Below are 57,028 nucleotides of genomic sequence, written 5' to 3' on the forward strand. Positions count from 1 at the left end.
AAAGGCAAATTTCTACTCCAGAGTCGGAGTATACTGTCCTGGGTCCTAAAGAGGCCTTTGTAGAATCGATTGATACGAATTTAAATTTAATCCGTAATCGCCTACCAATTCCCGAATTGCAGGCAAAAGAATTTCAGGTAGGGAGTATCTCACAAACCAGGTTAGTAGTTCTCTATATAGATGGGATTACTAATCAACAAAATATTAATACGATTATGCAGAGAATAAATGACATCGATTATGATACGGTCGTGGATATTTCTTTTGTTAGCCAGCTGATAACAGATAATCGGAATTCGATGTTCCCCCAGTTGATTGATACAGAACGGCCTGACCATTTGGCCAGTGTATTAACAGAAGGGAAAATAGGGATAATGCTGGATGGATCACCTCATGTATTGATAGGTCCCAACACCATCATTAGTTTTTTTTCGTCATTTGAAGATTATTTTCTAACTTGGAATATCGGTACTTCGTTTCGTTTGATTCGCCTATTCGCAGTTTTATTTTCTGTTTTATCTTCGCCTCTTTATGTTGCAATTTTAACATATCATTATCAGGTAATTCCAACGGATTTATTGCCAATCCTAATCTCCTCACGGGGGGTCATCCCTTTTCCGCCGATTTTAGAAGCAATAGTGCTTGAAGGAACGATTGAATTGCTGAGGGAGGCTGCGGTGAGGCTCCCGGCAAAGGTTGGCTCAACCATCGGTATTGTTGGCGGTATTGTCATCGGTACAGCCGCTGTAGAAGCGGGATTTGTTAGTAATGTTTTATTAATGCTTGTCGCTTTGGCTGCCCTTGCTTCTTTTACGGTACCTATTTACCAGATCAGTAATACGATTCGTCTCATCCGCTTTCCCTTTTTATTGGGCGCCCAGTTATACGGATTGTTTGGAATAGCATTATGCAGTGCATTTATTTTAAGTCATTTATTAAAACTGACGTCACTTGGCAGTCCATATTTAGAACCGCTTTATCCGCTAAGAATTAAGGATTTTAAAGATAGTTTTATTCGACTTCACTTTTCAAAACAGAAAAAACGTCCGCATTTTTTGCGGACTGAAAATCCAGTAAGAATAAGAAAGAAGGCTCAAACCCAAAAATCCAAAAATGATATTGATGAATAAGGTGTAGAAAGCGGTGAGAAAGCATGGAAGCTCAAACAAATGTGACTAAACAGATTTCTCCATTCTCTGTCTCTTTCCTCATACCAGGTATGCAAATTGGAGTAGGGGTATTGGGATTTGAACGGATCATAGCAAAAGAAGTAGGCCAAGATGCCTGGATATCAGTCTTGATTTCAGGATTAATCATAAATATTCTTCTTTGTATGTGCTACAAAATTTTAGGACGCGGTCCACAAACACTTGATTTGATTGCTGTCCATCAAGATTTGTTTGGTAAATGGGCAGGAAATGCTTTCAATATTGTATTTATCCTCTACTTTATATTGATTTCCATCATTATTATTAGGACTTATTTAGAGGTTATTCAGGTTTGGATGTTCCCTAGTATTAATATCCCGCTGTTATTAACCATCATCCTGATTCTTGTTTATAGTTTTGTTACGGGAGGGTTTAGAGTTATCACCGGTTTTTGTATGATCGGGCTGATGATTGGATTGCCCTTAATGCTTTTGAAGTATTTCCCATTAAAACAAGTTCATTTCTATAATTTGACACCTGTCCTGGATCATTCCTTTCTAGATATTATGAAAGCATGTAAGTCGATGACGCTGAATTATCTCGGTTTTGAACTGCTCTTGGTCTATTATCCATTTATAAAAAAGCGTGAACGGTCTCAAAAGTGGGCCCATCTTGGGGCACTTTATACAACTTTTCTATATCTCATCTCAATTCTTGTCTCATTAGCATACTATCACCAGGATCAGCTGAAAGATGTTATTTGGGCAACTTTGACGTTATGGAAAATCGTGGACCTACCCTTTATTGAAAGATTTGAATACATAGGAATTTCTATGTGGCTTTTTATGGTGATACCGAATGCATGCCTTGGAGTCTGGGCTGCAAGCAGATGTGCGAAACGGGTATTTGGGTTCCGACAGAAAAAAATGTTAGTTATTATTCTGATGGTTATTTTAGTGTCTTGTATTTTTTTGGATAATCGCAATAAAATCGATTTGTTAAATACGTACATTTCCCGTATGGGTTTTTATATGATGTATCTGTACCTACCCCTTTTATTTTTATGGCAGTTGATTGTTTACAAAGTGAGGGATCATAAACCATGAAAACCAAACTACTATTGATTACATTAGGTTGCGTATTAATGACAGCGTGCGGAGTGGAGAAGCAAATTTTAGAAGATATCTTAATTGCCGAAGTCGTTGGCTATGATGATGCTGGCGATCATAAGATTAAGGGAACAGTTGTTGTCAATGTTCCTCAACTTGGAGAGAAAACAAACCTAGGTAAGGAAGTTTATGAAGCCATCTCTCATGACGTAAAAGCTACTCGTAAGCAAAAAAATTCTGAAACCGCATTTCCAATTGTTGGTGGTAGATTATCAGTAATTCTCTATAGTGAAGAATTAGCTGGAAAAGGCCTCAATGATTATGTCGATACATATAGGCGTGACCCAATGGTGGGAAGAGATCTATATTTAGCTGTTGTTCATGGCAGAGCTGATGATGTAGTTAAAATAGAGCCGAAGTTATCCAAAACTCCAGGGGTTCAAGTAAAAGAGCTAATTGAACAAAACATCAGAACGAATTTACCTAATGTCGATTTGCACCACTATTTATATGCCAGTCATGGTAAAGGAATTGATCCGGTTATGCCATTATTGGAAACAGCAGGCGAGCGTGTACGGGTGAAAGGGATTGCTCTGTTTAAAAAGGACAGGTACATTGGCAAGTATATTCCTTATGAGGACGGTTTCTTATTCAAAGTCCTTAGCGAAAACTTCAAACTGGGGAGTTATGAAATAAAATTGAAGGATAATGACTTTATTGATATTAATAACGTTCAATCACGTGTCCATTATGATATCTTACATGCAAATCAAGAGCCCAAGGTCAGGATTGATGTGAAAATAAAGGCAAGTATACTTGAGGTACAAGGGTATGACTTGGGCAAACCACTCGACGTGAAAAATATAGAGAATAAAGCTGAGCAGGTCATTGAAAAAAAACTAAATAAGATGTTAACTATGTTTCAGGAAAATAATATAGATCCAACTGCGATGGGTGATATCGCTAGAAGTAAAACAAGAAAATTTAATCGAAAACATTGGGAGGAAGTATATCCTCATATTCCAATTGATTTGGCTGTAGATATTGAAATGATTCAAACGGGAATCGCAGAATAAGGAAAAAAATCCATAATATAAAAATTCCTTAAATAGATTCGTTAATCAAGAATATTCCGAAGTTTCACTCTTTATAATAGGTGTATTGATGTAAACAATTATGTCAATTTGCTTAACGAAGGGTGTGGAGGAAATGGACAAAACATGGTGGAAAGAGGCGGTTGTATATCAGGTGTATCCCAGGAGTTTTATGGATAGCGATGGAGACGGGATAGGGGACCTAAAAGGAATATTGATGAGACTTGATTATTTACAGGAGCTGGGTGTAGATGTGATATGGCTTTCTCCGGTTTATCAATCTCCCAATGATGATAATGGGTATGATATTAGTGATTATCGTTCGATAATGACTGAGTTTGGGACAATGAGTGATTTTGACCGGCTATTGAAGGCAGTTCATGAGCGTGGAATGAAAATCATGATGGATCTTGTGGTCAATCATACGTCAGATGAACATTCATGGTTCAAGGAATCCCGGTCTTCTAAAGATAATCCGAAGAGGGATTACTATATTTGGAGGCCTGGGAAGCATGGAAAGGAGCCGAATAATTGGGAATCCATATTCAAAGGTTCGGCATGGAAATATGATGAGGCAACGGATGAGTATTATTTGCATTTATTCAGTAAAAAACAGCCGGATTTAAATTGGGAACATCCTGAGCTTCGTGAAGAAATTTACAGCATGATGAAATGGTGGCTGGATAAGGGAGTCGATGGCTTCAGAATGGATGTTATTAACTTCCTTTCGAAAGACCAGCGATATATGGACGGGGATGTCCGGGATGGGAAACAGCATGGTGATGGAAGTCCATTTTTCGTGAATGGTCCGCGCATTCATGAGTTTTTGCAGGAAATCAATCAGCGAGTGCTTTCAGGTTATAACTTGATTACAGTTGGTGAAATGCCTGGTGTATCACCTGATGAAGCCACATTGTTCACAGGGAAAGAACGAGGTGAGCTACATATGGTCTTTCAATTTGAACATATGGATTTGGGGGGAGGGCCAGAAGGGAAATGGAGCAACAACAAGTGGGAACTGAGTGACTTAAAGCGAATTCTTTCCAAGTGGCAGATTGGTTTAGAGGAGGATGGTTGGAACAGTTTATACTGGAATAACCATGATCAACCGAGAATTGTTTCAAGGTTCGGAGACGATGGGAAATATCGGGTAGAAAGCGCGAAAATGCTTGCTGTTTGTCTGCATATGCTTCAGGGAACCCCTTATATTTATCAGGGCGAAGAACTGGGTATGACCAACGTTTTCTTTGAAAGAATAGATGAATACCGCGATATTGAAACGCTGAATTCTTATGAGGAACTTGTGAATTCGTATGGATGGACAGAAGAGCGGATGATGGAAGCCATATACGCGCGCAGTCGAGATAATGCAAGGACACCTGTTCAGTGGAATGACTCAAGAAACGCGGGGTTTACGACGGGAACTCCTTGGATCGGTGTCAATTCTAATTATCCGGAGATTAATGCAGAAAAGGCCTATAACGATCCGAATTCTATCTTTCATTTTTATAAAAAGCTTATTCAATTACGTAAAAGACATGAAGCCATCGTTTATGGCCGTTACGAACTACTATGGCCTGATGATGAACAAATATTTGCCTATACGAGAACGCTTAATGAAGAAAAGCTGCTAGTATTATGTAATTTCAAAGACTATGAAGCTTCCTTTTCCATACCTGAAGGGTTAGATACAATGTCTGCTACACTGTTAATCGGCAATTATGAACAGCTGCCGATTGAGGAAATTTCCGTTAAACCTCTGCGACCGTTTGAATGCCGTGTCTATCATTTTAAATAAAAAAAGGACCTGATTTGGACTTACCCCCGTCAAGTAGACAGCTTAAAAAAAGACTAGGCAACCATCGAGATTCGATATTCAATCGGAGCTCGATGGTTAAGTCGTTTGAGCAAGGACACCTCCTATAGATTTGGATAATGCTTTTTTTAAGTAAGCCACCTGGGCCTTATAGTATTCCAATTCTTCTTCCAGGCTATCGAATTTCGTACGAGGACGTCCCTTCAAGGGGTTTTTTAAACCCTTGTTACCGCTGCTTTTTCCTCTTGAGTCTGAAATACCGCCAGTATCTTGATATTTTCGCACCCAATCCATTAACTGCGTTTTACTTTTTAGACCATATTACTTCGCTATAGCAGATTGGCTACCAATATTTAAATAACTTTGGACAACCTGAATCTTGAATTCCTCTGAATAAGTTTGAAATTTATCCCCTTTTTTAGCCAAAATAAAATCCCCTCCAAGTAATAGTGTAACATCCATGTTTTTTCATGGACTTTTTACACTGTCTACTTTAAGGGGATAATATCAATTCCTCTGGAAATCAGGTCCTTTAAAACGCTTATTTTACTTTAAAATCACATTCCTCAAGTGGAACGATTTTAGTTTTATACTTAATCTTATAGCCGAACCATAGGACGAAGAATAAAATCAGGCCAATGTAAGAAACAAACATTGAATTCCAATCAATCCCGCTGCTGCTGAATGCTTGGTAGCCTTGTCCAATGATAATGAAAATACATAAGACGAGCGCGAAAATCGGACCAGTTGGGAAGCCTTTAGCAAGGTATGGTAAAGCATTCAAATCAAGACCTTGAGCTACATAGGCTTTGCGGAAGCGATAGTGAGCAATCGCAATTCCAACCCATGTGACAAATCCAGCCATACCTGAAGCATTTAATAACCAAATATAAACGACGCCGTCTCCGAAAAATGAAGCTAAGAAAGCAAGGCAACCGACTAAAGAAGTCGCAATAAGAGCATTCACAGGAACCCCTCTTTTATCGAGCTTGCCAAGGAATTTCGGAGCTTTTCCGTCGCGGGCCAAATCCCATAGCATACGAGTCGAAGCATACATGCCGGAGTTACCAGCAGAGAGCACAGATGACAATATAACTGCGTTCATGACCGATGCCGCAAATGCAAGACCTGCGCGTTCAAATACAAGCGTAAATGGACTGACCGCTACATCCTCACTCAATAAACGTGCATCTGTGAACGGAATGATCATTCCAATTACAAAAATCGCAAGGATATAGAATAAGAGTATGCGCCAAAAAACGGACTTGATCGCTTTAGGGATATTTTTTTCTGGATTCTCACTTTCACCGGCTGTAACACCAAGTAATTCTGTTCCTTGGAAAGAGAAACCTGCTGCCATGAATACACCTAGAATTGTGAAGAAGCCTCCGTTAAATGGACCTTCTCCCATGGTGAAATTAGAAAAACCAATTGGGTCTTTACCGCCCAGGATTCCGAAAATCATTAAAAATCCAGTGATTAAGAAAATGATAACGGTCACGATCTTAATTAAAGCAAACCAGAATTCAGCTTCGCCAAATCCTTTAACAGACATATAGTTAAAAAGAAACATAATAATTAACGCAACGGCACTCCAAATAATGGACGAGCTGTCCGGGAACCAGAATTTCATAATCAGGACAACGGCAGCGAGTTCTGCTGCAATTGTAATGGCCCAGTTATACCAATAGTTCCAGCCAATCGCGAAACCGAAAGACGGATCGACGAATTTGGATGCGTAGACACGGAACGAACCGGCTACTGGCATGAATGCTGCCATTTCTGCAAGACTTGTCATTAAGTAATAAACCATGAAGCCAATGGCTGAGTATGCTACCAAAGCACCTCCAGGTCCAGCCGTATGGATGGCACCGCCACTTGCTAAAAATAAACCTGTTCCAATCGTTCCACCTAATGAAATCATCATTAAGTGCCGTGCTTTCAGGCTCCTTTTCAACTCAGTGGGATTTGATGTTTCTCGTGAATTTGACAATTGATGTTACACTCCTTTTTATTGGAAGGGAACGATATATAAAAAAACAGCAGTCGAAAAAGATCGACGGCTGTTTATAATAAACCCGTTTATCCTTCCGAAGATAGCTCCCCACGTTTAAAAAACGTGACAGTGGTGTACCTGTTCGGTAACACCGCCAGCCTAGATATACAAGGACCATATCTAAACTTCGGCAACTTATCCTTTCAAACGGAGTCGTCAATTTTCCTGAATCTCGTCCGTTCTACTTTTATAAGTCGCAGCCTCTAACTCATCGGTAAATGAGGAAGTATTCAATTTTCTTATACTAAATATATAAATCGTTGCGTCAACCTCTAGTCAACTTATACGATCTCAGTATAATGTTCAGTCAACCGCTTCTATGTCAGCAGGTCATTGAGTAAACTTTGCTATATTAAAATTATAAAATAATCTTATAGATAGCGCAATGATTATTTTTCAAGGTTATTTTTTCCTAGTTTTTAAATGTATTACTTAAATTTGGTGTTTAAATGTTTGTCATTTAAAAATAATTTTATTCTAATAATTACGATATTTCAAATAGTTTTACGTTTCATAAGAGTGTAATCTAATTTTACATGTCTGATAACTTCTGGATTTTCAAATAGATCAACAGCCATTTTTCCAATTAAATCAAGCGGCAAGGAAACGGTTGTGATATCGAGCATCTCACTGAGGCTATCATTATTAAAACCAAGAATGGCCACGTCTTCAGGTACTTTCATTCCCGATTTGTTAGCTGAAAGAATGAATCCGGCAGCGGTGTCATCATTAGTAATGATGATAGCTTCTGGTTTATCTATCATAGAATTCCAATCTTGGAACAATTTCTCGCCATCTTTGATGTGATAACTGCCCTCAAACAGCCATTCTTTATTATTTATAAGATGATACTTATTCATAATATCGTTAAATGCCTTTGTACGAAGGTAGCTGTTTCTGCTCTTTTTTCGCCCGAGACTGTATCCAATTTTCTTATAGCCTTTAGCAACCACGTATTCAAGAGCAGAAGAAAAAGCGGCATAGTGATCAATACTGATGGATGATAATTCAGCCTGGGCTGTATCTTCACATAAAATAATTGGTCCATATTTCTGATAGTCCAAGAGGACCTTCATTTCTGAAATTCTTGAACAAACGATAATGCCATCGATTTGCTTCATTTGTAACATATTCAATGCCTGAATTTCTTTTTCTCTTTCATATTGAGTTTGAAAGATGACTATATGATAGCCGATAGCATTGGCTTGTTTTGTAATTCCATTCACGATTGCTCCGTAATAGGGGTGATTGGTGAAGGGAATGATGACGCCGATTAGATTTGTTTTGCCTTTTGAAAGATGAATGGCGTTGATATTTCTCGAATAGTTTAATTGATCAATGGCCTGTAAAACACTCTTTCTTTTTTCAGGACTAACATATGGGTGATTATTCATTACACGAGACACTGTGGTAACGGACACACCTGCATATTGAGCAATTTTTTTAATATTTGTCATAGAATCACCATTTTTTCTTTTTTTTATTGTATCGTATGAAACCCATTTCAGAGCAAGAGGCGAGAATAAGAGAACTAAAGATTTCTTCATTTAGGGTCTTGTTCTGGTATGGGTTTCATCCTTTAAGATTGAAAAAAGTCTTAGAGGAGGGGATTAGGATGGTTCAAACTTTACTCTGTCTGATTGTACTATGTGGTATCGAATTGGGATTAGCGTCTTTAGCCATATCGTTAAAGTCGGATAACTGAATCGGCTAAAGCTTAGCGTGATAATAGAACACGAGAATTGCCCAAGAACATAGATGAATGAGTAACAGAATGCCAAGGACAGGAGCGACAGAAAGTTTCACGCCAAATAGTAATAAGCAGAAAAAAAAGCATGTCGCAATAAGAGTGAAAAATCAGCTGGATGCCCGTGCTCTAGTTCGGATGAGGTCAAAACGTTCATCTAATCCCCGTTGCTTGGCGGCGGCACGGCGTCCCCACCATAATCCAGTCAGTCCGCAAATAATCCCAAGCATAATTCCTAAAAAAGCCCACCAGTTAAAATCCTCCATTACTACTCCTCCTCAAATATAAATATATCTTCAATGGCTAGTTGAAACACCTTCGCTAACTTGTAAGCAAGCTTGATGGAAGGGTCGAATCTTCCTGTTTCTATAGAAATAATCGTTTGTCGGGACACACCTGTAAGTTCGGACAGCCTTTCTTGTGTAAGTTTATGCGCTTTGCGTAGTTCCCGAATGTTATTTTTCAAATTTCTTAAACTCCTTTCATTAATGTAAAGTTAGCTTTACGTAAAGTGTACTTTACAAACTGAAAATATGTAAATGAATTTTATTCGACAAAATCCTATGATAAAGAATAGTGGTCAAAGATAAAAGTGTTGCAGTTTTTTAGTATATTTGTGTATAGTATAAAACAAGTTGCGTATAGGAAAATTTTTAGCATCCGCGAAAATATGATAATAGGAAAAAAATTTAAACTAAATTTTGCACTTGGTAAACATTTTTAGGGAAATGAAAAAGGAGGGAATGTGGGTGAGTTTTCTAAAAACTATTGGTGGTGTACTTGCTGCTGTGCTCCTTTTAACGGGATGCAGCAATGATACGACTGAACAAGATAAAGGCAATAGCAAGGTAAAGGTCGTCGCAACAACAGGGATGATTGGGGACTTGGTTGAGAATATCGGTGGTAAACAAGTAGAGGTCACTAGTTTAATGGGACCTGGAGTCGATCCCCACCTTTATAAGGCAACACAGGGTGATGTGAAGACACTGGATTCTGCTGACATGATTTTTTATAACGGTGTGCACCTTGAAGGGAAAATGACGGATATTTTTGAAATGATGAGCAAGAATAAACCGACGATTGCGGTAACGGAGGATCTCAAGGAGGAACAACTTCGTAAAGTAAGTGCAAAGGAACATGATCCACATGTTTGGTTTGATGTAAAGCTCTGGATGGTTGCCTCGGAAGCGGTAAAGAAAGAGTTAATTGCCAATGATCCTGACCATGAAGCAAGTTATCTAGAAAATTATGAAGCCTATGTTCTGCAGTTACAGGAACTTGATAAATATGTACAGGAAGAAATAAATAAAATACCAGAAGATCAGAGAGTGCTCGTTACGGCACATGATGCATTTGGGTATTATGGCAAGTCATATGGATTGGAAGTTAGAGGGCTACAGGGAATTAATACACTATCGGAATATGGATCAAAAGATGTGAAGGATATGCGGAATTATCTTGTGAAGAATAAAATTAAAGCAATATTCATAGAGTCTAGCGTGCCAAGAAAGGCTATTGAAGCGGTTATTCAAGGAGCTGAAAAGCAAGGTCACAAAGTGAAAATCGGTGGTGAACTATTCTCGGATGCGATGGGGGAAAGAGGCACTGAAGAAGGAACATATATCGGTATGGTCCGCCATAATACCGACACCATTGTTAATGCTTTGAAATAAGGGGGAGAAAGAATGAATCAAGCAGCTCTTAAGGTAGAAAATTTAACGATAGCTTATCATAAAAAACCGGTTGTCAAAGATGTCTCTTTTGAGGTGCCGGAAGGGAATCTAATCGGTATCATTGGACCAAATGGAGCAGGGAAATCTACATTAATAAAGGGGATACTTGAATTGATTCCTAAATTATCTGGGGAAGTCACAATCAGTGGATCTTCCTACAAATCGATGAGGAAGAGCATCGGCTACGTACCACAGCGGGAGTCAGTAGATTGGGATTTTCCAACTAATGCTCTCGATGTCGTGATGATGGGCAGGTATGGTCACCTCGGATGGTTGAAGCGACCGGGAAAGGCCGAAAGACAGAAGGCTATGGAATGCTTGGATAAAGTGGGGATGGTTGAATACGCTAACCGCCAGATAAGCCAGCTCTCAGGTGGGCAACAGCAACGGATTTTTCTAGCTCGTGCTTTAGCACAAGAAGCGGATATTTATTTTATGGATGAACCGTTTGTAGGAGTTGATGCAGCAACAGAGAAAGCGATCATTCAATTGCTGATGGAATTGAAGGAAAAAGGTAAGACGGTTCTTGTTGTGCACCATGATTTATCGACTGTAAAGGAATATTTTGATTGGACGATGCTGCTGAATAAAAAGGTTATGAAAATTGGGCCGACAGAAGAGGTATTTATCCCCGAATACTTACAGGAAACATACGGGGGCCGCTTAGCGATATTATCAGATGCACAGTCCGGTCTATTATTAAAATGAGGTGTACATGATGAATTTACTGGATATTATTAATGATCCGAATATACGGTGGATTCTGCTTGGCACAATGTTCCTCGGATTAAGCAGTGGAGTCATCGGCAGTTTTGCCTACCTCAGAAAGCAGTCTTTGCTTGGTGACACACTCGCACATGCGGCATTGCCAGGGATTTGCGTTGCTTTTATATTAACTGGGGTGAAATCTACTTCCTTCTTTCTTATAGGAGCAGCTTTGGCTGGTTTATTAGCAGTTTGCCTAATCAGCGTACTTACGAGGTACAGTAAGGTCAAGCAAGATGCTGCACTCGGAATTGTGTTATCTTCTTTTTTTGGTTTTGGAATTGTGTTACTTACGCAAATCCAGCAGAGTGAATATGGAAACCAGAGCGGGTTGGATACATTTCTATTCGGGCAGACTGCATCAATGGTTATGTCGGATGTCTATATGATGATGGCTGTTTCCTTTATACTCATCTTCACTTGTGCCGTATTTTTTAAGGAATTTAAATTACTGTCCTTCGACCCGGGATTTGCTAAGGGGTTAGGATTACCGGTTGTTTTTCTAGACTATTTCATTATGATGCTGATCGTGGCGGCTGTGGTCATCGGTATTCAAGCAGTAGGAGTTGTATTAATGGCATCTTTACTCATCACTCCGGCTGTTTCCGCTAGGTACTGGACAGAGCGGCTACATATCATGGTTATCCTGTCTGGAATATTCGGTATGCTGAGCCGAGTATCAGGTACGTTAATCAGTACATCGGTCAATAATTTGCCGACAGGTCCATTAATTGTCTTGTCCGCGACGGTATGGTTTTTCTTTTCGATGCTTTTTGCTCCTAAACGTGGGGTGCTTTCAACTGTATGGAGAAGGTTATCAACGAAAAAGAAATATTCTCTCGAACAGGATAAAAGGAAAGGGAGCCATCCATTATGAATGATTTTTGGATTATCTTAGTCGGGGCACTAGTTGCGAGTTCTTGCAGTGTATTAGGTTGCTTTTTGATAGTCAGAAAAATGACATTGATTGGGGATGCAATCAGTCATTCCGTTTTACCTGGAATCGTATTGGCATTTTTAATAACCGGGACACGTGACTCGGTTCCAATGCTGATCGGGGCAGCTGCACTAGGGTTACTTACAGTAATCTTGATCCAGCTTTTTCAATCTTCAGGTGTTCAGTCTGACGCAGCAATCGGCATTGTGTTCACCTCTCTTTTTGCAACAGGGATTGTACTAGTGAGTTTGTATACGCAACAAATCGATTTTGACCTGGAGCATGTCCTGTATGGTGAAATTGCCTATACTCCGTGGAACACGATGACAATTAGCGGATTCGAGGCGGGACCAAAAGCTGTTTGGATTGTTGGCAGTTGTTTTATCCTCAATCTTATTCTGATTTTCCTTTTCTTCAAACAGTTTAAGCTTGTTTCCTTTGATCCATCACTTGCGGCTGCGATGGGAATTCCGGTTCTGTTCTTTCATTATTTACTGATGAGTCTTATTTCGCTAACGACAGTAGCCGCTTTTGATAGTGTAGGTTCCATTTTGGTAGTCGGGATGCTCATCATACCAGCGGCAACAGCCTATTTGCTGTCAGACCGTTTAAGTAGGATGATTTTGGTCAGTATCGGGGTTGGAATACTTAGTTCTATTATCGGTTACTTTTCAGCTACCGTTTTAGATGCCTCAATATCGGGATGCATGGTATGTGCTGCTGCTCTGTTATTCGGATTGGCATTTCTTTTTTCTCCAAGCCATGGATTGGTCAGTAGATTTTTGAAACGTAGAAGCGCAATGGAATCACATTCCTAGTATCTTAACTTCATGTAGCCTGTAATCTATTCTGCGATATAGTTGTGATTTTATTTGTTTAAAGTATAATGAATAAGTGTATTAAAAGATGTATCGCAGGAGCCTTTTTAAGGGAGAGTTAAGTATGGAGGAACAAAATAAATTTTCATCACGAATAGATTTTTCTTTGGTCACAATATTGCTGTTATTATGCGTTGGAAGTTGCTTAGCAATCTATAGTGCCCAAACGACTGGACAGTACGCTGAAAACTTCTTAATTAAACAAATTTTTTGGTATATAGTGGGAATTGGAATCGTATTAGGGTTTATCACCCTTGATTCGGATCAACTGAAAAAAATTTCCTGGTATGCCTATGGATTCGGATTGTTTTTGTTATTATTGCTGATTCTTATGCCAAAAAGCATCGTACCTAATATAAATGGTGCAAGAAGCTGGTTCGTCATCCCAGGGATTGGTTCGATTCAGCCCTCGGAATTTATGAAGGTTTTTCTAATTTTGGCTTTAGCAAATGTCATATCGAACCATCATCTTAAAAACACGCTGAAAACGATTCAAACGGATTTCTGGCTGCTTTTTAAAATCGGTCTCGTGACCGGTGCCCCGCTAATGTTAATCATGCAACAGCCGGATTTAGGCACAGGGCTTGTCATCTTGTCAATCATGCTCGGAATGATTTTCATATCAGGTGTATCATGGAAGATTCTGCTGCCGATCGTTTCGGGAGGAATTGTCCTCGCTTCCACGGTCATATACTTTGTCCTTTGGAAGCCGGAGATCCTGGAAAAATACTTAGGGGTAAAATCCTATCAATTCGGCCGGATCTATTCATGGCTTGATCCATATAATTATGCGAGCGCCGAGGGGTATCATTTAACCAAATCCTTACTGGCTATCGGTTCCGGTCAGACCACAGGTAAAGGGATCGGCGCGAGGGAAGTGTATCTGCCAGAGAGTCATTCGGATTTCATCTTCAGTATAATCGGAGAAGAATTTGGTTTCATCGGATCAAGTATCATCATCTCCTTGTTCTTCCTTTTGATCTACCATATAACAAAAACGGGAATGGAAACGAGAAATAACTTCTATACATATATTTGTGTTGGTGTTATCAGCATGTTAACGTTTCATGTTTTTCAGAACATCGGAATGACGGTAGGCCTTTTACCGATTACGGGGATTCCACTTCCATTTATCAGTTATGGAGGAAGCTCGCTAATGGGGAATATGATGGCCATGGGCTTAATATTCAGCATTCGGTATCATTATAAGAAGTATATGTTTTCTACGGATATCTAAATATAAAGCCGGCCTCCCATGGCCGGCTTTATTTGTAGCAAAAAAAACAAAAGGAGCAGAATTCCCCCCTGAATGTTTGCTTATTGAATGTTCGATCCAGGTGGAAACTGATTTTTATATCCGGAAAATTGTTGATACGATTGGCTTAAGCTCGGTGCTTGCGCCTTTTCTAAACTATACCAGCCTTTTTCGAACATAAGGTTATAGAGCTCACGCTGCATCTCCTGATTTTCTTTCGAAACGGAGAAAATGTCTTGGAATAATGCTTGGTTACTCATTTCATGTAGGGCAACGGAAAAGGAGTTACAAAAGTACTTTTCAGTTGTGAGCATGTCATTTATAAAATCCCTGTCATTCATTTGTGGTGTCTTTGCTACAGGAGATTCTGGATTTTGGACTTTGTTTTGGTTGGGCATCAAGAACCCTCCTTTACTGGTATTGTTGACTCTGATATTGGTTTGGATTTAAATGATTCAGAATGGTATCGTAATGGCGCTGATGCATGAGTCCGCACCGATTTAACGCATCTATGATTTGCGGGTCCTTGCATTGAGTCGCAAAAAAATGTGCTTTTTTAATCGCATTCAGATTCCATGCAAGCATATCGGTTAAGTATAAACTGTCTTTCACCGAAACCATTTCCGGTGGCTGTTTCATATAGCCAGTAGACTGCTGTTGGTTGTTAAACGAATTTTGCTGTTCCATCATTCTACCTCCTTAAGTTCTCTAAACGACCTTAATTTTCCCTCCATGAAATATTTTTATTCTTGATTCTAAATATCTGAAAATTGAATTAAATAGTAAAATAATCTTGTGCATCTATTTTCCAAAATGATTTGGAGGGGAATGCAGATGGAAAGAATATTGAGAAATCTGTTTCTTTTTTTATCAAAGAACAAAAGCATGACAATGGCAGCGAAAAAATACGGGTTACGGTTTGGGGCATCACGTTTCGTGGCAGGAGAAACATTGGATATGGCATCTGATGTGATTGCCGATCTAAACCGGAAAGGGCTTGCTGTTACCATTGATTATTTAGGTGAATTCATAGAAGATGAACAAGAAGCAAGGAAGATGGCAGATGAGTGTATAGAAGCGATTCGCATGATTGGCAGAAATGAACTGGATTCACAGTTATCTCTGAAGCTAACCTCGATGGGCTTGGATGTGTCCGAACGAGTCGTAATGAATAACATGCGGAGGATTTTAGCAGAAGCCAAAGCCCATCAGGTTTTCGTGACGCTTGATATGGAAGATTTTCCGCGCTGTCAGCCGACTTTGGATGTATTCAAAAAGTTAAAGGCTGAATATAATGAATTGGGGACGGTCATACAGGCTTATCTTTATCGGACAGAGAAAGACATTGAGGAGTTGAATGCATACAATCCGAATCTACGACTTGTTAAAGGAGCTTATAAAGAGCCTCGGGAAATAGCTTTTCCAGAGAAAATTGATGTCGATGATAATTTTAAAAAGATCATTAAGAAGCATCTGCTGAATGGAAATTACACAGCTGTTGCCACCCATGACGATAAAATTATTGATTATACGAAGAACTTAGTCAAAGAGCAAGGGATCTCTCATGATCAATTTGAATTTCAAATGTTATTCGGCATACGTAATGAAAAGCAGCTTGAACTCGTAAAAGAAGGATATAAGGTAAGAGTGTATGTTCCATATGGTACGGATTGGTACGGATATTTCATGCGCCGCCTTGCAGAGAGGCCAGCCAATATTGCTTTCGTTTTAAAGGGACTATTTAAAAAATAGCTAAATCGAGAGCCGGCCCGGATAAGGGACGGCTGCTCTAATAACTACTTTATTTTTTGTACTGATTGTTCTGGCTGTTTACTTTATTTATCCCTTGCTGACGCTCACGACCAGGGCCCGCATTGCCTTTAACGCTTGCGGCACTCACAGCTCTATTAGAAGGATTATTTTTACGCTTCATTGTATAAGTCACCTCCTGGTCGTTATTGTCTACTAAAAAGAGGAGAATTAATCAAAGGTAATATGATAAAAAAATTTATTTTTTTCCAGTTTTATCATTGCGGAATTTCCAATTATATTCTATATTAGTAATAAGAAAAAATATTCAAAATTTTTTTGAATTAAAAATGAATGAGCATTCATTCAATACATTGTGTAAGGGGGATATAAACTTGGTTCGACAAATACGAAAGGCTGCTGTTCTAGGGTCAGGAGTTATGGGATCAGGGATTGCTGCACACCTTGCTAACATCGGCATTCCGACTTTATTATTGGACATTGTACCTCGTGAACTCACAGAGGATGAAAAGAAAAAAGGTCTTACATTAGAAAATAAACAAGTACGTAACCGCTTCAGCCAAACTGCGATTACTAAACTTTTAAAGCAAAAACCAGCTCCGCTTTCAGCTAAAGGGAATCTTGCGTTAATTGAAGCTGGGAACCTGGAAGATGATATAAGTCGTTTAAAAGACGTCGATTGGGTCATTGAAGTAGTCGTTGAGAGACTTGAAGTGAAGCAAAGTGTATTTGCCCAGGTTGATCAACATCGTAAACCTGGAAGCATCATTTCTTCCAATACATCTGGAATTTCAATTGAAGCTATGGCAGAGGGCCGCTCAGAGGATTTCCAAAAGCACTTCTTGGGAACTCACTTTTTCAATCCTCCGCGCTATCTTAAATTGTTAGAAATCATTCCCACTAAAGAAACATCTCCAGAAGTACTCGAGTACATGAAACAATTCGGCGAAGATATACTGGGGAAAGGTGTTGTCGAAGCAAAGGATACACCAAATTTTATCGCAAACCGCATCGGTACTTATGGTTTGCTAGTTACCCTTCGTGAAATGCAAAAAGGCGGATACAGCGTTGGTGAAGTGGACTCGGTAACTGGTCCATTAATCGGAAGAGCGACAAGCGCGACATTCCGGACGCTTGATGTAGTTGGATTGGATACTTTTGCACATGTTGCTAAAAATGTATATGACCAGGTGGAAGGGGAAGAAAAAACAGTTTTCCAAATACCGGATTTTATGAATAGGATGCTTGAAAACGGTTGGCTTGGAAGCAAGTCCGGACAAGGTTTTTTTGTGAAAAAGGGTAAGGAGATCTTTGAGCTGAATCCTGAAACTCTTGAATATGAAGCCCGTAAAAAATTAAAAACTCCTTCTATTGAAATGGCTAAACAGGCCAAGGGTCTAGCCAACAAAATGAAAGCGCTTGTTTATAGCGATGACCGTGCTGGTGAACTACTTTGGAATGTTTTAAATCCTACTCTTGTGTATTCTGCACAACTGCTAGGGAATATTGCAGATGATATTGTGGCAATCGATCAAGCAATGAAATGGGGCTTCGGCTGGTCTACGGGACCTTTCGAAACGTGGGATGCGATTGGTGTTGAAAAATCAGTAGCTCGTTTAGAACAAGAAGGAGTTACTGTTCCTCAATGGGTGAAGGATATGCTGGCAAAAGGTATCACTTCTTTTTATAAAGAGGAAAATGGCGTAGTTTTCTACTATGATCATGGAGAATATAAAGAACTTCTTGAAAACCCAAAGGTGATTAACCTGAAAGCAATCAAGAAGCAAAAAGGCGTAATCAAGAAAAACAGCGGTGCAAGTCTGATTGATATTGGTGATGGTGTGGCTCTTCTCGAATTCACTTCACCGAATAATGCAATAGGTCTTGATATCATGCAAATGATCGAGGCTGCAGTCGATGAAGCAGAAGCGGATTTTAAAGGTTTGGTAATCGGAAACCAAGGCAAAAACTTCTGTGTAGGTGCCAATATTGCAATGATGTTGATGGAAGCACAAGATGACAATATTTTGGAATTGGATATGGTTATCAGCCAATTCCAAAAGGCAATGCTTAAGATTAAGTACAGTGCTGTACCTGTTGTTGTTGCGCCATTTAATATGACACTTGGCGGCGGTGCGGAAGTATCTCTTCCTGCTGCACGCATCCAGGCAACGACAGAAACATATATGGGTCTTGTAGAAGCAGGTGTTGGATTGATTCCAGGCGGTGGCGGAACAAAAGAACTCTATGTTAAAACGCTGAAGAATATGCCAAAGGGCGTCGCCTTTGATTTGCAGAAAGTGGCTAATCAGGTATTTGAAACAGTCGCGATGGCAAAAGTTTCGACTTCTGCTGAAGAAGCACGCGGGAATAACTTCCTTAATTCTTCCGATGGAATAAGTGTTAACGCAGACCATCAATTATATGATGCGAAGCAGGCAGCCATATCCATGTATGACCAAGGCTATACAGCTCCAGTTCGCACAAAAATCCCTGTCGTCGGTGAAACAGGGTATGCCACACTTCTTTTAGGGGCAGAATCCATGCGCCTATCCGGCTTCCTATCTGATCATGACCTTGTCATAGCTAAAGAGCTTGCATATGTCCTGGCAGGAGGAAAACTTCCTTACGGTACAGAAGTAGATGAACAATATATCTTGAACCTAGAGAAACAAGCGTTCCTAAAATTAATTTCAACTCCGAAATCACAGCAAAGAATGCAGCATATGCTTGTTAAAGGGAAACCACTTCGAAACTAATGGATAAATGAAAATATGATCAGATTGCAAAAAAAGGTTAATAGAGTGATAGCTTAAAAATGAAGTAAGGGGGATCCTCATGAAAGAAGCGGTAATAGTAGCTGGAGCAAGAACTCCGGTAGGAAGAGCAAAAAAAGGTTCTCTTGCTAACGTTCGTCCAGATGATTTAGGGGCTCTTGTTGTTAAAGAAACATTAAAGCGTACTGGAAATTATGAAGGTTCTATTGATGATTTAATTATCGGTTGCGCAATGCCAGAGGCGGAGCAGGGGCTGAATATGGCGAGAAATATTGGTGCCTTGGCAGGATTGCCTTACACAGTACCAGCCATAACAATAAATCGGTACTGTTCAAGCGGATTACAAAGTATTGCTTATGGAGCGGAGAGAATCATGCTCGGCCAAAGTGATACGGTCATTGCAGGTGGAGCAGAATCTATGAGCCTTTTACCAATGATGGGACATGTAACCCGTCCGAACGCGCAACTTGCGGAAACAGCCCCAGAATACTATATGGGAATGGGTCATACAGCTGAAGAGGTTGCAAAAAAATACGGTATTTCGCGTGAAGATCAGGATGCATTTGCTGTACGCAGTCATCAAAGGGCGGCTGAGGCCATTGCTGAAGGAAAGTTTTTAGATGAAATCGTTCCGGTTGATGTAACGCTTCGCTCAGTAGGTCCGGATCTTAAATTACAGGAAAAATCATTCAAATTTGCACAGGATGAAGGAGTTCGTGAAGGCACGACATTTGAAGTGCTAAAAAAACTAAGACCAGCATTCTCTGTGACAGGATCGGTTACAGCAGGAAATTCATCACAAACAAGTGATGGAGCAGCTGCGGTGATGGTCATGGATGGAGAAAAAGCTTCTTCATTAGGGATGAAGCCACTTGGTAAGTTCCGTTCCTTTGCTGTAGCAGGGGTGCCACCGGAAATTATGGGGATTGGTCCAATTGCCGCCATTCCTAAAGCTTTGAAACTTGCAGGTCTTGAGCTTTCTGATATTGGTTTATTTGAATTGAATGAAGCTTTTGCTTCTCAATCCATTCAAATCATTCGTGAGCTAGGTTTGAATGAAGAGATTGTCAATGTTAATGGTGGAGCTATTGCCTTAGGCCATCCACTAGGATGTTCCGGGACTAAATTAACATTAAGCCTACTTCATGAAATGAAGCGCAGAAACCAACAATTTGGAGTCGTTACAATGTGTATCGGTGGCGGTATGGGTGCTGCTGGAGTATTTGAATTATTAGCGTAATTCCATCTCGTTCGAAAGTTTATCAACTGATTCCGAGAGGCTTAAGATAATTAATCATTTAGGAGGAAATAATATGTCCAATCAAACAACAGATAACCTCATTAAAGGCGGCGCCTTTTTAGTAGAAGATATTACGTATACTCAAGTGTTTACACCAGAAGATTATTCTGATGAGCATAAAATGATAGCCAAAACCTCTGAAGATTTCGTAATGAATGAAGTCCTTCCGCAAGTGGAGCATTTAGAGAACCATGAATTCGACCGTTCTGTAAAATTACTGAAGCATGCTGGAGATATCGGCTTACTAGGTGCTGACGTTCCTGAAGAATACAACGGACTTGGTCTTGATAAAATCAGCTCGGCCATAATTACAGAAAAAATGGCACTTGCAGGTGGATTCGGAATCACTCACGGTGCTCACGTAGGGATTGGATCTTTGCCAATTGTATTATTTGGAAATGAAGAACAAAAGAAAAAATACCTTCCATTACTAGCGACGGGCGAAAAAATTGCTGCTTATGCTTTAACTGAACCTAGCTCAGGATCTGATGCATTGGGTGCAAAAACGACAGCGAAATTGAATGCAGAAGGTACTCACTACGTGTTAAACGGTGAAAAACAATGGATTACCAATGCAGGTTTTGCGGATGTGTTCTGTGTATACGCTAAAATCGACGGCGAACAATTCTCTGCTTTCATTGTAGAGCGTGAATATCAAGGTGTATCTACAGGCGCTGAAGAAAAGAAAATGGGTATTAAAAGCTCATCTACACGTACTTTAATCCTGGAGGACGTTCATGTTCCAGTTGAAAACCTTCTGGGGGTAGCTGGAAAAGGGCATGTTATTGCTTTCAATATCTTGAATATTGGCCGATATAAATTGGGTGTTGGTGCAGTGGGCGGTTCTAAACGCGCTCTTGAAATTACAGCTGCATATACAAATCAACGTCAACAGTTCAAAACGAAAATTTCCGACTTTAACTTGACGAAAGAAAAACTTGCAACGATGGCTTCTAAAATTTATGCAGCAGAAAGCTCAGTATACCGTACTGTCGGCCTTTATGATCAAAGACAAAGCAAGCTGACTGATGAGCAAGTGAAAGATGGAAAATCAATGGCAGCAGCGGTCGCTGAATATGCGATTGAGTGTTCTTTGAATAAATTCTTCGCTTCGGAGGTATTGGATTACGTAACAGATGAAGGCGTACAGCTTCATGGTGGTTATGGTTTCATGCAGGAATATGAAATTGAAAAAGCGTACCGTGACTCTCGTATTAACCGGATTTTCGAAGGCACAAATGAAATCAACCGTTTGCTGGTTCCAGGAACATTTTTGAAAAAAGCACTCAAAGGAGAACTTCCTCTTCTTCAAAAAGCACAAGGACTACAAGAGGAATTAATGATGATGATGCCAGAAGAGCCTAGCGATGAGCCATTGGCACAAGAAAAAATGCTGGTTAGAAATGCTAAGAAAATCGGTATTTTGGCAGCTGGTCTTGCAGCACAGAAATACGGCAAGAAACTTGATCAAGAACAAGAAATTTTGTCTAACATTGCTGATATCGCATCCCTTGCATATGCTGCTGAATCTGTGGTTTTACGTACAGAAAAAGCAATTGCGACGACAGGCTTAGAAAAGAACCAACAAAAAGTACTTTACACTGAAATTTTCGTTCAAGAAGCGTTCAATGAAATAGAACAGCATGCAAAAGAAACGTTAATTGCCGTTGAAACAGGCGATACTCTTCGCATCATGCTTTCTTCACTTCGCAAGTTGACTAGACACAACCCTATCAATGTCATTGCGAAAAAACGAGAAGCTTCTGTTAAGGTAATCGAAACTGAAAAATACGCACTTTAATCAAAAGTTCAACCTTTAAAGGGAATTCCCGTAATTGGGTATTCCCTTTATTTCGTGAGAATGGAAAGACAAGGAGAATTCGTTGTATTACACGGGAAAAACGGGTATTCTATTGATAGGTGGTGAAACAATGGGCTTAACATTATACTGGTACCCAAAATGCGGCACATGCCGTAATGCGAAGAAGTGGCTGGATAGTCATGAACTGCAGTATGAAGTGATTCATATAGTAGAAAATCCGCCTTCTCGAGCAGAAATCGAACAACTATATAATACCAGCGGATTAGAGCTGAAGAAGTTTTTCAATACTAGCGGGCAAAAATACCGGGAGCTCGGCTTAAAGGACAAGCTGAAAGATGCTTCTGAAGCAGAAATGCTAGATATATTGTCTACTGATGGTATGCTTCTTAAAAGGCCGATTGTTACGGACAGTACAAAAGTGACAGTTGGTTTCAAAGAAGAGCAATTCGAACAGACTTGGAACTAAAATTATACAAAATATTTGGTTAATTCCTTTTTTAAACAAAAAATCTACCTTATAATGTAATAGATAAAATAAGATATACTATGGAGGGAATTAATGATGACAACACCAAAAGAACTTCGTTACACAAAGGAACATGAATGGGTCAAAACAGAAGATGGAACAGTACGAATCGGAATTACAGCATTTGCTCAGTCTGAACTTGGGGACATCGTTTTTGTTGAGCTTCCAGAGATTGGCGATGAACTGAAAGCGAACGAGCCATTTGGTAGTGTTGAATCTGTTAAAACTGTATCTGAGCTGTATGCTCCTATCAGTGGTAAAGTTGTTGAAGTAAATGACGAGTTGAATGACAATCCTGAATTCGTAAATGAATCTCCATTTGAAAAAGCATGGATGATCGTGCTTGAACCATCAAATAGCAGTGACGTTGAAAACCTGATGAGCGCTGAAGAATATGATAGCCTGATAAACGGTTAAAATGAGGGAGAGAGGGCCTAAGTAGGCCTGCTCTCTTTTTCAATTAAACTAAAAGGCAGCATGCACACAATTCGTGAGATGGAGTGATGACATGGAGTGGGGCGAATTCGATAAAGTTATCATTGTAGAAGGCAGTTCCGATAGAAGAAAAGTTGCCTCCGTTTTGAATGAAGATGTGGAAATAAGATGTACAAATGGGACCATTTCATTAACTAAGCTAGATGAGTTAGTAGATGAAATGATGGACCGTGACGTTTATCTCCTTTTTGACGCAGATGATTCAGGAGAAAAGCTACGGAAGCAATTCCGAAGGGAAATGCCGGAAGCAAACCACTTGTATATCAATAAAATGTACAAAGAAGTGGAAAGTGCCCCCGAACATCATATCGCTACAGTGCTCGTATCTGCCAATATGAATGTGAAAATGAAATTTTTAAGTCAAAGGGTGAACGACTAATTGATGCAAGAATGGAATGAAGAAGATTGTAAGCTTGCTGTTGATGAAGGGGAAACCTTTTGCTTATATTTATATACTCCTTTGTGTGGGACTTGTCAGGTGGCTTCTAGAATGCTTACGATATCATTGGAGCTTTTTCCAGACTTGAAGGCGGGAAAGATGAATATGAACTATGTCCAAACAATCGCCGAATCATATGAAATTGAGAGTGTACCTTGTTTATTACTATTTAAAGAAGGGCAGCTGCGCAAAAAAATTTATGCCTTTCAATCTGTTCCTTATTTGTTCGGATTGCTTAAGGAAATAAGCTAAAAAGCCAATCCGATATGGGCTGGCTTTTTTAGCTATAGATAGTAGTGAATAAACGATTTAGTTCGTGGGTAAATAAAATATGAATATTCAAATAATTTATTGACTAGATAATTCTAAAGTGCTATATTTTGAATTAAGAAAGTAACTTCTAAATTTAATAGTTCTTATCAAGAGTGGCGGAGGGACTGGCCCGACGAAGCCCGGCAACCGGTATAAATTTATATACGGTGCTAATTCCAGCAGAGTATTGGCTCTGGAAGATAAGGAGAGAATATATGCCTCTTCTTATGAAGAGGTTTTTTTGCTTGTAAAAAGAGGAAGGCCAGAATTTAAATTCCAACTAAATCCATAGAAAAAGGGGAGAAACCTTATGGCAGAAAAAAAATTACGTTTCGAAACGTTGAGTGTTCACGGGGGTTTGCAAGTCGATGAGACGGGTGCCCGTGCAGTGCCTATTTATCAAAGCAATGCATACTTGTTCAAAGACACTGACCATGCTGCGAATTTATTTGGCTTAAAGGAAAATGGATATATTTATACACGACTTCATAATCCTACGGTCAGTGTTTTCGAAGAAAGAATGGCCTTATTGGAAGGCGGTATCGGCGGACTGGCAACAGCAAGTGGGATGTCTGCCATTTCACTGTCAATCCTAAATATTGCTGGTGCAGGAGATGAAATAGTGTCCGCTTCTACATTGTATGGCGGTACGTATAATCTTTTCGAGAACACTCTTCCTAAATATGGGATTAAAGTGAAATTCGTCTCTCCTGAAGACCCTGAAAATTTCAAAAAAGCCATTACGCCTAGAACCAAGGCTATATTTGCGGAAACAATCGGAAATCCAAGTTTAAGGGTTCTTGATATTGAAGCTGTAGCGGACATTGCCCACAAGGCTGGCATACCACTGATTATCGATAATACCTTTGCTACCCCGTACCTATGCCGGCCGATTGATTTTGGAGCGGACATTGTCATTCACTCTGCTACAAAATGGCTGTTGGGAAATGGAACAACTTTAGGGGGCATTATCGTGGATGGGGGCAAATTCGACTGGAACTCACCAAACTACCCTGGCTTCACAGAACCGGATCCTAGCTACGATGGACTTGTATACTCGGAAGCAGTCGGTCCTGCTGCCTTTATCACAAAAGCTCGCGTGCAATTACTTCGTGATTTAGGGCCGACGTTAAGTGCTCAAAGCGCGTTCCAGTTTACGCTGGGACTGGAAACGTTACATGTTAGAATGAAAGAGCATCTTTCGAACACCAAAACAGTCATTCAATATTTGGAAAACCATCCTGCTGTGACATGGGTTTCGTATCCTAATAATGAGAGTCACCCTGATAAAGCGCTGGCGGATAAATACTTGCCTAAGGGAGCAGGATCTGTTGTAACTTTTGGAATTCAAGGTGGACGCGAAGCTGGAGCAAAACTTATCAATTCGGTAGAATTATGGTCGCATGTAGCCAACGTGGGGGATGCTAAAAGTTTAATTATCCACCCTGCTAGCACGACCCATCAACAATTAAATGATATAGGTTTAGCAAAAGCGGGTGTAAGTGCTGATCAAGTGCGCATATCGATTGGAATTGAAAACGTAGAAGATTTAATAGAAGATTTAGAGCAGGCAATTGAAAAAGCGACGAATATCGTCTCCTTGATTTCTAAAACTGTTTAATAAAAAAGACCTGTTCATAATTTCCTAGAAATATTATACATTGCGCTCCTTTTTTATCTATGATAAAATTTCTCCATACTAAAGAACTTAATGATGTTTAAATATTCTATATATTAGCTCTTATCAAGAGAGGTGGAGGGATGTGCCCGATGAAACCCGGCAACCGACAAGGGAATTTCCTTGGAAAGGTGCCAATTCACACAAAGTTTAATCGCTTTGGAAGATGAGAGAAAGGCCTGCCTTTTCACCTGCCTTTCTGCTCATGCAGAAGGGTTTTTTCTATTTAGTTTGGGAAAACCTTTGCATGTACAGCAAAATTGGTAAACGGTTATAAATCATATTTACAGGCTAATCATGAAGATAAATTAACTAAGTTCATAGGTTTTATTGGATAAAAGAGGTGAGTATTAATGATTACATTGACAAAAGTTAGTAAGCTGTTCCGAACAGGAAAAGGAAGCAGCGACACGATAAAGGCTGTAAATAATGTTAATGTTGAAATAAATAAAGGCGAAATTTTCGGTATTATTGGCTACAGTGGAGCAGGGAAAAGTACTTTGATCAGGATGCTTAATGGATTGGAAACACCAACAGAAGGATCTGTTGTAGTGGCCGATAAAGAAATTTCAAAAATCAAAGGTGCTAAGCTTCGTAAAGCTCGCCAAGAAATCAGCATGATCTTTCAACATTTTAATTTATTATGGTCTAGAACCGTTCAAGAGAATATATCCTTTCCTCTAGAAATTGCAGGGGTTTCGAAAAACGAGCGTATCAAGCGTGTGAATGAGTTAATTAAGTTAGTTGGACTTGAAGGAAGAGAAAAGGCATATCCTTCGCAATTAAGCGGAGGGCAAAAGCAAAGGGTCGGGATTGCAAGGGCTCTTGCTAACAATCCTAAAGTGCTACTGTGCGATGAAGCGACGTCTGCTTTAGACCCACAGACAACCGATTCAATACTTGAATTGCTTGTGGACATCAATAAGCGTCTTGGTTTAACGATTGTTTTGATTACACATGAAATGCACGTCATCCGAAAAATTTGTCATCGCGTGGCAGTAATGGAAAGTGGGCAAGTAGTCGAACAAGGACCTGTCCTGGAAGTCTTCAAAAATCCAAAAGAACAAATGACGAAGCGTTTCGTTCAACAGGTAACAGAGCCTGATGAAACAAAAGAAACAATGGAACACTTGCTGGAACGCTATCCAGCCGGAAAAGTAATTCAATTGACGTTCGTAGGAGATCATGCAGAGAGTCCGTTAATCACTAAACTGGTACGTAACTTTGAGTTGGATGTTAATATCGTTCAGGGGAAAATATCTCAAACTAGAAGTGGTTCATATGGAACGCTGTTTATCCACTTTGATGGCAATGAGGATGAAATGCTCCGCGCAATCGAATTCATTAAAGCACAGCATGTAGGCGTGGAGGTGATTACTCATGCTTGAAGAATTATTGCCGAATGTAGATTGGGAAGACATTATTGAAGCAACGAGAGAAACGCTTTATATGACTAGTATCTCAGTACTTGCTACCTTTTTTATTGGCATACTATTAGGGTTAGTCCTGTTTTTAACAGGGAAAGGTAATATGTGGGAAAACCGGGTAATTAACACGATCATGAGTGCTATCGTTAATATTTTCCGTTCTATTCCATTCCTTATTTTAATTGTGTTACTCATACCTTTTACAAAAATGCTTGTTGGTTCTATGATCGGTGAGAATGCGGCATTACCAGCACTTATTATCGGGGCGGCGCCATTTTATGCGCGTATGGTTGAAATTGGCCTCCGTGAAATCGATAAAGGTGTTATTGAAGCGGCTAAATCAATGGGAGCAAAAACGAGCACGATCATTTGGAAGGTACTTCTTCCAGAATCGATGCCAGCACTTATTTCTGGGATTACGGTAACATCGATTGCATTGGTCGGATATACAGCAATGGCCGGGGTTATCGGTGCCGGCGGGCTTGGTAATCTGGCCTATCTAGACGGCTATCAAAGGAGTCACAATGACGTTACGCTAGTAGCGACGATTGTTATACTAATTATCGTCTTCATTATTCAAATTATTGGAGATGTGATTACATCTAAATTAGACAAAAGATAAGGGAGATGAATAGGATGAAAAAGTTTTTAGGATTTGCATTAGTCCTTGTTTTATCGATAGCTCTGGCAGCTTGTGGAACAGATAAGGACAAAAGCGGCAGTGATACAGAAAAGGAAACGAAGAAATTAGTTGTAGGAGCATCCAATGTTCCGCATGCTGAGATTCTTGAAAAAGCTAAACCTCTTCTTAAAGAAAAAGGAATAGAGTTGAAAATTGAGACGTTCCAAGATTATATTTTACCGAATAAGGCTTTAAACGATAAAGAATTGGATGCTAACTACTTTCAACACCTTCCTTTTTTAGAGGCGGCCATTAAAGAGAATGGATATGATTTCGTCAATGCTGGTGGAATTCACATCGAGCCTATCGGTCTATATTCACAAAAATATAAAAGCATCGATAAGCTTCCGAAAGGGGCAACAATTATTATGAGTAGCTCGGTTGCTGACCACGGACGTGCGTTAGCTCTATTAGAAAAAAATGGCCTGATTACATTAAAAGAAGGCATCGATAAAACGACAGCTACAACAAAAGACATTGTTGAAAATAAGAAAAAACTTAAATTTGATGCGAATTATGAAGCAGCCTTACTTCCGAAAATTTATGAGAGTGGCGAAGGCGATGCCGTTTTAATCAACTCTAACTATGCGATTGATGCTGGATTGAATCCGATTAAGGATTCAATTGCCATCGAAGATTCTGAATCACCATATGTGAACGTTATTGCTGTTAACAAAGGTGACGAAAATAAAGAAGAAATCAAAACGCTAGTAGAAGTATTACATTCTAAAGAAATTCAAGATTTCATTCTAAAGGAATACGATGGTGTAGTCGTACCAACTAAATAATTTATGAGTGAAGAACGACCTGGAAATCTTCAGGTCGTTTATTTATGTTTAAAGAAAAAAACAAAGGGTATAGAATTAATAGAGTAATAAAGTGATTCACAAATTTGAAAGGATGGTTCACTATCTATACTTTAGATTTACATGTAACAAGCGAAATGGAAAAAGCGATGCAGTTATCACATGGGATTGGCTATAGTGAGTACGGCAGAAATTTAGACCTTCGTATCGAGGTTGAGAAAGAACGAGATAAGGAACATGAAAAGTGCAACAAAATGGTCCTTGACCTACAGCGTAAAATTCACGGTTAAGCATATAAAAGAGTCTTTAAAAGATCGGTCTGTAGAGGTAAAATGATAAGTGATCTAGAAAATAAGGGTGTCCTTATTGGATTTACTTACATAACACCTAGCAGACCGTTTTTCACTATAACAAGGGTAATGCGTACCTTCCAATTAAGATTTTTTAGACATATATTAATAAGAATGAAGGTTTGCTGAATAATAAGGTTTAATTTAGAAAAGCTAAAATAACGCTCTTTTTGCTGTAAATAGCCTATAGCAGTGGGTTTTGTAACAATAGGACAGGTTTTCATCATGAAAGAAGTGGAAACCCCTATCTATATTAGTTGATTACAAATTGGATTTGTTATAAAATTGGAATGAGAATAAAGTGAGAATGCTTTTACGAAAATTAGAGTAAAGAAAGTAATTTTTACTTTCTGGTAATAAAATAGGAATTAGTTCACGGAGGTATTATTATGTCAGCTTCTACATTAACGGTTAAAGATCTTCACGTATCAATTGAGGGTAAAGAGATTTTAAAAGGGGTTAACCTTGAAGTAAAAGGCGGAGAAATCCATGCAATCATGGGACCAAATGGAACTGGTAAATCCACTTTATCTTCAGCAATTATGGGTCACCCTAAATATGAAGTAACAAGCGGCAGCATCACATTCGATGGTGAAGACGTATTGGAAATGGAAGTTGACGAGCGCGCTCGTGTAGGTCTTTTCCTTGCTATGCAATATCCAAGCGAAATCAGTGGCGTTACAAATGCTGACTTCTTACGTTCTTCTATCAATGCACGTCGTGAAGAAGGCGATGAAATTTCATTGATGAAATTCATCCGTAAAATGGACGAAAAAATGGAATTCCTTGAAATGGATGAAGATATGGCGCAACGTTATTTAAATGAAGGATTCTCCGGTGGAGAGAAAAAACGTAACGAGATTCTTCAATTAATGATGATTCAGCCAAAAATCGCTATTTTAGATGAAATTGACTCTGGACTTGATATCGATGCTCTTAAAGTCGTTTCAAAAGGAATCAACGAAATGCGCGGAGAAGACTTTGGATGTTTAATCATCACTCACTACCAACGTCTATTAAATTACATCACTCCTGATTACGTACATGTAATGATGCAAGGCCGTGTTGTAAAATCAGGCGGGCCTGAACTAGCTGCACGTTTAGAAGCAGAAGGTTATGATTGGATCAAACAAGAATTGGGCATTGAAGACGAAACTGTTGGCGAAGAAGCGTAAGTAGGAGGATTTGCAATGACTACAGAAACGAAATTACCGTTTGAACAAGAGGACATAAGCTCTTATTCAACTAAAAATAATGAGCCAGCTTGGCTATCTGAGCTTCGAATTCAAGCGTTTTCTGAATTAGAAAAGCTCCCAATGCCAAAGCCGGATAAAACAAAAATCGATAAATGGAATTTTACGTCTTTCCAGACTCATACGGTTGAAAGTGAAACTTTTGCCTCTTTAGATGAGCTTCCGGAAGAAATTAAATCCATCATTGAAGAAAATGAAAACTTATACATTCAACGCAATAATACGCCGGCACATATTAATTTGTCAGCAAAAATAAAAGAACAAGGCGTTATTTTCACTGATATTTTTACAGCGGCTCGTGACCATGCTGAGCTCGTACAAAAATATTTCATGAAAGACGGAGTTAAAATAGATGAGCACCGTTTAACAGCATTACATGCTGCATTAGTTAACGGTGGTGCATTCCTTTATGTTCCAAAAAATGTAGAGATCAAAGATCCAATTCAAGCAGTATTTTTGTTGGATAATCCTGAAACTACACTTTTCAACCACGTTTTAATCGTGGCGGAAGATAATAGCTCTGTAACATATGTAGAGAACTACTTCTCAAGTGTTGAGTCTAACGAAGGTATTGCTAACATCGTAACTGAAGTATTTGCAAATGCGAATGCTAAAGTGGAATATGGAGCTGTTGATACCCTTTCCAAAGGTTTTACGACATATGTTAACCGCCGTGGAGTAGCAGCACGTGACGCTCGTATTGAGTGGGCACTTGGCCTAATGAACGATGGAAATACGATTTCAGATAACACAACATATCTAATGGGCGATGGCTCTCACGGTGATACTAAAACCGTTGTAGTCGGCCGCGGGGAACAAAAACAAAACTTTACGACAGCCATTATTCATTATGGCAAACGCTCTGAGGGCTATATCCTTAAGCACGGTGTTATGAAAGAGGGCGCATCCTCCATTTTTAATGGAATTGGGAAAATTGAGTATGGTGCTACAAAGGCCAATGCTGAACAAGAATCACGCGTACTGATGTTAAGTGAAAAAGCACGCGGAGACGCCAATCCAATTCTTTTAATTGATGAAGATGATGTAACGGCTGGGCATGCCGCTTCTGTCGGGCGTGTTGACCCGCTTCAACTTTATTATTTAATGAGTCGTGGTATTACTAAAAAAGAAGCAGAAAGACTTGTCATTCACGGATTCTTGGCCCCTGTTGTTAACCAGCTTCCAATTGAAGGAGTTAAAAAACAATTAGTAGCGGTCATTGAAAGGAAAGTACAGTAATGAACCCATACGAAATTCGTAAGCTTTTTCCGATATTAGATCAAGAAGTCAATGGTCAGCCATTAGTTTATTTAGATAGTGCTGCAACCTCTCAAAAACCGGCTGCAGTGATTGAAGCGATTGAGCAATATTACCGCGGATACAACTCGAATGTTCACCGCGGGGTGCATACACTTGGAACAAAAGCTACGGATGCGTATGAAGGTGCACGTGAAAAGGTACGTAAATTCATTAATGCTTCTTCTACAGAAGAAATCATTTTTACAAGAGGAACAACAACTTCTTTAAATACTGTAGCAAGAAGTTACGGTGGAGCAAATGTAAAAGAGGGCGACGAAATTGTTATCTCTTACATGGAGCATCACAGTAATATTATTCCGTGGCAGCAGTTGGCTAAAGAAAAAGGTGCTGTACTGAAATATATTCCGCTTCAAGAGGATGGAACGATTTCCCTTGATGATGTGAGGGCTACAATTACAGATGCAACGAAAATCGTTTCCATTATGCAGGTTTCCAATGTGCTTGGTGTTATCAACCCTGTAAAGGAAATCGCAAAAATTGCCCATGAACACCATGCTGTCATGGTTGTGGATGGGGCACAAAGCACGCCGCATCTAAAAGTGGATGTTCGTGATTTGGATTGTGATTTCTTTGCCTTCTCAGGTCATAAAATGGTCGGTCCAACAGGTATCGGCGTATTATATGGTAAAAAAGAACTTCTTGAAAAAATGGAGCCGATTGAATTTGGCGGAGAGATGATTGATTTTGTAGGTTTGTATGAGTCTACATGGAAAGAACTCCCGTGGAAATTCGAAGGCGGTACCCCAATCATTGCCGGCGCCGTTGGCCTTGGGGCTGCAATTGATTTCTTAGAAGAAATCGGCTTGGATAATATTGAACGGCATGAACATAAACTTGCAGCTTATGCAATGGAGAAAATGTCTGCAGTTGAAGGGCTGACTATTTACGGTCCTAAAGATGCAGAAAAGCGTGCGGGTGTAATAACCTTTAATATTAATGACGTTCATCCACATGACGTCGCTACCGTTCTTGATGCAGATGGAATTGCTGTCCGTGCCGGTCATCACTGCGCACAGCCATTAATGAAATGGTTGGACGTATCATCGACAGCAAGAGCAAGTTTCTATCTCTACAACACGGAAGAAGATATTGATAAGCTTGTGTCCGGGCTTGTTAAAACGAAGGAGTATTTCAGTAATGTCTTTTGATAACTTAGATACACTTTACCGTCAAGTCATTATGGATCATTATAAGAAACCACGTAATAAGGGTATGCTAGAAGATGGTAGCATGACAATCGATATGAATAATCCAACTTGCGGCGATCGGATTCGTTTAACGATGAAGATTGAAGATGGCAAAGTCAGTGATGTTAAATTCGATGGTGATGGTTGTTCAATATCTATGAGTTCAGCTTCTATGATGACTCAAGCTATTAAGGGCAAAGACGTTGATACTGCTCTAGCAATGTCCCAGACTTTTTCCCTAATGATACAGGGGAAAGAGTATGATGATGAGATCGACCTTGGGGATATTGAAGCCCTTCAAGGAGTTTCTAAATTTCCTGCCCGTATCAAGTGTGCAACTCTTGCTTGGAAAGCCATGGAAAAGGGATTAAAGGAATAAATAAATTAAAATGAGCTGTTGTAGATTCAGCCATTTAAAATGGAGGAATACGAGCTATGGCTAAAAAAATGCCTGAAATTGGCGATTATAAATATGGCTTTGCGGATAAAGATGTTTCCATCTTCCGTTCAAAGCGTGGTCTGACAAAAGAAATCGTGGAAGAAATTTCTCGAATGAAGGATGAACCGCAATGGATGCTTGATTTCCGTTTGAAATCATTGGAGCATTTTTACAATATGCCAATGCCTCAATGGGGCGGCGACATGCAAAGCTTGAACTTTGATGAAATAACATACTATGTTAAACCATCAGAGAAATCAGAGAAATCTTGGGATGAAGTTCCTGATGAAATCAAACAAACTTTTGATAAATTAGGTATTCCTGAGGCAGAACAAAAATATTTAGCTGGTGTTTCTGCTCAATATGAATCCGAAGTAGTTTACCACAGTATGAAAGAAGAATTGGAAGATTTGGGTATCGTATTTAAAGATACGGACTCTGCACTTCGCGAAAATGAAGATATCTTCCGTGAGCATTTCGGTAAAACAATCCCTCCTACTGACAATAAATTCTCGGCATTGAATTCAGCTGTATGGTCAGGCGGATCTTTCATCTATGTACCAAAAGGGGTTAAAGTGGATACTCCGCTTCAAGCATATTTCCGAATCAACTCTGAAAACATGGGTCAATTCGAACGTACGCTAATCATTGTGGATGAAGGAGCATCTGTCCACTATGTAGAAGGTTGTACAGCACCTGTTTATACAACTAACTCTCTTCATAGTGCGGTAGTTGAAATCGTCATTAAAAAAGATGCTTACTGCCGTTACACAACGATTCAAAACTGGGCAAACAACGTGTTTAACCTAGTTACGAAACGTGCGGTTTGTGATGCAAATGCAACAATGGAATGGATTGATGGAAACATCGGTTCTAAATTGACAATGAAATATCCTGCTGTCATCTTAAAAGGTGAAGGTGCTCGTGGTATGACATTATCTATTGCTATTGCTGGAAAAGGCCAACACCAAGATGCTGGTGCAAAAATGATTCATCTTGCGCCAAATACATCTTCAACTATTGTATCAAAATCAATTTCTAAACAAGGCGGAAAAGTAACATACCGTGGTATCGTTCACTTTGGACGTAAAGCGGATGGAGCTCGTTCTAACATTGAGTGTGATACATTAATCATGGATAATCAGTCTACATCTGATACAATCCCTTACAATGAAATCCTGAATGACAACATTTCTCTTGAACATGAAGCGAAGGTATCCAAAGTATCAGAAGAACAATTGTTCTACTTGATGAGCCGCGGAATCTCTGAGCAAGAAGCAACAGAAATGATCGTTATGGGCTTCATCGAACCATTTACAAAAGAACTTCCAATGGAATATGCGGTTGAAATGAACCGTCTGATCAAGTTCGAAATGGAAGGCTCAATCGGATAATAACCGACTAACTTGCTTGTAGAGCGATTTAGAATAACCGATTCATATAAAAAGCCTGCCAGGTAGATCCGGCAGGCTTTTTCTTTTGGGAAATAATTCGGGAAATGGGGTCTGACCCCAGAAGGAGTGGTGCGGATGATTTATGTTGGGGTGACTGGTTGGGGAGATCATGATAGTTTGTATCGTGGCGGGGTGTCCCAACGTGATAAACTGAAAGAGTATGGGGCACATTTTCCTGTAGTAGAGGTGGACGCTTCGTTTTATGCGGTACAGCCTAAGAGGAACAGTGAAAAGTGGGTGTCCGAGACACCGACTCCTTTTCAATTTGTTGTAAAAGCCTATCAGGGGATGACAGGGCATCAGCGTGGAGAAATTCCTTTTGAAAATAAAAAAGAAATGTTTAAAGCTTTCCGTGACTCTCTTGAAGCCTATCGAAAAGCCGGCAAGCTCGCAATGGTGCTGTTTCAATTTCCACCATGGTTTGATTGTAAGCGGGAGAATGTAAACTATTTACGGTGGTGCAAAGCGGAGATGGGGGAAACTCCAATAGCTATTGAGTTCCGGAATCAAAGCTGGTACAGACCCAACATGTTTCAGCAAACCCTGGATTTTATCCAAAAGGAAGGCTGGATTCATACTGTATGTGATGAGCCGCAGGCAGGAGAAGGGTCCATTCCTATTGTGCTCGAGTCTATACATCCAGAAAAAACCTTAGTTCGCCTTCATGGCCGCAATATCCATGGGTGGCAAAAACCTTCTTCGGGGGATAATTGGCGGGAAGTTCGTTATTTATACCGATACAATCATCAGGAATTGACAGAATGGGTGGAGAAAATCCGGAAATTAGAAAAACAGAGTAAGGATATATATGTGCTTTTCAATAATAACTCAGGCGGAGATGCCGCAGATAATGCCAAGCAGATGATTGAGTTGCTTGGTATAGAATATGAAGGGCTAGCTCCTAAGCAGCTTGGTTTGTTTTAAGCGGCATTATATAATTAATAAATTAGCTGATGTGACAAACTAGTATAGAATCGCGAGGCCCACAAACAGATAAAGGCGGATTTCTTCATGGTATGGTTAGTATTAGTGTGTATCGGGTTATTAGCAGGCTCAATCGGCTCTCTAGTTGGTCTGGGCGGCGGCATTATCATTGTACCTTCCCTTTTGTTTCTTGGTACATCGACAGATATTATCGATGAATTATCACCTCAAGTCGCCGTCGGTGTTTCAACTGTTATTATGATTTTTACCGGGTTATCTTCTACTTTATCCTATATGAAGCATAAAGTAGTCGATTATAAGGCTGGCTTAATTTTCTTTTTAGGCAGTGCTCCTGGAGGCATAATCGGAGCCCATGTTAATAAAAACCTTGATACGGAAGCCTTTTCGTTGTACTTTGGAATTTTCATGGTATTAATGGCTTTGGTTTTATTAGTAAAAGACCGCCTGAAGCCTATGGTATTCAAACCTGGAACAGGGAAGGTCGTAAAAACGTATAAAAACGAAAATGGACAAGTATCTTCTTATGGATATTACCCTCTGGTAGCTATATTAATTGCTTTCGTCGTAGGATTCAGTTCCGGTTTATTTGGGATTGGCGGAGGTTCCTTAATGGTTCCAGTAATGATACTGATGTTCTTCTTCCCACCGCATATGGCTGTAGCAACGTCGATGTTCATGGTGTTTCTGTCTTCCATTACTAATTCAATTACACATATTTCGCTTGGTAATGTAAATTGGCCATATGCTTTTGCCCTTATTCCTGGAGCCTGGTTTGGCGCAAAATTGGGTGCATTTATTAATACACGCTTAAAAAGTACGTCGCTCGAAAATATCTTGAAAATTGTGCTGATAATCATTGGTCTACGTCTTATATACCAAGGTATTACAGGATAACGAGGAGGGAAAATGATGTCAGAAATCATTCATATATATCACACCAATGATCTTCATAGTCATTTTGAAAACTGGCCTCGTATTGATAAGTTTCTTAAAGAAAGAAGACAACTTCATCAAGAAACGGGAGAAGAAGCGATCATACTAGATATAGGAGATCATGTTGATCGCTGGCATCCATATACAGAAGGTACTTTAGGAAAAGGAAATATTGAACTGCTGAATGAAGCGGGATATCAATATGTAACAATCGGCAATAATGAAGGAATCACTTTGCCCTATGAAGCGTTAGACTCCTTATATGAGAATGCAAAGTTCAAAGTGCTGGCAGCCAATATCTATTACCAGAATAATGAAAGACCAGAATGGGCGCTGCCTTATTGGATACATACGACGGTAAAAGGTACAAAGATCGCCATGATAGGATTGACTGCTTATTTTCAAAAGTTTTATTCAGCAATGGGTTGGGAACTAACCGAACCATTTGCGGAATTAAAGGCACAGCTACATAAGATTAAAGGTGAAGCAGATGCAATCATCATACTTTCCCACCTAGGCATTCATGATGACGAAAGAATGGCAGAGGACTTTCCTGAGATTGATGTCATTCTTGGTGCGCATACCCATCACATACTTCATCAAGGAAAATTAGTCAATAATACGCTTCTTTGTGGTGCAGGGAAATATGGCTTTTTTATTGGACAGGTAGAAATGTTTGTCAATGAAGAAAAGAAAGTTTGCAAAAAGAGTGCATTTCTCTATGATACAAACCATCTTCCAGAATTAGAAGATGAACGATCTTGGATTGAAGAGATGTATCAGGCCGGAGGAGAGACTCTTCAACAAGTCGCAGTAAACTTACCCGAGCCTTTGGAAAATGAATGGTTTAAAGTCAGTCCGCTTACAGAAATCCTCGCGGAGGCTTTAAGGGAGTGGAGTGAGGCAGATTGTACCTTTTTGAATGCAGGCCTTCTACTTGATGGTTTGCCAAAGGGACCTGTCACAAAAGGGGATATTCACCGAATCTGTCCACACCCGATTAATCCATGCATCGTTGAGGTTAACGGTAATGAATTAAAGGAAATCTTAATACAATCGAGAAATGAGGAGTGGCCTCATATTCAGGTAAAGGGGTTCGGTTTCCGTGGGAAAATCATGGGAGTCATGCATTATGATCAAATAGATTTTAAAGAAATTACAAATGGATTAGTAAAAGAGATTCTTGTAAAAGGGGAAAAGCTTCAGCCACATAAGTCCTATAAACTAGCTATACCGGATATGTTTACATTTGGGCACTTCTTTCCAAGTATCCAGCGTTCTAACCGAAAAGATTACTTATTGCCAGAATTTTTACGGGATATATTATTGTGGAAGTTGAAAAAAGTATATCCTGACGAATAGGCTATAAACACGGTTTCTCCTTTTTTTTCATAAAGTATGGGAAGAAAGGGGCGAAACCAATTGATTATCATGAAGCCAATAATACTTGAAAATCATACATTCCTAGCTATTTCTGTCCAACTGCCCAAAACCAATTTGCTTGCTGTCGCGTCCGAGAAAGGGTATATAATGTGCGGTGCTCTAGATATTGGACTACTAAATGATAAATTGAAAAATCGTAAAATCCTTGCAGGAAGGGCCACCGGTGTTAAGTCGATTGAAGAGCTTTTAGAGGCGCCACTTGAATCGGTTACATGGGAGGCCGCAGAAAAAGGCATTCATCCAGGGATGATTGGAAAAAAGGCATTAATGAAAATGATTTAAACAGGAGGGCTTTCCTTTATCCAGAGGGAGCCTTGTTTTTAATTCACCTAGAAAAATCAATATTTTTAAATTAATTTTTCGAGATATTGTCCGAGAATCCTAATAAAGGAATATGAACGGATGGATTTACAAATCTTGAATGGGGGAGTACATTATGAGGCTATTTATTACAGAGTTACTCCCCCCAGGAGCAAAGCTCGGAAAAAGTATCTATAACGAGCGGGGTCATATCCTGTTAGCTGAAGGCTTAACATTAACGCAGAAAATGATTAATATTCCCTTTGGAGGCTTTCCGCCGGGCGGTTGCTATATACCCAAATGGACTATTTTTTTGCAACAAAGAAAATGGGATTATAATTTAAATAAATATTGAGTTATTGGGAGTTAGAAGATGAAAAATAAAAAAAGAAAAAAAGAAAGGCAGAACGGCTTTTTTAAAGAAATCCTAATTGAGCTTAGGGATTCAATCTTATTTGAAGTGGCTTGGAATATCTTAATGTTTATACCAAGAATGATGATTCGCTTATTAAAGAACATTTGGTGAAGTGGTTAGTCAAAATAGAGCTAACGGGTGCGATTCTTAAATAAAGGATCGCTCTTTTTTATTGTGCTAACGGGTGCTTTAGTTGAATATCGAGTACAGCCACTTCTTTTTGGATGTGGCTGTTTTTACACCTCACGCAAATATTTGACCGTGACTAAATTGGATTTCTGACACGCACTTAAAAACATTTGGTTTACTCGTTCTTTGGTCGCCATTTTCTTATTATGTTGACCAATAGAGGTAGTTGTCCAAATAATTTGTTGCCACGCCTTGGAAACGCTGCATCCATTCCTTCAATCGCTTATGGTAACTGTTAACGTGTTGAAGATGGTATATGCCTTTTTTGATTGAATTGAATGAAGGGAGAAGAGGGGGCGTGTCTGCTCAAAATGGGGGAATAGGAGACCGCCCCATAATACGAATCCTTGAGGAAAACAGTGAACAGATAGTAGAGATCTATGAAGTGAATTTGAAGAAAAACCTGCACTTGCTGATTAGGGAATGCCTAAACATACAAGAAACAGCCTAACCTGGTACTGGTTAAGCTGTTTTTTTATTTCTTGCTTTCCTTCATAATGGCCGGAGGGACTGAGCCGCTTCCGTTGCTGTAATAACTAGGTACGTCACCATTAATCAGAATATCCCCAACCTTTACTTCCTGACTCACTTTGGTTTCCTTAGATAGTGAGGGAATGACAATTTGAATATTGACATTAAAATCAACGGTTAATTCATAATAAATGTTATTGATGCCAGCGTTGGTTAGTTTGGTTTTTAAATCGGATTCAACGTTTCCTATAACGGACATTTTCACAGGAATTTCAGGTCCGTAATTTGAGAGAAGGTTATTTCCGGTTACAACACCAAGAGGTATATAGTACACAACGCTTTTATATTGTTCATCATTAAGTCTCGTTTTACCTGTTTCAGTAAAAGGGTTTCCTTTTTTGATTCCTAGTTTATTTTGAATATCTTCAATAATGTTGGAGCGCAATTCACTATAAATCTTTGGGTTGAAGCTGTAAGAAGAAGGTGACCCTTCACTGCCTTTGCTGGTAGTAATCATTTCTTTCATATCAACCTTTGATATATTTTCATCAACAGCTTCATGAATCGTTTCTGTCGCAATACGCTTGATTTCTTTTTCAGCTATGCTCATGATAACGGGTTCGATTGCTTTATCAACATACCAGAGTGTAGAGATGCTCGATATGATAAAAAGGATAAAAGAATAGAGAAATACTTTTCGGGTAGGAAGAGGTCCCTTTTTTCGGAATTTTTTTGGGCGAAATCTTTTTCGGAACACGCTTTAGCCCCCTTTACTAATACTTATGCATAAAGTTCAGGGGTTTATGTTCGTTTCAAAAAAAAGCAGCGGAAAATTCCCCGCTGCTCACTTTTGCTTTTTCGCTAAATCTTTCCTTTCCCACATCTTTAAATAAGGGTATGGGTCGAAGCTCCATTCTGTTATTCCGTTGTCTTTGTACATTCCGTAATGAAGATGTGGGGGGAATTTACCGGATGTACCTGGCGGGCCATAGCCCGTACTGCCGACGCCGCCGATGATTTGGCCTGGCTCAACGATTTGGCCGACTTTTAATCCTTTAGAAAAACCGCTTAAATGGGCAAAGTAATGATACGTATTATTTAAATCACGAATACCAATTCGCCACCCTCCAAATTTATTCCAGCCTTTCATTTCAACAATTCCATAACTTGTTGACCGTACAGGAAGGCTATAGTCTGCAAAAATATCTGTTCCCTCATGGATTCTCCTGCCGCCCCACCCACGAGCACTTCCCCATGTATTTAAATACGTATAATGAGTCCTTACTGGAACAGGAAAAGCTTTCTCCTGCAAATCCAGCCGGCCATATTTTTTATAAATCTTGGAGTTACCGATAATTATGCTAACTGTTTTATCTCGTTTATAATAATCCCAGAGGCCGATCCGAATATTATCTTCATCAGTTCCATAATTAAGAAGATGCTTTGAAAAGGCATATAAACGATCGGTATCATTGGTAATATCAGCTTTCCCGTCACCATTCCCATCTTGACCTAATCCATCAAAAAAAGTGATTGTAAGCGGATTTACATCGTTTAAGTTGGGATTAAGAGCCCCTCTCCACTTAGAAGGTTCGATATTAATCCCTATTAAGCCCTTTGCCGGCTCTAGGTCCCTGCGGGCAAGTCTGAGGCTATGCTCATATTGATCAGCTGCTGCTAGATAATACCAGGGAATTTGGAGAGTTGTTTCCATGTTTTTATAAAGCTCCATTCTCCCTGCATAAGGGTCAGGGGTATCAGCAGCATTTGCAACTAGGCTTTGAGTATTCAACAAACACAAACAAGCTAGGGTAAAAAGGAATACTTTTTTCAACGGGACAGGCTCCTTTCATATTGCTATCCGTATTTATAAAGACATCAGTTTGTCTATCTTTTATAAGTTTTACTGATTTAGCTTGAAACATGAAAAATAAATGATGGGAAACTCACTATAACTTGTCTAAATGTATTATTATTGTTAAAGTAGGGTGTGTTAATTTCTATAGAATGGAGTGACATTTTAATGTCTGCTACAAATAAAGAAATTCTTCGAAAACCAGATTGGTTGAAAATAAAGCTTAATACTAATGAAAATTATATTGGTTTAAAAAATATGATGCGGGAGAAAAATCTTCATACTGTTTGTGAGGAAGCCAAATGCCCGAATATTCATGAATGCTGGGCAGTTAGACGAACGGCGACCTTTATGATTCTAGGTGAAATCTGTACAAGAGCGTGCCGCTTTTGTGCTGTTACAACTGGGCGTCCAAACGAATTAGATTGGGCTGAACCGGAACGTGTTGCAGATTCCGTTGTATTGATGAATTTAAAACATGTTGTAATTACGGCTGTTGCTCGTGATGATTTAAAAGATGGAGGCGCTGAAGTTTTCGCTGAAACGGTCCGTGCTATCCGACGCAAAAATCCATTTACATCTATAGAGGTATTACCATCAGATATGGGCGGATTGTATGAAAATATCAAGATTTTGATGGATGCTAAACCTGACATTCTCAACCATAATATAGAGACAGTCAGAAGCCTTTCTGACCGAGTGCGGGCGCAAGCTAAATATGAACGTTCTTTGGAGCTTTTAAGAAGAGCCAAGGAGATGTATCCTGAGATCCCAACGAAGTCGAGTTTAATGGTCGGCTTAGGTGAAACGAGAGAGGAAATCCTTGAAACAATGGATGACCTAAGGGCGAATAATGTGGATATCATGACGATCGGCCAGTATCTGCAACCGACTAAAAAGCATTTAAAGGTGTTGAAATACTACACACCAGAAGAGTTCAATGAATTGAAAGAGAGGGCACTGGAAAAAGGCTTCAGTCATTGTGAATCCGGTCCGCTTGTCCGTTCTTCTTATCATGCAGATGAACAGGTTAATGCAGCAGCAAAACATAAGCAAATTAAAGGTGAAGAATTATTGAAATAGAAAGAAATAAGGACCGAAAATATTCGGTCCTTTCATTTTATTCATTTGCTTAATCAGTAAATTAGATCATTAAAAATTGTCCGTTTTTTGTTGGATATTATCGTGATGATCCCTTTTATCGTTAATCATTTCACCGTTCTCATTTTCCACATCACTCATTTTGTATCCTTGAGGTGACTTCAGCATGCTTTTGATGGTCTCTTCAATAGTATGGTCGACACCTTTGCTGTCAGACTGTAGTGTTGCGAAGTTTTCAATATCTTGAGCAAGTGTTGGATCATCACTGACGTAGACATGATAGTAGCGGGGGACGATAGACATTGCCGTACGCTTCACTTGGTCCGCGGTGTCGGTGCGATCCTTGGTATTGGTATCATATACGACAAGAACTTCCTCATCAGTTACGAGTGTAGCGGCATCATTGACATTTGGAAGCTGAACGCTTAGTGTTGAAATAATATCAGCCAGTTGTTCACGGTCAATGGTAGCTGTTTTATTAGAAATGTTACGGCCCTTAATGGTCGTTTTATTGGTGCGGGTAAAACCAAAATTATCACTCTTGTTGTCATGATTACGATAATCCTCGTCATAATATTGAGTTGGATTATTTACATTTTTAGGATTACCAGCATTAATATTTGGACGATCCATACCTTGATCTTTATCATTAGAACAGCCGGTTAGTGCAATAATTGAACTTAAACCTACTGTTATTATTATTTTTTTCATTAAAAACACCCCCTATAACCTTAGGATGAACATATTTCTCTATATTTCGCTTAGTAATTGATGGGGAATCAGTTATAATTTAAAGAAGGAATGTATTTTTGAGAGGTGAAATGAATGATTAACATCAATAACCTGACCTATGAAATAATCGAAGACGAAAGAGAAGGTTATAACGAAGAAGCGTTTAAAGCCAGATACAGTGAGATTTTAACGAAGTATGATTATATCGTAGGGGATTGGGGTTACGGTCAATTGAGACTGCGCGGATTCTTTGATGATTCTAATCAGAAAGCAACCTTTGATACAAAAATAAGTACGCTCAGCGAATATTTATATGAGTACTGCAATTTTGGCTGTCCATATTTTGTTGTGAAAAAAATAAAGAAATAAAAAAGGCCAGAATGAATTCTGTCCTTTTTTATTTTTTATTGGATTTGAAGCAGTTATAGAGAATAGTTGACCTCTCCAAGGTCATTATTTAGGCCATTTCTTGGCCCTCGCCAAGTCCAGTTGGCCATCTGTAACTTAAGAACCAAAGAAAGGCCATGTTCATATCTATCTCTTCAATGGTCTTACGGATCGAGCGAATACCGAAGTTATATTGAATGAATGTCAGTTTAACTAAAATAACTGGATCAATACTTGGGTGTCCTACCTGAATACGTATCTTTCACCAAGTCATAAATGAAAGAGAAGTCAACGGCGGCCTCAATTTTACGAACCAAATGGTTCGCTGGCACCAGTTGATCTAAAGTAATCATTTTAAGTTGATGTCGCTAAATAGAATCATGTTTAGAAAGCATCCTTATCACCTCAAGTTTTTATACTTCTATTTTAAAACAAAAAAGACTGTTGGCAAAAGGGGTTCTATCTAAATGTTAAAACAAAGTTGATTGGAACGAAAGGTACGAGACTCCTGCGGGAAAAGCGCGTCTAGGGGAGACCCCGCAGGCGCAAGCCGAGGAGGCTCCCGGACCGCCCGCGGAAAGCGAGTGCCTGAAGTGGAAATCAACGGTCAAATTTTAAAAACCTAAAAAAACTGTAGACAAACTCAATTATTTATCGAGTTTGTCTACAGTCTGAAATGCCAGAAAGATTTCTGGCCTTTTATCTTTATGAACTTCCATATCCTTCATAAGGAGGTTGAGCATCTTTTTCCGGATCATCATGTGTCGGATGAGCACCAGGGTATTTTCGAGGTAAGTCTTCGTGCAATGTTTTATTTTCATAATTAAAGGCACTTTGAGATCGTTGTCCTTCCTGCCATGGTGTACTTTTATTCTCGACAGGGGCATCTTGTGCTATTGTTGATCCAAAAGGTCCTTCAGGAAATTCTTCAGGAATTAAAAAATCCCGCTGCTTCTCAACATTGGAGAAATCGTGGTATGTTTCCTCTTCTTTTTCCAAGGTAATCCCTCCTCATGTAATCGTACATTCAGTAGGTTTTCCCGTTAAAGAAAAAAACTTTAGCATTTAGACGATTTCCATTAAAAAGTGACTTAGTTCCTCTGCTTCCGCTTCTGTTAACTGAAATGCATGTTCAAGATAGCCTTCCTCTTCTAAATCATCCGGTCCAATAATCGCGAAACGGTTACTCTGCATGTTTAATACAAGCTTTTTGCCATAAAAGCGGTCGGTGGTCGTAATGGCCAAATCAAATCTTGATTCCTCACCCATGAAGCTGATAAACCGGGTTTTGGAGTCAACCACGTCATTGTATAAATAAAAACGTTCTTCCACATTATCATTCCCTTCTTATCTGCATTTTTGTAGTTCCATCATAACAAAGTGACTGCAATAGGGGAACAGACTTTTTCGGAGTCCTATTGAGGTACAACCATTCAGAGGAAGTATTTAGTATGAAACTTCTGATGAAATGACATTTTAAAACCCTTTAAAATTCATTTTATAATTGAGAACATTGTGCAGAATTCTGTAAAAGAGTCAATTCTGAAGGGATAGTAGCTAATTGCCAAAGAGACTAGGGCAGTAGTTGTAACTCAAGGAATTGAGAGTATAGGAGTAGCTATGGTATTATCAAGGTATAAGGTTGATTTGGTACTGGCTATTACTATGCTGCACCTTCAACTGTAGATAAAATTCATGTGTCATCTTAGATCAGAAAGGATCTGGAAAGAATGTACTTTGTAGACCGACAAAAAATTGAACAGATTTTAGGATTTCTTGAAAAACAGCTTGGGCTTTTTGAAGGGCAAGATAATTTTGATGGAGACCTTTCAGAGCTTATCGTTGAAAGGCTCATACAAACTTCCATCGATTCCGTGTTGGATGTAGGGAATGCGGTAATTGATGGTTTCATTATGCGTGATCCAGGCAGCTACGAAGATATTATTGATATCCTTCATGATGAAAAAGTCATTTCCGAAGTTATCGCCATACATTTTAAAAAGGTGCTGCCGTTAAGAAAAATGCTAGTTCAGGATTTCATTGAAGTGAACCATCAAGAATTACTTTCCGTATTTGAGGCAAACATAGAGGCATTTAAACAATTCCCTGACTTGGTAAGAAATTATTTAACAAACGAATTGGGGCCTGTTTCAGCTTTTAAAAATTAGTTTGGTTAGGTAAGGGGGAATTCAAATGAAATCGTACAAAGGGTATTTAATTGACTTAGATGGCACGATGTACCGTGGAACCGAACAAATTGCAGAAGCAGCAGGTTTTATTAATGAACTAAGAAAAAGGGATATCCCTTATTTATTCGTAACCAATAACTCTTCCCGGACTCCTGCACAGGTAGCGGATAAATTGAGAAGCATTGGTATTTCAACTGAAGATGACCAGGTTTTCACGACAAGTATGGCTACAGCGAATTACATTGCTGAACAAAAAGAAGATGCATCCGTTTATGTAGTTGGTGAAGAAGGTATTATCGAGGCTCTTAAGGAAAAGGGAATGAAGCTAGTTGATGAATCTCCTGACTTTCTTGTGATGGGCATCGACCGTGGCGTTAATTATGAAAAACTGTCAAAAGCTTGTCTTGCAGTTAGAAATGGCGCCGTTTTCATTTCAACTAATGGTGATATTGCCATCCCTACTGAACAGGGTCTTTTACCGGGAAATGGTGCGTTGACGTCAGTTGTCTCTGTTTCTACTCAGGTACAGCCGATATTCATTGGAAAACCTGAATCCGTCATAGTAGAGCAGGCGTTAAGAGTATTGGGTGTACCAAAAGAAGAGACAATCATGGTCGGCGACAATTATGACACGGATATTTTGGCGGGCCTTAACGCAGGTATTGATACATTACTTGTACATACGGGCGTAACAACAAAAGAACGTTTAAAGCAATACGAGAAGCAGCCGACATATGTGGTGGACACGCTCGACCTATGGCACTTCGAATAAAAAAAATCCAGGCCTGCGTTAGCAGCCCTGGATTTTTTTATGGAACTGAAAGGTATATCGTAAAACTTGAGCGTATATTCAAAATTAAGGAAAACCAGTGGAGATAGAAATATATCTCCAATTTGGTGTCCACTATTCTACATTTTTAGTTCGATGGGCAAGTCGGCTTGATGCGGCAGCAGCAATAGCACCGACGATATCGTCTAAAAAGGTATGGACCTTACCTGTGCTTTTATCGTTTAAATATTTCAAGATACCGGGTTTTTGCTTGTCGATAAATCCATAATTCGTAAAACCGATAGATCCATATACATTTACAATCGACAAGGCTAATATCTCATCGACCCCATATAGTCCTTCATCTATTTCAATGATGCTTTGTAGAGGCTCTTCAAGCAACTTTTTCTCAGCTAAAATATCCAACTGTATGCCGGTCAAGATGGCATTTTGGACCTCGCGTTTGGAGAGTACCCGTTCGACATTGTGAAGGCAATCAGACATTTGAAGATCATCATGGTAGCTTTTTTGCAGATACATGACAAGCTCTGCAATATCCTCTAGTTTCACTCCCCGTTCACTTAGCCATCTTCGAGCCGTTTGTTCAGAAATTGATTGTTCTATATTAGCCATGGTTATCACCCATTTCTCTATATTTTAAGGGATAGTTCAAACGTTAGTAGTTCTGTGTTAAAAATGAAAATCCTGAAACATATTTTTATTTCATAATAAGGTTTCGATAATCATTCAGAAAACGGGTTATTCCACATATATATAAGAATATGATGTCCAAATATTTCTATTTTTATCCATTTGATGAAAGGGGCAATTTTATGATAGAAGAAATCATTTTTAATAATTATGGTATACAAGTAGAGCGAGAAGAAGCGAATAGCCGGTTTCCTAGCTTTCGTTCTGGAAATATGTTTTATAGCATTGTTCCAATAGAAAATGTGGAACAGGAGGAATTAGTGGAACGTCATAAAATGTCTCAACATCTTATTTCACAGGGAGATCGTCATGTTTCAGCCTTTGTCCTTGCAAATCATGGCAGTTATGTTTCAGAAGCGGATGAGCAATTATTTATCCTCCTTGCTAATGAGGCATTGGAAGGTCCGAAAAATTTCAACCCGGGCCGGCGTTTAGCGAGATTTCATCAGCGTGGGAGAAATATTAATGAAACGATTCAAACATGTTCAAGAATTGGTAAATGGAAAGAGCTCTGGGAACAAAGGATTGATCAATTAGAAAATATTTGGAGGGATAAGCTGAACGCCCATCCGGATAACCAATTTGAAAAATTATTTGTAGAAACCTTTCCCTATTATATGGTATTAGGTGAAAATGCGATTCAATATTTAGTCGACACGGAAATTGATGATACCCCACAACATGTCGACAGTGGAACGGTATGCTATGAACGATTTTTACATGATACCTGGAAAAGAAATAATTGGATGAAAAATCCATTTGATTGGGTATTCGATCATGGAACAAGGGATGTGGCAGAATGGGTGAGGGAACACTATTTTCAAAACAAACATACTTATCAGCGAGGTATTTCGCATTTTTTTCATGAATATCAGAATGTAGAGCAGTTCTCGAGTTTCTCTGCCCGGTTGTTATATTCGAGAATGTTGTTTCCGATTCATTATTTTGAAACCGTCGAAGAGTATTTTTCCAAAATACCGGAATCAAGATCCAATGAACTGGAAGATAAGATATCTTCAATCATGAAATCATCCCAACAATATGAGACTTTCCTCAAACATTTTTATGAATTGGCGGAAATCCCGGTCAAGCAATATAATTTGCCTCAAATTGACTGGATTTAGATAAAAACTGGAAAGAAATATGATTCATCCTTGCTTACTATGTTATGATAAAAACAAGATTTTTTAGAATAGTTTGATATTTTTTACTTTACTTCAAGATGAGGAAGGATGAATCCATGAAAAGAATTATTATAATGGCTGCCCTTTTATTTTTACTAGTTTTCCAAGCATCGATACCTGCCAAGGCGGAAACGAAAACAAGTTGTGAAGCAACGCAATTCAAGATTGTCATTAAGAACACAACTAATTTGAAAGAGAAGGCTTCGGCTGGCAGTAAAACCTTAAAAACATATAAGAAAAATAAAGAGTTATCAGTCAGTGGGAGAACTGGAAACTGGTATAAGGTTTGCTATTCAAAAAAGACCGCATATATCAGTATGACTGATGCCAAAGAGGTATTCAGTACCAGTGAAAAAGCCATTCTGAAGAAATTTGATACGAGAAAGAATGTTAACCAAGTTTTAGCTGTCACAGGAAAATCTATGAGTGATACGAAGGTGACAATTCAAACATATGAGAAGGAAAAAGGCGAATGGCGACGTGCGTTAAAGAATATGAAGGGCGTCATTGGGAAGAACGGCTTTACTAAGAGTAAAAAAGAGGGAGACGGAAAATCACCTATTGGAATATATTCATTTGGTACGGCTTTTGGAAGTGAAACAAAGCCGGCAAATTTGAAAATGCCCTATAAGAAAACAACCAAAAATGATTACTGGATTGATGATCAGACCTCCAAGGATTATAACAAGTGGAAGACTTACAAGGGAAATCCTGCTGATAAATGGAAGTCTTTTGAAAGGATGAACCATGAACTCTATAAATATGGAGCGGTCATCAATTATAATATGAATCCCATCAAAAAAGGAAAAGGCAGTGCAATCTTTCTTCATATATGGAGAGGAGAAACTAAGCCGACAGCAGGCTGCACGGCTACTGCTGAAAAGAATGTACTAAGTTTGTTGAAATGGATGGATCCTGAGCAAAACCCACATATAATTATGGGGACGAATGAATCCTTGAAATCCGTTAAGTAATATCCATCAAAATGGTTCTCCCATAAAAAATTAAGGGTCATTCGATCTTACTCTTTCAAGGGATAGAAGAAAAAAGTCTAGAAGACTGTATTTTCTAACTATTGATAATTAAATAAAAAAAACATATAATGTCTACTATACAAATACAAATGTTTTCTTGAGGTAAACAGTTTTTAAGGGGGAACCAAATATGAAAACCATCTCGATTGGGTTATTGGGGTTAGGTACAGTCGGATCAGGAGTCGTACAAATTATCGAAAGTCATCAGGACAAGCTCATGCATCAAGTAGGTTGCTCAATATCAATTAAAAAGATCCTTGTCAAGGACACAACGAAGGAGCGCCTTGTTGATATTGATAAAAGTATGTTAACTTCCAATCCAGAGGATATTCTTTCGAATCCTGAGATTGATGTAGTTATTGAAGTTATGGGCGGAATTGAAGAAACACGCAGCTACCTAATAGAAGCGTTGAACAATAAAAAGCATATCGTAACAGCTAATAAAGATCTAATGGCCTTATATGGTCCGGAACTACTGGAATTGGCCACTGAGAATCAATGCGATTTGTTCTATGAAGCAAGTGTTGCAGGGGGAATACCAATTTTGAGGGGTCTTGTCGATGGATTATCTTCAGACCGAATCACAAAAATGATGGGAATTGTCAATGGAACGACGAACTTCATTTTAACGAAAATGAGCAAAGAAGGCAGAGCCTATGAAGACGTATTAAAGGAAGCACAAGAGCTAGGATTTGCAGAATCTGATCCAACAGCTGATGTAGGGGGATTGGATGCGGCCCGAAAAATGGCGATTCTATCGACTCTTGGTTTCTCAATGAATATTGGCTTACATGATGTTGAGGTACAGGGGATTACTGAGATTTCTGAAGAGGATCTGAGATACAGTAAAAAGCTGGGCTATACAATGAAGTTGATTGGAGTGGCTTCTAGAGCTGGAGATAGGGTTGAAGTAAGCGTCCAACCTGCCTTGCTTCCGGAAGCACATCCATTAGCATCGGTAAATAATGAATATAATGCGGTATATGTTTATGGGGAAGCTGTAGGAGAAACGATGTTTTACGGACCAGGGGCTGGTAGCCTGCCGACCGCGACTGCTGTTGTTTCAGATATGGTAACGGTCATCAAGAATATGAGACTGGGTGTAAATGGACGAAGTGCTGTTTCACCGCAGTATCCGAAACAATTAAAAGATGCTACTGAGATTTTTGCTAAGTTCTTTATTCGTTTGCATGTCCAGGATGAAGTGGGCGTTTTAGCTAGAATCACGAATTTATTTGCAGAGCATGGGGTTGGATTCGACAAAATCCTTCAGCTGCCGCTGGATGAAAAAGAATCTTCCGAAATCGTACTGGTTACACATATAGCTACTTTGGCCGCATTTGAACAAATAAAGCAGAAATTACATGATTACAATATGGTAAGAGAAGTCAAAAGCACATACCGAGTTGAAGGAGAGAACATCAAATGAGTTGGCAAGGACTAATTAGTGAATATAAAGAATTTTTACCTGTAAGTGAAAATACGCCTGCACTTTCCCTATTAGAAGGAAACACACCTTTAATTAAACTAAACCGTTTATCTGAAGAGTGGGGCATCGACCTGCATGTAAAATATGAAGGAGCGAATCCAACGGGTTCGTTTAAAGACCGCGGAATGGTCATGGCTGTTGCTAAAGCAATCGAGGCGGGCAGTGACACAATCATCTGTGCGTCTACTGGGAATACATCAGCAGCTGCAGCAGCTTATGCAGCGCGTGCTAACCTACGCTGTATCGTCGTTATTCCAGAGGGGAAAATCGCAATGGGTAAACTTGCTCAAGCTGTTATGTACGGAGCTGAGATTATCTCGATTGAAGGGAATTTTGACCAAGCATTAAATATCGTTCGCTCACTTAGTGAGAGTTCACCAATTACTCTTGTGAACTCGGTAAACCCATTTCGGATTGAAGGCCAGAAGACGGCTGCGTTCGAAATTTGTGATGCCCTTGGCACGGCACCTGATATTTTGGCGCTTCCAGTTGGAAATGCAGGGAATATTACTGCTTACTGGAAAGGGTTTAAAGAATATAATGAGACAAAACAAACGGGTCTTCCTGAAATGAGAGGGTTCGAGGCGGAAGGCGCCGCTGCGATTGTTAGGGACACTATCATTGAAAATCCTGAAACAATTGCAACAGCCATCCGTATTGGTAACCCTGCAAGCTGGAAATTCGCTGTGGAAGCAGCAAGCGAATCTAACGGTAAAATTGATGAGGTAACAGACGAAGAAATACTGGAAGCTTATCATCTCCTTGCGAAAAAAGAAGGCGTATTTGCTGAACCAGCATCATGTGCATCTATTGCAGGTGTTTATAAACAATTAAAAAACGGTGAAATTAAAAAGGGAAGTAAGATTGTAGCGGTGCTAACAGGGAATGGCTTGAAAGATCCGAATGTGGCCGTTGATACAAGTACAATTCAACCAACATTGCTGCCAATGGATGAAGAGGTTATTTTAGAACATCTGCAAGGTGTGAAACAGGCATGAGTGCAGATTCTGAGATGTTCTTGATCCGTGTACCAGCGAGTACGGCCAACTTAGGACCAGGGTTCGATTCAATCGGCTTGGCCCTAGGACTTTACTTAGAAGTACACGGATCTTTATCAGACCATTGGGAAGTCATCCCGCTGTCTGAGGAAATGTCTGTTTTCCCTGGGGATGATAGTAATTATATTGTTCAAATTGCCAAAAAAACGGCAGCTTCTTATGGAAAAGAACTTTCTCCATGCCGCCTTTATGTTTCAAGTGAAATTCCACTTGCCAGGGGCCTAGGAAGCAGTGCATCTGCCATTGTAGCAGGTATCGAATTAGCAAACCTGGTATGTGAACTCCATTTATCCGATGAGGAAAAGAATAGACATGCCTCTTTCTTAGAAGGGCACCCGGATAATGCAGGGGCTTCTGTTTACGGTGGATTGGTTGTAGGATTGCATACAGAGGAAAGAACAGATGTCATTTCGTTTCCAATTGATGGCGTTAAGGTAATTGCAGTCATTCCAAATTTTGAATTGCTTACAGAGGATTCAAGAAATGTCCTTCCCAATTCACTTACCTATAAGGAAGCGATAAGCGGAAGTGCTGCGGCCAATGTTTTGCTTGCAGGAATCTTGTCGAATGATTGGAATCTTGTCGGTGAAATGATGCAAAGTGATCGTTTTCATCAACCATATAGGGCTGGGCTAGTGCCTCATTTAGCACAAATAGAAGAGGTTGTCCTTAATGAAGGTGCGTATGGCACAGCATTAAGTGGTGCAGGTCCCACTGTTCTGTGCTTGGTATCTGCCGAAAAAGCAGGCAGTGTGATTTCAAGTTTGACAGAAACCTTTCCGGACTTTCAAGTTAAAGAGTTGCAAATTGATAACGATGGCAGTCATACTGCGATCTTATCAGAGGAAGAAAAGCAGGAATTGAACTTTATTAAATCGTGAGCCATACCTGATTCCTTTAATAATGAAAAAAGCTGACCCCTTTCAAGCCGTATCAAGTCAATTGATAGGACCGAAAGAGGAGTCAGCTTTATTTCTATAACAGGGTAATAAATGTTCGTGGCTGTATGTGTATCTAAAAATGATTGAACGTATACTAGCTGAAGTGGTACTCTAGCTAATATACGTTGTACGTTATTTTAAAGGCTATTAGAAAACTTGTTCAACTTCCACTACACCGGGAACTTCTTCAAGAAGAGCGCGCTCAATCCCAGCTTTTAGCGTAATGGTCGAACTTGGGCAGCTTCCGCAAGCTCCTAGTAATCGTAATTTTACAATTCCATCTTCTACGTCAACTAGTTCACAGTCACCGCCATCACGAAGAAGAAACGGACGAAGCTTATCTAGAACATCTTGAACTTGGACTTCCATTGTTTGGTCAGACATTGCAATCGACTCCTTTCCTAATCATATTATAATGCGAAGATAGTAAAAAATCCAACTGTAACTTTGCGGAAATATAATCTATCTTATTCAAGTAAGCTGGGCGAAGGTGAATGATTCTAAAAAGTTATCGAAATGAAGCAAAAAAACTAAAATAAAGGAGGAAGGTATGGTAATGAAAGAAGTTGAGATAGAAGTATATGGGGCGGAACAAATTTGTGCAAGTTGTGTTAATCTTCCCTCTTCGAAAGATACGTGCGAGTGGCTTGAAGCTGCTTTAACGAGAAAGTTTCCTGAGCAGAACTTTAAAATTTCATATATCGATATGTTTAATCCTCCAGAAAATATTAAGCAAAAAAACTTTGCAGCAAAGATGATTGAAGAAGATTTATTTTATCCACTTGTCATCATCGAGAATGAAATCGTTGCGGAAGGAAATGTACGCCTTAAAAAAGTGGTGGAAGCGATGGAAAAACACAGATATAAACTTTAAGTGATATAAATGGAAAGAAAATAAGAAAAAACTGACCCGTTTGGAAGCTTGACGCAACATCTTGGGTCAGTTTATGAAATCTTGAATCAACCGTTATGGTATTTATACATCCATAGAATTCCTGATTTCATCAGGCGTGCTACTCTTCCAGTAATAGGACGATTTGCAACAAGACCGAAACCTTGTTTCTTCCCAAGAGAGCCCAATGTCCCTTTTAATTTCATGGTAGGGAAGCTTTCTGGAAGTGGTTCATTTGCCCATTTTTTTACAAGGACTTGGACGATTTGTTCAGCTTGGGATTCCGCTAATTGGGCACTAGGTGCATGCGGCAGGCTAGCACAGTCGCCGACTACAAAGATGCTATCATTAGTTGGAAGGAAATGCTGAGGCGTCAGAACTGCTCTTCCTTGACGGTCCTTTTCAATATCCATATCGCGGATTATTTTACTTGGCTGAATGCCAGCTGTCCAGACGATGACGTCACTATGAATGACTTCATCGCCATTATATAGAAGGTTTGGTTCAACTTTGGTTATGTTAGAATGATGAATAATTTCAATTGTATGTTTATCAAACCAAGATTCGACAAATGTACTTAATCTTTCTGGGAATGCAGATAGAATATGTGGTCCACGGTCAAATAGCTTAACATTTAAATCAGAACGACTCTCAATCAATTCGCTGGCTAACTCAACACCGCTAAGTCCTCCACCAATTATTGATACAGTTGCACCAGCACCTAAATTATTTAATGCAGAATATGTGCGACGTGATTTATCAATGGTTTGGATACTATAAGTATGTGTGTCTGCACCAGGAATATTGTGGTATTTATCTTCGCAGCCAAGGCCAATAACTAAATCATCATAAACAACAGGCTCTTGATTTTCTATAATAACTTGTTTATTTTCCATATCGATGGAAAGTACTTCTCCGTATACGTTCTTCAAGCGAGGATGTTCTGGAAATGCAACACGGATGTGCTGATCAGGAATGGTACCTGCTGCTAAAGCATAATATTCCGTTTTTAAGCAGTGATAAGGATTACGGTCGATAAGCGTGATGCTCACATTTTCAGGAAGCTGATTAGGCAGCAATCTTTGCAACATGCGCATACCACCATAGCCACCACCAAGTATGACTAAATTCTTCATATGTTTTTTTCCCCTTTATTTGATCTCTTGAAAAATTTGTTAATTATTTCACTTGTGAAAGTAAATGTCCTACTATAGGATTCCCCAAAATGAATCCCTTTAAAATTTAATTAAATATATATACCCCAATTTAGTAAGAATAAAAATAAATAAATGATTTTCTTGTTTTACATACCCAGACAAAAGTATAACGAATATAAAGGGAAATCACAACCGGTATCTTAAAATCGGCTTATTATTTGTGCGTAAATATTGACTGTATATGGAAAATGTAATAAGATGAATTGTTAATAACGATGAGGTGAAACAATGTATCCGATTATTGAATTTTGTGTAAGTAATCTAGCCAGTGGTGCTCAAGAGGCTTTGGAAAGATTAGAACGCGATCCTAATTTAGATATTATTGAATATGGTTGTCTGGGGCATTGTGGTAGATGTTCCAGTAACTTATACGCACTTGTAAATGGTGAAGTGATTTTTGGGGATACAACGGATGAACTGGTAGAAAAAATATATAAGTTTATTGATGAGTATCAAATGTCTTAATCATCAATAACAATCAAAAAGGCTGTTCCTTATGGGGGAGTCTTTTTGATTGTTATAAAATAGGATAAGATTCATTTTCCATTAAGCGCAGCGACATTAAATTGTGCACGATTCTTCTTTGATTTCCTGCAAGCGGTCCCTAGCCATTTGAATAATGGAAGCTTCTCGCGCACTTTTCTTACTTTCGAAAACCATTGAGAAATACTTAATGGCTGCCTTGTTATTCCCTATTCTCTTTGAAATATCGCCTGCGAGATATAGTATTCTGGTTTCTGATACTTGAGTCCCACTGAAGTCTCCAGTTGAATACGATGCCTCATATTCCTGAAGTGCAAATTTCAAGAATCTTTTTTCTTGTTCCGATGTTTGATTGATTCTATACAACCAGGCAATCCGTAAATAGATTCCGGCAAGAATTATATGTTTTTCCTTTTTTAATGATCCACAATAACTGGCAAGCTTGTAGGTATTGATAGCATCCTTGATGGATCTCTCATCACTAAAATGATGGGGGATCCACTGGGAGCTGATTTTTTCTTCAATGACTTCCTTCGTTGTCGGAGGGAAGTATCGAGAGAAATCTTCCGAATAGGAAAAGCCGCAGTACGGGCAAACAAAAATATTATAATAGAGGGCGTTGATAGTGGAAGTGGAATCATAAATGGGACAAAAATCTGTATCATATTTGGTTATTTTAACAAAGCGAGAGAGTACCCTTTTTGTGGTTGATGTTTTTTTGCACAGAAGGCATTCCATGCTTTTGTCATATAGAGGCCTTGAATCTTCGATAAAGATTCCCCCTTACATTAATTTTGATTAAAAGACTATTTACTTGGTTCATTATACCTACAAATCTTATGATAACCTAATTTTTATAAAATGTTGGTAAAACAGGAGATGGAAGATTAATTTTTTCGAGCTGGAAAATTGAGCGGGTGAAATTCTTTGGTATATACTATAAGGAGAAATAGTCTATCTCACATATCAGAAGAAGGAGGGATTTATTGTGAGTGAAGTTGTTCAAATAACGGAAGCTGCTGCTTTTCAGATAAAAGAAATGATGAAGCAAAATGGTGAAGAAGGTTCCTTTTTAAGAGTGGCTGTTAAAGGCGGAGGCTGCAGTGGATTATCCTACGGAATGGGTTTCGAACAAGAGCCCGGAGAGAAAGATGGCCAGCTGGAACAGTTTGAAATTAAGATCCTTGTGGATAAAGAGGATGCAGATATATTGAATGGAACAGTAATTGATTATAAACAAACGATGATGGGCGGAGGCTTTACAATTGAAAACCCAAATGCTATCGCGTCATGCGGTTGTGGGTCTTCTTTCAAAACAGCAAAAAACGCTGGTACGCCGGAGAATTGCTAACAAATCTTGATTGATTGTTGAAAAAAAGGTGAGCACTTTGAAAAGTGCTCACCTTTTTAGTGCTCATTAATTAAGCGATGCTTTTATATATATAGTGCAAAGCTTCCTTGATTGGAAGGTTGCCGCCCGGAATTCTCAAATGTTTTTCCTCTGTGATAGAATGAGCAAGAACTGGAGCAACATCGGCTCTTGGAATTGATTGATTTGTAGGGATGGTCCTCTTGTGCTTCTGCCCACAGCTTTGTCATTGGTACGGGCGGTGTAAGTCATTCAGTGTCCATCCGTATCATGTTTTGCTTCAAGATAGTGGCGAAGTGCTCCTTGAACTTGCTTGTTGTGGATAATCAGAACCAACAGAGCTTTA

The 57,028-nt window shown here is 39.2% G+C and carries 60 protein-coding genes, 2 pseudogenes and 3 riboswitches (1 of these 65 only partly in view); of the genes and pseudogenes, 44 read left to right on the forward strand and 18 right to left on the reverse strand.

Translation table 11 applies throughout. From position 1 onward, the window contains the following. The 4 genes from ACQKMR_RS01255 to ACQKMR_RS01270 form a co-directional block, all read left to right on the forward strand. Positions 1 to 1,130: the 3' portion of a spore germination protein gene (locus tag ACQKMR_RS01255; RefSeq protein WP_427695637.1), read on the forward strand. Its footprint begins 379 nt before the window's first position; the window shows 1,130 of its 1,509 coding nt (coding positions 380–1,509); its start codon lies off the left edge, out of view; it ends in the stop codon at positions 1,128 to 1,130. Between the two features lie 23 nt (positions 1,131 to 1,153). After that, positions 1,154 to 2,254, forward strand: coding sequence for a GerAB/ArcD/ProY family transporter (locus ACQKMR_RS01260; RefSeq protein WP_427695638.1), 1,101 nt, complete (start codon positions 1,154 to 1,156; stop codon positions 2,252 to 2,254). Then, complete coding sequence (locus tag ACQKMR_RS01265) at positions 2,251 to 3,333, forward strand: Ger(x)C family spore germination protein (protein WP_427695639.1); 1,083 nt, start codon at positions 2,251 to 2,253, stop codon at positions 3,331 to 3,333. Before ACQKMR_RS01260 ends, ACQKMR_RS01265 begins: the two co-directional genes overlap by 4 nt. Before the next feature lie 133 nt (positions 3,334 to 3,466). Then, positions 3,467 to 5,149, forward strand: a complete 1,683-nt coding sequence (locus ACQKMR_RS01270) for a glycoside hydrolase family 13 protein (protein WP_427695640.1) — start codon at positions 3,467 to 3,469, stop codon at positions 5,147 to 5,149. A gap of 559 nt (positions 5,150 to 5,708) precedes the next feature. Here the strand turns inward: ACQKMR_RS01270 and ACQKMR_RS01275 are convergent. The 4 genes from ACQKMR_RS01275 to ACQKMR_RS01290 all read right to left on the reverse strand — a co-directional run bounded on the left by ACQKMR_RS01275 (position 5,709) and on the right by ACQKMR_RS01290 (position 9,436). Continuing rightward, positions 5,709 to 7,160 (reverse strand): amino acid permease, encoded by a 1,452-nt coding sequence (locus ACQKMR_RS01275; RefSeq protein ID WP_427695641.1) that lies wholly within the window; start codon positions 7,158 to 7,160, stop codon positions 5,709 to 5,711. 96 nt (positions 7,161 to 7,256) lie between these two features. Further along, positions 7,257 to 7,437, reverse strand: a riboswitch (Lysine riboswitch). Positions 7,438 to 7,717: 280 nt separating this feature from the next. Continuing rightward, positions 7,718 to 8,680 (reverse strand): LacI family DNA-binding transcriptional regulator, encoded by a 963-nt coding sequence (locus tag ACQKMR_RS01280; RefSeq protein ID WP_427695642.1) that lies wholly within the window; start codon positions 8,678 to 8,680, stop codon positions 7,718 to 7,720. A gap of 400 nt (positions 8,681 to 9,080) precedes the next feature. Further along, positions 9,081 to 9,236: a hypothetical protein gene (locus ACQKMR_RS01285; protein WP_427695643.1), complete on the reverse strand. Its 156-nt coding sequence runs from the start codon at positions 9,234 to 9,236 to the stop codon at positions 9,081 to 9,083. A gap of 2 nt (positions 9,237 to 9,238) precedes the next feature. After that, a complete protein-coding gene (locus tag ACQKMR_RS01290) occupies positions 9,239 to 9,436 on the reverse strand; it encodes a helix-turn-helix transcriptional regulator (protein WP_427695644.1) in 198 nt (65 codons plus the stop codon). 277 nt (positions 9,437 to 9,713) lie between these two features. Here ACQKMR_RS01290 and ACQKMR_RS01295 point away from each other — a divergent pair, with 277 nt between their 5' ends. The 5 genes from ACQKMR_RS01295 (at position 9,714) to ACQKMR_RS01315 (ending at position 14,520) form a co-directional block, all read left to right on the forward strand. Then, positions 9,714 to 10,643: a metal ABC transporter solute-binding protein, Zn/Mn family gene (locus ACQKMR_RS01295; RefSeq protein WP_427695645.1), complete on the forward strand. Its 930-nt coding sequence runs from the start codon at positions 9,714 to 9,716 to the stop codon at positions 10,641 to 10,643. 12 nt (positions 10,644 to 10,655) lie between these two features. Further along, positions 10,656 to 11,411 (forward strand): metal ABC transporter ATP-binding protein, encoded by a 756-nt coding sequence (locus ACQKMR_RS01300; RefSeq protein WP_427695646.1) that lies wholly within the window; start codon positions 10,656 to 10,658, stop codon positions 11,409 to 11,411. Positions 11,412 to 11,418: 7 nt separating this feature from the next. Next, complete coding sequence (locus ACQKMR_RS01305; protein WP_427695647.1) at positions 11,419 to 12,345, forward strand: metal ABC transporter permease; 927 nt, start codon at positions 11,419 to 11,421, stop codon at positions 12,343 to 12,345. Next, positions 12,342 to 13,223, forward strand: a complete 882-nt coding sequence (locus ACQKMR_RS01310; protein ID WP_427695648.1) for a metal ABC transporter permease — start codon at positions 12,342 to 12,344, stop codon at positions 13,221 to 13,223. The genes ACQKMR_RS01305 and ACQKMR_RS01310 overlap by 4 nt, the downstream gene beginning before the upstream one ends. Before the next feature lie 124 nt (positions 13,224 to 13,347). Continuing rightward, positions 13,348 to 14,520, forward strand: coding sequence for an FtsW/RodA/SpoVE family cell cycle protein (locus ACQKMR_RS01315; RefSeq protein WP_427695649.1), 1,173 nt, complete (start codon positions 13,348 to 13,350; stop codon positions 14,518 to 14,520). Between the two features lie 80 nt (positions 14,521 to 14,600). Here ACQKMR_RS01315 and ACQKMR_RS01320 read toward each other — a convergent pair whose 3' ends face one another. Continuing rightward, positions 14,601 to 14,936 carry a spore coat protein gene (locus ACQKMR_RS01320; RefSeq protein WP_427695650.1) on the reverse strand — a complete coding sequence of 112 codons (336 nt, stop codon included), beginning with the start codon at positions 14,934 to 14,936 and terminating at the stop codon, positions 14,601 to 14,603. A gap of 13 nt (positions 14,937 to 14,949) precedes the next feature. After that, positions 14,950 to 15,225 carry a hypothetical protein gene (locus ACQKMR_RS01325; protein ID WP_427695651.1) on the reverse strand — a complete coding sequence of 92 codons (276 nt, stop codon included), beginning with the start codon at positions 15,223 to 15,225 and terminating at the stop codon, positions 14,950 to 14,952. 147 nt (positions 15,226 to 15,372) lie between these two features. Here ACQKMR_RS01325 and ACQKMR_RS01330 point away from each other — a divergent pair, with 147 nt between their 5' ends. Next, positions 15,373 to 16,290: a proline dehydrogenase family protein gene (locus ACQKMR_RS01330; protein WP_427695652.1), complete on the forward strand. Its 918-nt coding sequence runs from the start codon at positions 15,373 to 15,375 to the stop codon at positions 16,288 to 16,290. A gap of 49 nt (positions 16,291 to 16,339) precedes the next feature. On the opposite strand, the gene ACQKMR_RS01335 is transcribed toward ACQKMR_RS01330, so the two are convergent. Next, positions 16,340 to 16,471, reverse strand: coding sequence for a YuzL family protein (locus ACQKMR_RS01335; protein WP_082612715.1), 132 nt, complete (start codon positions 16,469 to 16,471; stop codon positions 16,340 to 16,342). Positions 16,472 to 16,637: 166 nt separating this feature from the next. Between ACQKMR_RS01335 and ACQKMR_RS01340 the strand changes: the two genes are divergently transcribed. The 22 genes from ACQKMR_RS01340 (at position 16,638) to ACQKMR_RS01445 (ending at position 38,722) form a co-directional block, all read left to right on the forward strand. Next, positions 16,638 to 19,067: a 3-hydroxyacyl-CoA dehydrogenase NAD-binding domain-containing protein gene (locus ACQKMR_RS01340; RefSeq protein WP_427695653.1), complete on the forward strand. Its 2,430-nt coding sequence runs from the start codon at positions 16,638 to 16,640 to the stop codon at positions 19,065 to 19,067. A 79-nt stretch (positions 19,068 to 19,146) separates the two neighbouring features. Beyond that, a complete protein-coding gene (locus tag ACQKMR_RS01345; protein WP_427695654.1) occupies positions 19,147 to 20,325 on the forward strand; it encodes an acetyl-CoA C-acetyltransferase in 1,179 nt (392 codons plus the stop codon). Positions 20,326 to 20,398: 73 nt separating this feature from the next. Then, positions 20,399 to 22,186, forward strand: coding sequence for an acyl-CoA dehydrogenase family protein (locus tag ACQKMR_RS01350; RefSeq protein WP_427695655.1), 1,788 nt, complete (start codon positions 20,399 to 20,401; stop codon positions 22,184 to 22,186). Between the two features lie 130 nt (positions 22,187 to 22,316). After that, entirely contained in the window at positions 22,317 to 22,673 is a 357-nt protein-coding gene (locus ACQKMR_RS01355) for an arsenate reductase family protein (RefSeq protein ID WP_427695656.1), read from the forward strand. Between the two features lie 96 nt (positions 22,674 to 22,769). Beyond that, the gene (gene gcvH, locus ACQKMR_RS01360; protein WP_427695657.1) at positions 22,770 to 23,150 is read left to right on the forward strand and encodes a glycine cleavage system protein GcvH; all 381 of its coding nucleotides are present in this window, start codon (positions 22,770 to 22,772) and stop codon (positions 23,148 to 23,150) included. Positions 23,151 to 23,241: 91 nt separating this feature from the next. Next, positions 23,242 to 23,607: a toprim domain-containing protein gene (locus ACQKMR_RS01365; protein ID WP_427695658.1), complete on the forward strand. Its 366-nt coding sequence runs from the start codon at positions 23,242 to 23,244 to the stop codon at positions 23,605 to 23,607. Positions 23,608 to 23,610: 3 nt separating this feature from the next. Further along, positions 23,611 to 23,919 carry a thioredoxin family protein gene (locus ACQKMR_RS01370; RefSeq protein ID WP_427695784.1) on the forward strand — a complete coding sequence of 103 codons (309 nt, stop codon included), beginning with the start codon at positions 23,611 to 23,613 and terminating at the stop codon, positions 23,917 to 23,919. A 161-nt stretch (positions 23,920 to 24,080) separates the two neighbouring features. Beyond that, a riboswitch (SAM riboswitch) is annotated at positions 24,081 to 24,186 on the forward strand. Between the two features lie 103 nt (positions 24,187 to 24,289). Next, positions 24,290 to 25,600, forward strand: coding sequence for an O-acetylhomoserine aminocarboxypropyltransferase/cysteine synthase family protein (locus tag ACQKMR_RS01375; RefSeq protein ID WP_427695659.1), 1,311 nt, complete (start codon positions 24,290 to 24,292; stop codon positions 25,598 to 25,600). Positions 25,601 to 25,717: 117 nt separating this feature from the next. Beyond that, positions 25,718 to 25,830, forward strand: a riboswitch (SAM riboswitch). Positions 25,831 to 26,010: 180 nt separating this feature from the next. Then, a complete protein-coding gene (locus ACQKMR_RS01380; protein WP_427695660.1) occupies positions 26,011 to 27,045 on the forward strand; it encodes a methionine ABC transporter ATP-binding protein in 1,035 nt (344 codons plus the stop codon). Next, positions 27,038 to 27,706, forward strand: a complete 669-nt coding sequence (locus tag ACQKMR_RS01385; protein WP_427695661.1) for a methionine ABC transporter permease — start codon at positions 27,038 to 27,040, stop codon at positions 27,704 to 27,706. Before ACQKMR_RS01380 ends, ACQKMR_RS01385 begins: the two co-directional genes overlap by 8 nt. Before the next feature lie 14 nt (positions 27,707 to 27,720). After that, positions 27,721 to 28,554, forward strand: a complete 834-nt coding sequence (locus ACQKMR_RS01390) for a MetQ/NlpA family ABC transporter substrate-binding protein (RefSeq protein ID WP_427695662.1) — start codon at positions 27,721 to 27,723, stop codon at positions 28,552 to 28,554. A gap of 104 nt (positions 28,555 to 28,658) precedes the next feature. Further along, complete coding sequence (locus tag ACQKMR_RS01395; RefSeq protein ID WP_427695663.1) at positions 28,659 to 28,862, forward strand: hypothetical protein; 204 nt, start codon at positions 28,659 to 28,661, stop codon at positions 28,860 to 28,862. A 449-nt stretch (positions 28,863 to 29,311) separates the two neighbouring features. Next, a complete protein-coding gene (gene sufC, locus ACQKMR_RS01400; protein ID WP_427695664.1) occupies positions 29,312 to 30,097 on the forward strand; it encodes a Fe-S cluster assembly ATPase SufC in 786 nt (261 codons plus the stop codon). Between the two features lie 15 nt (positions 30,098 to 30,112). Beyond that, entirely contained in the window at positions 30,113 to 31,414 is a 1,302-nt protein-coding gene (sufD, locus tag ACQKMR_RS01405; RefSeq protein ID WP_427695665.1) for a Fe-S cluster assembly protein SufD, read from the forward strand. After that, positions 31,414 to 32,643, forward strand: coding sequence for a cysteine desulfurase (locus ACQKMR_RS01410; protein WP_098176260.1), 1,230 nt, complete (start codon positions 31,414 to 31,416; stop codon positions 32,641 to 32,643). The genes sufD and ACQKMR_RS01410 overlap by 1 nt, the downstream gene beginning before the upstream one ends. Then, the gene (gene sufU, locus ACQKMR_RS01415) at positions 32,633 to 33,061 is read left to right on the forward strand and encodes a Fe-S cluster assembly sulfur transfer protein SufU (RefSeq protein ID WP_053348689.1); all 429 of its coding nucleotides are present in this window, start codon (positions 32,633 to 32,635) and stop codon (positions 33,059 to 33,061) included. The genes ACQKMR_RS01410 and sufU overlap by 11 nt, the downstream gene beginning before the upstream one ends. Positions 33,062 to 33,117: 56 nt before the next feature. Further along, a complete protein-coding gene (sufB, locus tag ACQKMR_RS01420) occupies positions 33,118 to 34,515 on the forward strand; it encodes a Fe-S cluster assembly protein SufB (protein ID WP_379168059.1) in 1,398 nt (465 codons plus the stop codon). 135 nt (positions 34,516 to 34,650) lie between these two features. Further along, positions 34,651 to 35,499, forward strand: a complete 849-nt coding sequence (locus ACQKMR_RS01425) for a DUF72 domain-containing protein (protein WP_427695666.1) — start codon at positions 34,651 to 34,653, stop codon at positions 35,497 to 35,499. A gap of 87 nt (positions 35,500 to 35,586) precedes the next feature. Next, positions 35,587 to 36,414 (forward strand): sulfite exporter TauE/SafE family protein, encoded by an 828-nt coding sequence (locus ACQKMR_RS01430; RefSeq protein WP_427695667.1) that lies wholly within the window; start codon positions 35,587 to 35,589, stop codon positions 36,412 to 36,414. Positions 36,415 to 36,429: 15 nt separating this feature from the next. Then, complete coding sequence (locus ACQKMR_RS01435) at positions 36,430 to 37,815, forward strand: bifunctional metallophosphatase/5'-nucleotidase (protein ID WP_427695668.1); 1,386 nt, start codon at positions 36,430 to 36,432, stop codon at positions 37,813 to 37,815. Positions 37,816 to 37,875: 60 nt separating this feature from the next. Then, complete coding sequence (locus ACQKMR_RS01440) at positions 37,876 to 38,178, forward strand: YunC family protein (protein WP_427695669.1); 303 nt, start codon at positions 37,876 to 37,878, stop codon at positions 38,176 to 38,178. Between the two features lie 391 nt (positions 38,179 to 38,569). Continuing rightward, entirely contained in the window at positions 38,570 to 38,722 is a 153-nt protein-coding gene (locus ACQKMR_RS01445; RefSeq protein WP_427695670.1) for a hypothetical protein, read from the forward strand. 125 nt (positions 38,723 to 38,847) lie between these two features. Here ACQKMR_RS01445 and ACQKMR_RS01450 read toward each other — a convergent pair. The 3 genes and pseudogenes from ACQKMR_RS01450 to ACQKMR_RS01460 form a co-directional block, all read right to left on the reverse strand. Continuing rightward, positions 38,848 to 39,070 (reverse strand): annotated as a pseudogene (locus ACQKMR_RS01450) (IS1595 family transposase); the annotation flags it as partial. Between the two features lie 205 nt (positions 39,071 to 39,275). After that, positions 39,276 to 40,028, reverse strand: coding sequence for a sporulation protein YunB (gene yunB / locus ACQKMR_RS01455; protein ID WP_427695671.1), 753 nt, complete (start codon positions 40,026 to 40,028; stop codon positions 39,276 to 39,278). Positions 40,029 to 40,115: 87 nt separating this feature from the next. Continuing rightward, positions 40,116 to 41,105, reverse strand: a complete 990-nt coding sequence (locus tag ACQKMR_RS01460; RefSeq protein WP_427695672.1) for a M23 family metallopeptidase — start codon at positions 41,103 to 41,105, stop codon at positions 40,116 to 40,118. Between the two features lie 189 nt (positions 41,106 to 41,294). Between ACQKMR_RS01460 and lipA the strand changes: the two genes are divergently transcribed. Continuing rightward, entirely contained in the window at positions 41,295 to 42,209 is a 915-nt protein-coding gene (gene lipA, locus ACQKMR_RS01465) for a lipoyl synthase (protein WP_427695673.1), read from the forward strand. Between the two features lie 69 nt (positions 42,210 to 42,278). On the opposite strand, the gene ACQKMR_RS01470 is transcribed toward lipA, so the two are convergent. Next, entirely contained in the window at positions 42,279 to 42,938 is a 660-nt protein-coding gene (locus ACQKMR_RS01470) for a YhcN/YlaJ family sporulation lipoprotein (protein ID WP_427695674.1), read from the reverse strand. A 114-nt stretch (positions 42,939 to 43,052) separates the two neighbouring features. Here ACQKMR_RS01470 and ACQKMR_RS01475 point away from each other — a divergent pair, with 114 nt between their 5' ends. Beyond that, positions 43,053 to 43,328, forward strand: a complete 276-nt coding sequence (locus ACQKMR_RS01475) for a YutD family protein (RefSeq protein WP_427695675.1) — start codon at positions 43,053 to 43,055, stop codon at positions 43,326 to 43,328. A gap of 130 nt (positions 43,329 to 43,458) precedes the next feature. Here ACQKMR_RS01475 and ACQKMR_RS01480 read toward each other — a convergent pair. The 3 genes and pseudogenes from ACQKMR_RS01480 to ACQKMR_RS01490 all read right to left on the reverse strand — a co-directional run. Continuing rightward, positions 43,459 to 43,699 (reverse strand): annotated as a pseudogene (locus ACQKMR_RS01480) (transposase); the annotation flags it as partial. Positions 43,700 to 44,051: 352 nt separating this feature from the next. Further along, on the reverse strand, positions 44,052 to 44,345 hold the full coding sequence (locus ACQKMR_RS01485) for a cytosolic protein (RefSeq protein WP_427695676.1): 294 nt from the start codon (positions 44,343 to 44,345) through the stop codon (positions 44,052 to 44,054). A gap of 66 nt (positions 44,346 to 44,411) precedes the next feature. After that, positions 44,412 to 44,678 (reverse strand): DUF3055 domain-containing protein, encoded by a 267-nt coding sequence (locus tag ACQKMR_RS01490; protein WP_053348702.1) that lies wholly within the window; start codon positions 44,676 to 44,678, stop codon positions 44,412 to 44,414. A gap of 398 nt (positions 44,679 to 45,076) precedes the next feature. Between ACQKMR_RS01490 and ACQKMR_RS01495 the strand changes: the two genes are divergently transcribed. Beyond that, positions 45,077 to 45,514, forward strand: a complete 438-nt coding sequence (locus ACQKMR_RS01495; protein WP_427695677.1) for a DUF86 domain-containing protein — start codon at positions 45,077 to 45,079, stop codon at positions 45,512 to 45,514. Between the two features lie 25 nt (positions 45,515 to 45,539). Continuing rightward, on the forward strand, positions 45,540 to 46,307 hold the full coding sequence (locus tag ACQKMR_RS01500; RefSeq protein WP_427695678.1) for a TIGR01457 family HAD-type hydrolase: 768 nt from the start codon (positions 45,540 to 45,542) through the stop codon (positions 46,305 to 46,307). 132 nt (positions 46,308 to 46,439) lie between these two features. Here the strand turns inward: ACQKMR_RS01500 and ACQKMR_RS01505 are convergent, their stop codons facing one another. Further along, positions 46,440 to 46,937, reverse strand: a complete 498-nt coding sequence (locus ACQKMR_RS01505) for a phosphatidylglycerophosphatase A family protein (protein WP_427695679.1) — start codon at positions 46,935 to 46,937, stop codon at positions 46,440 to 46,442. Between the two features lie 200 nt (positions 46,938 to 47,137). On the opposite strand from ACQKMR_RS01505, the gene yutH reads away from it, so the two are divergent. The 5 genes from yutH (at position 47,138) to thrB (ending at position 52,661) form a co-directional block, all read left to right on the forward strand. Further along, complete coding sequence (gene yutH / locus ACQKMR_RS01510; RefSeq protein WP_427695680.1) at positions 47,138 to 48,139, forward strand: spore coat putative kinase YutH; 1,002 nt, start codon at positions 47,138 to 47,140, stop codon at positions 48,137 to 48,139. Between the two features lie 116 nt (positions 48,140 to 48,255). Then, positions 48,256 to 49,173: a L,D-transpeptidase family protein gene (locus ACQKMR_RS01515; protein ID WP_427695681.1), complete on the forward strand. Its 918-nt coding sequence runs from the start codon at positions 48,256 to 48,258 to the stop codon at positions 49,171 to 49,173. Between the two features lie 190 nt (positions 49,174 to 49,363). Continuing rightward, positions 49,364 to 50,662, forward strand: a complete 1,299-nt coding sequence (locus ACQKMR_RS01520) for a homoserine dehydrogenase (RefSeq protein ID WP_427695682.1) — start codon at positions 49,364 to 49,366, stop codon at positions 50,660 to 50,662. Further along, positions 50,659 to 51,720, forward strand: coding sequence for a threonine synthase (gene thrC, locus ACQKMR_RS01525; protein WP_427695683.1), 1,062 nt, complete (start codon positions 50,659 to 50,661; stop codon positions 51,718 to 51,720). Before ACQKMR_RS01520 ends, thrC begins: the two co-directional genes overlap by 4 nt. Further along, entirely contained in the window at positions 51,717 to 52,661 is a 945-nt protein-coding gene (thrB, locus tag ACQKMR_RS01530; protein ID WP_427695684.1) for a homoserine kinase, read from the forward strand. The genes thrC and thrB overlap by 4 nt, the downstream gene beginning before the upstream one ends. Positions 52,662 to 52,868: 207 nt before the next feature. On the opposite strand, the gene ACQKMR_RS01535 is transcribed toward thrB, so the two are convergent. Next, positions 52,869 to 53,105, reverse strand: coding sequence for a NifU family protein (locus ACQKMR_RS01535; RefSeq protein WP_427588653.1), 237 nt, complete (start codon positions 53,103 to 53,105; stop codon positions 52,869 to 52,871). A 166-nt stretch (positions 53,106 to 53,271) separates the two neighbouring features. Between ACQKMR_RS01535 and ACQKMR_RS01540 the strand changes: the two genes are divergently transcribed. Next, positions 53,272 to 53,595 (forward strand): YuzD family protein, encoded by a 324-nt coding sequence (locus ACQKMR_RS01540; protein ID WP_427695685.1) that lies wholly within the window; start codon positions 53,272 to 53,274, stop codon positions 53,593 to 53,595. Between the two features lie 86 nt (positions 53,596 to 53,681). Here ACQKMR_RS01540 and ACQKMR_RS01545 read toward each other — a convergent pair whose 3' ends face one another. Then, positions 53,682 to 54,749, reverse strand: a complete 1,068-nt coding sequence (locus ACQKMR_RS01545; RefSeq protein WP_427695686.1) for an NAD(P)/FAD-dependent oxidoreductase — start codon at positions 54,747 to 54,749, stop codon at positions 53,682 to 53,684. Positions 54,750 to 55,058: 309 nt separating this feature from the next. On the opposite strand from ACQKMR_RS01545, the gene ACQKMR_RS01550 reads away from it, so the two are divergent. Further along, positions 55,059 to 55,295 (forward strand): YuzB family protein, encoded by a 237-nt coding sequence (locus ACQKMR_RS01550; protein ID WP_427695687.1) that lies wholly within the window; start codon positions 55,059 to 55,061, stop codon positions 55,293 to 55,295. Between the two features lie 96 nt (positions 55,296 to 55,391). Here ACQKMR_RS01550 and ACQKMR_RS01555 read toward each other — a convergent pair whose 3' ends face one another. Then, complete coding sequence (locus tag ACQKMR_RS01555; protein ID WP_427695785.1) at positions 55,392 to 56,090, reverse strand: DUF2225 domain-containing protein; 699 nt, start codon at positions 56,088 to 56,090, stop codon at positions 55,392 to 55,394. Between the two features lie 211 nt (positions 56,091 to 56,301). Between ACQKMR_RS01555 and ACQKMR_RS01560 the strand changes: the two genes are divergently transcribed. Further along, the gene (locus ACQKMR_RS01560) at positions 56,302 to 56,664 is read left to right on the forward strand and encodes a HesB/IscA family protein (protein ID WP_427695688.1); all 363 of its coding nucleotides are present in this window, start codon (positions 56,302 to 56,304) and stop codon (positions 56,662 to 56,664) included. Positions 56,665 to 57,028 lie beyond the last annotated feature (364 nt).

The sequence above is a fragment of the Peribacillus sp. NPDC096540 genome (genome assembly GCF_050278525.1).
GTDB lineage: Bacteria > Bacillota > Bacilli > Bacillales > DSM-1321 > Peribacillus.

Excerpts from the sequence above, each read along its gene's own strand:
- ACQKMR_RS01260 (WP_427695638.1), top strand. The coding sequence starts at position 1,154 with ATGGAAGCTCAAACAAATGTGACTAAACAGATTTCTCCATTCTCTGTC.
- ACQKMR_RS01265 (WP_427695639.1), top strand. The coding sequence starts at position 2,251 with ATGAAAACCAAACTACTATTGATTACATTAGGTTGCGTATTAATGACA.
- ACQKMR_RS01270 (WP_427695640.1), top strand. The coding sequence starts at position 3,467 with ATGGACAAAACATGGTGGAAAGAGGCGGTTGTATATCAGGTGTATCCC.
- ACQKMR_RS01280 (WP_427695642.1), bottom strand. The coding sequence starts at position 8,680 with ATGACAAATATTAAAAAAATTGCTCAATATGCAGGTGTGTCCGTTACC.
- ACQKMR_RS01285 (WP_427695643.1), bottom strand. The coding sequence starts at position 9,236 with ATGGAGGATTTTAACTGGTGGGCTTTTTTAGGAATTATGCTTGGGATT.
- ACQKMR_RS01295 (WP_427695645.1), top strand. The coding sequence starts at position 9,714 with ATGTGGGTGAGTTTTCTAAAAACTATTGGTGGTGTACTTGCTGCTGTG.
- ACQKMR_RS01300 (WP_427695646.1), top strand. The coding sequence starts at position 10,656 with ATGAATCAAGCAGCTCTTAAGGTAGAAAATTTAACGATAGCTTATCAT.
- ACQKMR_RS01305 (WP_427695647.1), top strand. The coding sequence starts at position 11,419 with ATGATGAATTTACTGGATATTATTAATGATCCGAATATACGGTGGATT.
- ACQKMR_RS01310 (WP_427695648.1), top strand. The coding sequence starts at position 12,342 with ATGAATGATTTTTGGATTATCTTAGTCGGGGCACTAGTTGCGAGTTCT.
- ACQKMR_RS01315 (WP_427695649.1), top strand. The coding sequence starts at position 13,348 with ATGGAGGAACAAAATAAATTTTCATCACGAATAGATTTTTCTTTGGTC.
- ACQKMR_RS01320 (WP_427695650.1), bottom strand. The coding sequence starts at position 14,936 with ATGCCCAACCAAAACAAAGTCCAAAATCCAGAATCTCCTGTAGCAAAG.
- ACQKMR_RS01325 (WP_427695651.1), bottom strand. The coding sequence starts at position 15,225 with ATGGAACAGCAAAATTCGTTTAACAACCAACAGCAGTCTACTGGCTAT.
- ACQKMR_RS01330 (WP_427695652.1), top strand. The coding sequence starts at position 15,373 with ATGGAAAGAATATTGAGAAATCTGTTTCTTTTTTTATCAAAGAACAAA.
- ACQKMR_RS01335 (WP_082612715.1), bottom strand. The coding sequence starts at position 16,471 with ATGAAGCGTAAAAATAATCCTTCTAATAGAGCTGTGAGTGCCGCAAGC.
- ACQKMR_RS01340 (WP_427695653.1), top strand. The coding sequence starts at position 16,638 with ATGAATGAGCATTCATTCAATACATTGTGTAAGGGGGATATAAACTTG.
- ACQKMR_RS01345 (WP_427695654.1), top strand. The coding sequence starts at position 19,147 with ATGAAAGAAGCGGTAATAGTAGCTGGAGCAAGAACTCCGGTAGGAAGA.
- ACQKMR_RS01350 (WP_427695655.1), top strand. The coding sequence starts at position 20,399 with ATGTCCAATCAAACAACAGATAACCTCATTAAAGGCGGCGCCTTTTTA.
- ACQKMR_RS01355 (WP_427695656.1), top strand. The coding sequence starts at position 22,317 with ATGGGCTTAACATTATACTGGTACCCAAAATGCGGCACATGCCGTAAT.
- gcvH (WP_427695657.1), top strand. The coding sequence starts at position 22,770 with ATGACAACACCAAAAGAACTTCGTTACACAAAGGAACATGAATGGGTC.
- ACQKMR_RS01365 (WP_427695658.1), top strand. The coding sequence starts at position 23,242 with ATGGAGTGGGGCGAATTCGATAAAGTTATCATTGTAGAAGGCAGTTCC.
- ACQKMR_RS01370 (WP_427695784.1), top strand. The coding sequence starts at position 23,611 with ATGCAAGAATGGAATGAAGAAGATTGTAAGCTTGCTGTTGATGAAGGG.
- ACQKMR_RS01375 (WP_427695659.1), top strand. The coding sequence starts at position 24,290 with ATGGCAGAAAAAAAATTACGTTTCGAAACGTTGAGTGTTCACGGGGGT.
- ACQKMR_RS01380 (WP_427695660.1), top strand. The coding sequence starts at position 26,011 with ATGATTACATTGACAAAAGTTAGTAAGCTGTTCCGAACAGGAAAAGGA.
- ACQKMR_RS01385 (WP_427695661.1), top strand. The coding sequence starts at position 27,038 with ATGCTTGAAGAATTATTGCCGAATGTAGATTGGGAAGACATTATTGAA.
- ACQKMR_RS01390 (WP_427695662.1), top strand. The coding sequence starts at position 27,721 with ATGAAAAAGTTTTTAGGATTTGCATTAGTCCTTGTTTTATCGATAGCT.
- sufC (WP_427695664.1), top strand. The coding sequence starts at position 29,312 with ATGTCAGCTTCTACATTAACGGTTAAAGATCTTCACGTATCAATTGAG.
- sufD (WP_427695665.1), top strand. The coding sequence starts at position 30,113 with ATGACTACAGAAACGAAATTACCGTTTGAACAAGAGGACATAAGCTCT.
- ACQKMR_RS01410 (WP_098176260.1), top strand. The coding sequence starts at position 31,414 with ATGAACCCATACGAAATTCGTAAGCTTTTTCCGATATTAGATCAAGAA.
- sufU (WP_053348689.1), top strand. The coding sequence starts at position 32,633 with ATGTCTTTTGATAACTTAGATACACTTTACCGTCAAGTCATTATGGAT.
- sufB (WP_379168059.1), top strand. The coding sequence starts at position 33,118 with ATGGCTAAAAAAATGCCTGAAATTGGCGATTATAAATATGGCTTTGCG.
- ACQKMR_RS01425 (WP_427695666.1), top strand. The coding sequence starts at position 34,651 with ATGATTTATGTTGGGGTGACTGGTTGGGGAGATCATGATAGTTTGTAT.
- ACQKMR_RS01430 (WP_427695667.1), top strand. The coding sequence starts at position 35,587 with ATGGTATGGTTAGTATTAGTGTGTATCGGGTTATTAGCAGGCTCAATC.
- ACQKMR_RS01435 (WP_427695668.1), top strand. The coding sequence starts at position 36,430 with ATGTCAGAAATCATTCATATATATCACACCAATGATCTTCATAGTCAT.
- ACQKMR_RS01445 (WP_427695670.1), top strand. The coding sequence starts at position 38,570 with ATGAAAAATAAAAAAAGAAAAAAAGAAAGGCAGAACGGCTTTTTTAAA.
- lipA (WP_427695673.1), top strand. The coding sequence starts at position 41,295 with ATGTCTGCTACAAATAAAGAAATTCTTCGAAAACCAGATTGGTTGAAA.
- ACQKMR_RS01470 (WP_427695674.1), bottom strand. The coding sequence starts at position 42,938 with ATGAAAAAAATAATAATAACAGTAGGTTTAAGTTCAATTATTGCACTA.
- ACQKMR_RS01475 (WP_427695675.1), top strand. The coding sequence starts at position 43,053 with ATGATTAACATCAATAACCTGACCTATGAAATAATCGAAGACGAAAGA.
- ACQKMR_RS01495 (WP_427695677.1), top strand. The coding sequence starts at position 45,077 with ATGTACTTTGTAGACCGACAAAAAATTGAACAGATTTTAGGATTTCTT.
- ACQKMR_RS01500 (WP_427695678.1), top strand. The coding sequence starts at position 45,540 with ATGAAATCGTACAAAGGGTATTTAATTGACTTAGATGGCACGATGTAC.
- ACQKMR_RS01505 (WP_427695679.1), bottom strand. The coding sequence starts at position 46,937 with ATGGCTAATATAGAACAATCAATTTCTGAACAAACGGCTCGAAGATGG.
- yutH (WP_427695680.1), top strand. The coding sequence starts at position 47,138 with ATGATAGAAGAAATCATTTTTAATAATTATGGTATACAAGTAGAGCGA.
- ACQKMR_RS01515 (WP_427695681.1), top strand. The coding sequence starts at position 48,256 with ATGAAAAGAATTATTATAATGGCTGCCCTTTTATTTTTACTAGTTTTC.
- ACQKMR_RS01520 (WP_427695682.1), top strand. The coding sequence starts at position 49,364 with ATGAAAACCATCTCGATTGGGTTATTGGGGTTAGGTACAGTCGGATCA.
- thrC (WP_427695683.1), top strand. The coding sequence starts at position 50,659 with ATGAGTTGGCAAGGACTAATTAGTGAATATAAAGAATTTTTACCTGTA.
- thrB (WP_427695684.1), top strand. The coding sequence starts at position 51,717 with ATGAGTGCAGATTCTGAGATGTTCTTGATCCGTGTACCAGCGAGTACG.
- ACQKMR_RS01535 (WP_427588653.1), bottom strand. The coding sequence starts at position 53,105 with ATGTCTGACCAAACAATGGAAGTCCAAGTTCAAGATGTTCTAGATAAG.
- ACQKMR_RS01540 (WP_427695685.1), top strand. The coding sequence starts at position 53,272 with ATGGTAATGAAAGAAGTTGAGATAGAAGTATATGGGGCGGAACAAATT.
- ACQKMR_RS01545 (WP_427695686.1), bottom strand. The coding sequence starts at position 54,749 with ATGAAGAATTTAGTCATACTTGGTGGTGGCTATGGTGGTATGCGCATG.
- ACQKMR_RS01550 (WP_427695687.1), top strand. The coding sequence starts at position 55,059 with ATGTATCCGATTATTGAATTTTGTGTAAGTAATCTAGCCAGTGGTGCT.